Origin of the sequence: Bifidobacterium sp. ESL0728, assembly GCF_029392015.1 — a bacterium.
Taxonomy (GTDB): Bacteria; Actinomycetota; Actinomycetes; order Actinomycetales; family Bifidobacteriaceae; genus Bifidobacterium.
In genome coordinates this window covers 2,418,857-2,476,527 of the sequence record NZ_CP113925.1, presented here as the reverse complement: position 1 = coordinate 2,476,527, position 57,671 = coordinate 2,418,857, and the positions used below count along the sequence as shown (strand labels likewise).

30 protein-coding genes (2 of these 30 running past the window's edge) are annotated in these 57,671 nt (G+C 55.7%); 20 read left to right on the top strand and 10 right to left on the bottom strand.

Annotated features, from left to right (window positions below; translation table 11 throughout):
• From OZX67_RS09180 to OZX67_RS09160, 5 genes are all read left to right on the top strand, one after another.
• On the top strand, positions 1–5,459 hold the 3' portion of the coding sequence (locus OZX67_RS09180) for a DUF5979 domain-containing protein (RefSeq protein ID WP_277142825.1). 2,599 nt of this gene lie to the left of the window's left edge; 5,459 of the gene's 8,058 nt are visible here — the last part of the coding sequence; its start codon lies off the left edge, out of view; its stop codon occupies positions 5,457–5,459.
• A 479-nt stretch (positions 5,460–5,938) separates the two neighbouring features.
• Positions 5,939–14,170, top strand: a complete 8,232-nt coding sequence (locus OZX67_RS09175) for a DUF5979 domain-containing protein (RefSeq protein ID WP_277142823.1) — start codon at positions 5,939–5,941, stop codon at positions 14,168–14,170.
• A gap of 789 nt (positions 14,171–14,959) precedes the next feature.
• Positions 14,960–16,258, top strand: coding sequence for an MFS transporter (locus tag OZX67_RS09170; protein WP_277145072.1), 1,299 nt, complete (start codon positions 14,960–14,962; stop codon positions 16,256–16,258).
• 368 nt (positions 16,259–16,626) lie between these two features.
• Positions 16,627–17,682 (top strand): ketol-acid reductoisomerase, encoded by a 1,056-nt coding sequence (gene ilvC, locus OZX67_RS09165; protein ID WP_277142821.1) that lies wholly within the window; start codon positions 16,627–16,629, stop codon positions 17,680–17,682.
• Positions 17,683–18,203: 521 nt separating this feature from the next.
• A complete protein-coding gene (locus OZX67_RS09160) occupies positions 18,204–18,575 on the top strand; it encodes a hypothetical protein (protein WP_277142818.1) in 372 nt (123 codons plus the stop codon).
• Positions 18,576–18,773: 198 nt separating this feature from the next.
• On the opposite strand, the gene OZX67_RS09155 is transcribed toward OZX67_RS09160, so the two are convergent.
• The 4 genes from OZX67_RS09155 to OZX67_RS09140 all read right to left on the bottom strand — a co-directional run bounded on the left by OZX67_RS09155 (position 18,774) and on the right by OZX67_RS09140 (position 21,335).
• Positions 18,774–19,055 carry a type II toxin-antitoxin system YafQ family toxin gene (locus tag OZX67_RS09155; RefSeq protein WP_277142816.1) on the bottom strand — a complete coding sequence of 94 codons (282 nt, stop codon included), beginning with the start codon at positions 19,053–19,055 and terminating at the stop codon, positions 18,774–18,776.
• Positions 19,048–19,305 carry a type II toxin-antitoxin system RelB/DinJ family antitoxin gene (locus tag OZX67_RS09150; RefSeq protein ID WP_277142814.1) on the bottom strand — a complete coding sequence of 86 codons (258 nt, stop codon included), beginning with the start codon at positions 19,303–19,305 and terminating at the stop codon, positions 19,048–19,050. The genes OZX67_RS09155 and OZX67_RS09150 overlap by 8 nt, the downstream gene beginning before the upstream one ends.
• 213 nt (positions 19,306–19,518) lie before the next feature.
• Positions 19,519–21,066: an amino acid permease gene (locus OZX67_RS09145; RefSeq protein WP_277142812.1), complete on the bottom strand. Its 1,548-nt coding sequence runs from the start codon at positions 21,064–21,066 to the stop codon at positions 19,519–19,521.
• A complete protein-coding gene (locus tag OZX67_RS09140; RefSeq protein ID WP_277142809.1) occupies positions 21,063–21,335 on the bottom strand; it encodes a hypothetical protein in 273 nt (90 codons plus the stop codon). Before OZX67_RS09140 ends, OZX67_RS09145 begins: the two co-directional genes overlap by 4 nt.
• 552 nt (positions 21,336–21,887) lie before the next feature.
• On the opposite strand from OZX67_RS09140, the gene OZX67_RS09135 reads away from it, so the two are divergent.
• The 5 genes from OZX67_RS09135 to OZX67_RS09115 all read left to right on the top strand — a co-directional run bounded on the left by OZX67_RS09135 (position 21,888) and on the right by OZX67_RS09115 (position 28,860).
• Entirely contained in the window at positions 21,888–23,429 is a 1,542-nt protein-coding gene (locus OZX67_RS09135) for an amino acid permease (RefSeq protein ID WP_348519627.1), read from the top strand.
• A gap of 394 nt (positions 23,430–23,823) precedes the next feature.
• On the top strand, positions 23,824–24,027 hold the full coding sequence (locus tag OZX67_RS09130; protein ID WP_277142805.1) for a hypothetical protein: 204 nt from the start codon (positions 23,824–23,826) through the stop codon (positions 24,025–24,027).
• A gap of 211 nt (positions 24,028–24,238) precedes the next feature.
• Positions 24,239–24,751 carry a MarR family transcriptional regulator gene (locus OZX67_RS09125; protein WP_277142801.1) on the top strand — a complete coding sequence of 171 codons (513 nt, stop codon included), beginning with the start codon at positions 24,239–24,241 and terminating at the stop codon, positions 24,749–24,751.
• A gap of 172 nt (positions 24,752–24,923) precedes the next feature.
• Positions 24,924–26,783, top strand: coding sequence for an ABC transporter ATP-binding protein (locus OZX67_RS09120; RefSeq protein WP_277142799.1), 1,860 nt, complete (start codon positions 24,924–24,926; stop codon positions 26,781–26,783).
• Positions 26,784–27,024: 241 nt separating this feature from the next.
• Positions 27,025–28,860 carry an ABC transporter ATP-binding protein gene (locus OZX67_RS09115; RefSeq protein ID WP_277142797.1) on the top strand — a complete coding sequence of 612 codons (1,836 nt, stop codon included), beginning with the start codon at positions 27,025–27,027 and terminating at the stop codon, positions 28,858–28,860.
• Between the two features lie 397 nt (positions 28,861–29,257).
• Here OZX67_RS09115 and OZX67_RS09110 read toward each other — a convergent pair whose 3' ends face one another.
• Entirely contained in the window at positions 29,258–30,739 is a 1,482-nt protein-coding gene (locus tag OZX67_RS09110) for an ATP-binding protein (RefSeq protein WP_277142795.1), read from the bottom strand.
• A 486-nt stretch (positions 30,740–31,225) separates the two neighbouring features.
• Here OZX67_RS09110 and OZX67_RS09105 point away from each other — a divergent pair, with 486 nt between their 5' ends.
• The 4 genes from OZX67_RS09105 to OZX67_RS09090 all read left to right on the top strand — a co-directional run bounded on the left by OZX67_RS09105 (position 31,226) and on the right by OZX67_RS09090 (position 42,291).
• Positions 31,226–34,948, top strand: coding sequence for a BspA family leucine-rich repeat surface protein (locus OZX67_RS09105; protein WP_277142793.1), 3,723 nt, complete (start codon positions 31,226–31,228; stop codon positions 34,946–34,948).
• 729 nt (positions 34,949–35,677) lie between these two features.
• Positions 35,678–38,776 (top strand): hypothetical protein, encoded by a 3,099-nt coding sequence (locus OZX67_RS09100; protein ID WP_277142791.1) that lies wholly within the window; start codon positions 35,678–35,680, stop codon positions 38,774–38,776.
• A gap of 158 nt (positions 38,777–38,934) precedes the next feature.
• On the top strand, positions 38,935–40,974 hold the full coding sequence (locus OZX67_RS09095; RefSeq protein ID WP_277142789.1) for an isopeptide-forming domain-containing fimbrial protein: 2,040 nt from the start codon (positions 38,935–38,937) through the stop codon (positions 40,972–40,974).
• A 249-nt stretch (positions 40,975–41,223) separates the two neighbouring features.
• Positions 41,224–42,291 (top strand): class C sortase, encoded by a 1,068-nt coding sequence (locus tag OZX67_RS09090; protein WP_277142787.1) that lies wholly within the window; start codon positions 41,224–41,226, stop codon positions 42,289–42,291.
• Positions 42,292–42,492: 201 nt separating this feature from the next.
• Here OZX67_RS09090 and OZX67_RS09085 read toward each other — a convergent pair whose 3' ends face one another.
• Both OZX67_RS09085 and OZX67_RS09080 read right to left on the bottom strand, forming a co-directional pair.
• Positions 42,493–44,349 (bottom strand): MFS transporter, encoded by a 1,857-nt coding sequence (locus OZX67_RS09085; protein ID WP_277142785.1) that lies wholly within the window; start codon positions 44,347–44,349, stop codon positions 42,493–42,495.
• 225 nt (positions 44,350–44,574) lie between these two features.
• On the bottom strand, positions 44,575–45,522 hold the full coding sequence (locus OZX67_RS09080; RefSeq protein ID WP_277142783.1) for a hypothetical protein: 948 nt from the start codon (positions 45,520–45,522) through the stop codon (positions 44,575–44,577).
• A gap of 205 nt (positions 45,523–45,727) precedes the next feature.
• Between OZX67_RS09080 and metG the strand changes: the two genes are divergently transcribed.
• Positions 45,728–47,602 (top strand): methionine--tRNA ligase, encoded by a 1,875-nt coding sequence (gene metG / locus OZX67_RS09075; RefSeq protein ID WP_277142781.1) that lies wholly within the window; start codon positions 45,728–45,730, stop codon positions 47,600–47,602.
• Between the two features lie 819 nt (positions 47,603–48,421).
• On the opposite strand, the gene OZX67_RS09070 is transcribed toward metG, so the two are convergent.
• Complete coding sequence (locus OZX67_RS09070; RefSeq protein WP_277145071.1) at positions 48,422–50,074, bottom strand: C1 family peptidase; 1,653 nt, start codon at positions 50,072–50,074, stop codon at positions 48,422–48,424.
• Positions 50,075–50,731: 657 nt separating this feature from the next.
• Here OZX67_RS09070 and OZX67_RS09065 point away from each other — a divergent pair.
• Positions 50,732–51,670 carry an aldo/keto reductase gene (locus OZX67_RS09065; RefSeq protein ID WP_277142780.1) on the top strand — a complete coding sequence of 313 codons (939 nt, stop codon included), beginning with the start codon at positions 50,732–50,734 and terminating at the stop codon, positions 51,668–51,670.
• A 551-nt stretch (positions 51,671–52,221) separates the two neighbouring features.
• Positions 52,222–52,488, top strand: a complete 267-nt coding sequence (locus OZX67_RS09060; protein WP_277142778.1) for a hypothetical protein — start codon at positions 52,222–52,224, stop codon at positions 52,486–52,488.
• 365 nt (positions 52,489–52,853) lie between these two features.
• On the opposite strand, the gene OZX67_RS09055 is transcribed toward OZX67_RS09060, so the two are convergent.
• Positions 52,854–53,645 carry a nitroreductase family protein gene (locus tag OZX67_RS09055; protein ID WP_277142776.1) on the bottom strand — a complete coding sequence of 264 codons (792 nt, stop codon included), beginning with the start codon at positions 53,643–53,645 and terminating at the stop codon, positions 52,854–52,856.
• A 191-nt stretch (positions 53,646–53,836) separates the two neighbouring features.
• On the bottom strand, positions 53,837–54,550 hold the full coding sequence (locus OZX67_RS09050; protein WP_277142774.1) for a DUF4235 domain-containing protein: 714 nt from the start codon (positions 54,548–54,550) through the stop codon (positions 53,837–53,839).
• Positions 54,551–54,846: 296 nt separating this feature from the next.
• On the opposite strand from OZX67_RS09050, the gene OZX67_RS09045 reads away from it, so the two are divergent.
• From OZX67_RS09045 to OZX67_RS09035, 3 genes are all read left to right on the top strand, one after another.
• Positions 54,847–55,545: a histidine phosphatase family protein gene (locus tag OZX67_RS09045; protein ID WP_277142772.1), complete on the top strand. Its 699-nt coding sequence runs from the start codon at positions 54,847–54,849 to the stop codon at positions 55,543–55,545.
• A gap of 1,011 nt (positions 55,546–56,556) precedes the next feature.
• The gene (locus OZX67_RS09040; RefSeq protein WP_277142771.1) at positions 56,557–57,411 is read left to right on the top strand and encodes a sugar ABC transporter permease; all 855 of its coding nucleotides are present in this window, start codon (positions 56,557–56,559) and stop codon (positions 57,409–57,411) included.
• A protein-coding gene (locus tag OZX67_RS09035; protein ID WP_277142768.1) for a carbohydrate ABC transporter permease crosses the window boundary here: on the top strand, positions 57,408–57,671 show its beginning. Its footprint extends 573 nt past the window's final position; the window shows 264 of its 837 coding nt (coding positions 1–264); its start codon is at positions 57,408–57,410; the stop codon falls past the right edge of the window. Before OZX67_RS09040 ends, OZX67_RS09035 begins: the two co-directional genes overlap by 4 nt.

Sequence of the window (57,671 nt, the reverse complement as noted above, 5' to 3'; positions counted from 1 at the left end):
AGGATTACTTCCGGGTCGACGACTGGATCAAAGCGACTTTCAGCGACCCGGACAATTCCAATGCCGACTTGAATTCCGTGCCTTCCCTTTCCGGCAAGAAAGTCACCTCGCACCTGATGTGGGGCATCAACGGTGATATGACTTCGGTGAGCCTCAAACAAGCCGGAGACGTGACCGATTACCCGGACGCGGGCGCGCATAACGACATGTGGAACGACGTCTTCGACCTGCTTTCCATCAATCCCATCGCCGCGTCCGATACGCCGTATACCAACGGTTGGTACCTTAAGTATGACAAAATCACACAGGTGCGCGTCTACCGTGCGGGCAGTACTTGGTCCACCGGTACCTGGTCCGTGGTTCCTGCGCCCGGTGGCGCTTGGCAGAATACGGACCGCTCTTTCAAGGGCTATACAGTGCCGGCAAGTGATGTAGGAACCATCGCCGGTTTGGAAATCACCGTTGAGCCCGATAACGACGCCCGCACGGCGGATATCACGGCAGGCAAGCCCTACGTGCCAGAGCCCGGAACGGGAGTGGTCGCGGCCGCCCAAACCCGCGATTTTTCGGCGAACTGGCAGCTGCGCGACAAGAAACGCGGCACTTCCTCTTTCGTCACGGGGCACGTTTCGGGCAACGACACGAGCCATCCCCAGCCGCAGAACGTCAGGTTGGATTCCGTCAGAGCGGCGGCCGTGGATCCCGCGCATCCGAATGCGAAGCATTACATAGCCATGAACGGCGGCAGGCTCGATATCATCGATTACAAGGCGGCCGTCAAGGAAGGCAATGGGGGTACCTACAACCTTCTGGTTCCGCCGCATGGCGTTTCCGCTCCGATAAGCTCCTATCCGGCGCAAACGTATGACATATCAGCCGCCAACGATTCGCCGAACCGCGCCTCGTATCTGCGTATCGTCACGCCGTCGGAATGCGATATGACCAACCAAGGCACTTGCTTCACCGACAATACCCCGGCGGCGGCCACGGAGAATCCGTTCACGCCCGCCCGGGTTCCCGATATGGTCACCGGAAAGCTTGATTCCACGTCCTCGATGCCGAATATGTTCAACCGGCAGACGCTGACCCACATCGATATCAGCTCCGACGATCCGAGCCAGGTATCGCTCAATGACTCGCGCGTCTATATTCTTCGCTATACGCCTACGAACTATGCGACCGGGGCAGGCACCTTCACCGTCGATCCGACGATTACCACGGCCGCGCAGGCCAACGCCATGACGGAAGCCCAGCTTGCCGACGTCGTTGCCGTCGCGGTCATCTTCCAAGGCTCTTCGGACCCGGCCACGGCTGGCCCGACGCTGGTGAAGGGCAACTATGTGCACGTGAAATTGACGACACGCGTGCGTGACACATTGCGTGCGACAAATCAGCCGTTCGTGCCAAGTGCCGCCGTAGGCAACAATACCGATACCAGCCGTGCGACCGCGCAGATTTACGCGCCGATCACCGACGGCAGCGCAAACGACAAACCCACCAAGTTCATCAGGACGGATATCAGTTACCGCACCGGAAGCCTGTTGGCCTCCATCGGCGAGACAATCGCCCCCAACAACCTGGTCGATGTCCACCCGCAAGTGCCGCAGACCGTCACGATGAACGCGAACAGCACCAACGGCGCGAGCGTCGATTCCTCGCTTTCGCCCACCAAGGTGACGCTGACAAGCTGGCCGGACGGCCAAGGCAAGGACGGCAGTTCCACCAAGACCGGCCACTTCTGGAAGAACTTCAACTTCACCGGACTCACGCAGCTCACGTTCCCGGCCGGAGCCACCAAGGTGAAGATCGGCGTTTACGGGCCGTTCGGGCCCGGCGGCGCGATGGGCTGGAAAGACGGAGACGCGCAGGCGCAACTTCCCGGCGGAAGCTCGGCCTATACGATGCCCGTAACGCCGGCGCAATACAACGATATCCAAGGCTTGCGTTTCGTCTTCACCAACCCGAACGCTTCCGGCAACGAGCAGCTCTTCACCACTTCCACCGACGTCGCATGGAACTCGCAGATCGCCTACACGGTGGTCCAGCGCGAGCATGTTCGCGACGACGACACGCAGCCCGTCGCCTACCCCGGCAGCGAGCCCAACGCGGTTTCCTCGGAGGTGGAGAGCATTCTGCACGACGGCGTCAATCCCGACCAGTCGAATTCGGCCGATACCAGCGCTCCGATGACTTGGGGCTTTGGCCAGGCCGGTCTCGGCGTCAGCGAGGTGGCCAACAACGGCACTCCTGCAGTCACGGTCGGCCAGATGGTGCCGTGGGATATCTACTTCTCCAATATCGGCACCGGATACCTCGATATCGACAAGGTGAGTGCCGACTTGCCCGCCGAGCTGCGCTATACCGGCCAGGGTGGCCCGGGCGATCCGACCCATCCGTTCGCCTTTACGCCGGGTGCCGTGAGCGGCGTGCCCAATTCCGGCATGCTCACTACCGTCCCGACACTCGATTCGAGCAACCCGAGCAAGCTGGTGTTCAGCTGGCCGGCGGGCAAGAGCCGCATGCTGCCGGGCGAAGTGGTGAAAATGACCGTTTGGCTGGAAATGGAGCCGGGGGCTGCGGCAGGTACGAACGTTACTTTGCCTGTCACGGTCACCACGCATCAGCATTTGACGAATTTGTGGTATGTTGGCGGATACTCCAACCATGTCGATCCGGTCGTGGATAGCAGCGGTCTCAGCATTGGTGGTAGGGTATCCGATTTCGTCACACCATCCAGTGGCGAGAACATCTATATTGTTGGCGGGGTAAAGGGTAGCAAGTCTGGCGCAATCAATACGCTCGACCCCACCCAGACCTGCGAGCCGACCCTCACCGCGCTTGACGGCAAGAATTATTACCGCGCGCCATGCCGTGCCAATACCGCTGTGGGCGGCAAGGACGACTGGGTGCTGCACATGGTCAATGCCGGCACCGCCACGGAGAAGAAGGTCCAGTTCTTCGAGCAGCTTCCGGCCAAGCACGACAAGAGCGTGGTGGCCAGCGGCGATTACCGCGGCTCGACCTACCGTCCTGAGCTCACCGAGGCCCCAAAGGTCGTGGGCGCGCCTGCGGGCACGAGCGCGACCATCGAGGCTTCCACCGATACCTCGCCTTGCGTGGATACGTGGAGCACGTTGCCGGGTATTTCCAGCACCCCCGCGAGCACGTCCTGCTCGGCCTCCACTTGGGTTCCGAGCGCCAGTGTTACGGATTGGTCGAAGGTCACCGGCCTTCGCATAACCCTTGACTTCACAGGTGCGTCCGGCGGCGGGCTCGTACCCGGCAAGGGCGCGGACGTCACCTACACTTCCAAGAACGCTCCGGCGGCGTCCCCGGGCTCGCTCGCTGACGATTCCGACCCGACGGTTCCTGTTTCGCTTGACCAGACGGCCGGCTCGCAGGAGGCTTGGGCGCAGTTCGGCATCCTTTACACCTCGGCCGACGACACCATGCATCCCGCCGCGCCGGAACGCTTCGGCACGCGCATCGAAACCGGTTCCCTCAAGGTCGACAAGGCCGTGGGCGGTGCTGCGGCGAGCGCGTATGCTCCGCAGCACGTTCGTGCCTCCGTGACTTGCAAGGACGCTTCCGGGGATTCGATGCTCTTCGGCGGTCAGAGCCACGGCTTGGTTACGCTGAACAAGCAGCACGACGGCACTTACGCCGCCGGCAGGCTTGCGGGTATTCCGTTGAGTGTCGACGGAAGCGGCGCGGGCAATACCGTCTGCACGGTTTCCGAAGACGGCTCGCTCGGCCAGTTCGGCGAGACCGAACGCACCGTAAGCGTGAACGGTGACAACAATACCGGTGATTCCGATACGATGAATATCATCACAAACGACACTCTCGATGGTTCCGGCAACCCCACTAACGCGGTGGTCGCCGCCCAATCCGCGAAGATCACCAACACCTACCGCTACTCCGGCCTGAGCGTCACCAAGAAGGTCGACACCAAGGCCGACAAGGGCAGCTTCGGCCCATTCGGCTTCAAGGTGGCCTGCAAGACGAGTGACGGCCAGACGGTGCTGTTTGCCGGTGGTGCCGAAAGTGCTATATTCACGCTGAGCGACGGCCAGACCTGGCATGCCCCGGCCGATACGATTCCGGCCAATTCCACTTGCACCGTCACCGAAACCGATACTTCCGCGGCCGACAGGACGGCGTTCACCGGCGACAATGTCACCGACAATGCCAACGGCAGCGCGAGTGTTCGCGTCGGTGACGGCAGCGCGGGCGACATCGCGCATCTGGTGGCCACCACGGTGACCAACCACTACGATGCCGGCACGTTGAGCGTCAACCGCGCGGTTTCCGGTACCGGGGCTTCCCGCTACGGCAATGTTCCCGTCAGTTTCAAGGCGGTCTGCGATTATCGCGGCCAGCAGTTGCTCAACGAGCAGTTTGGCCTCGCTGACTCGGCTACCAAGAGCTTCGGCGTCTTCCCTGCGGGCACGCAGTGCACCATCACCCAAGTCTCCGATTCGAGCGCGACCAGGCACACGTTCCTGCCTCAAAACGGCAAGGTGACCATTGCCACGCTTGCACAGGCTCGTGCGGCGGATGCCGCTGCCGTTGCCGGTTCCAGCGTTCCCGGTTCCGTTCCCGGCACCCCAACGCTGGTCGGCGACCTGAGCAGTGTCACTGTCGCCGAAACCGACAGATACGATGTGGGTCAGGTGCCGATCGTCGTGAAGCGCACCGGCGACGAAAGCGCCGTGCAGTCCCGCGGCAACGGCCCGTTCAAGATCAAGGCCACCTGCACCTACCAGCGCGATGGAAAGCCCGTTGCGATTGATTTGGGTGGCGATGGCGCGTTTGTTTTGACCGGAGCGAACGGCTACAGCGCAACGCTTGATGACATCCTGCTCGGCGCTCATTGCACGGTCGTGCAGACCGATTCGGCCGGCGCGGATTCCACGTCGATCGATCCGGCGAACGGCGAAGAGACGGTGGTTGAGGCTGCGGACAAGAACACGGTGACCATCACCGACACTTTCCGCAACGGGCCTTCCGGGCCTGGCGGATGGGGCGGCAATGGCGGTTCCGCCGGCGGATCCTTCAACGGCGGCAACGGTGTTAACGGCGCCGGTGGTCTGAGCGGCCTGGGTGGCCTCGGTAGCGGACGCTTTGGCGGTCTTACGGGCGGCGGTGCCAACGGTGCCAACGGTTCGGCCGATGGTATTTCCGGGACCAGGGGACGTTTGGGCCAAACCGGCGCCGCGATTGCCGGTATCGCCGTGCTGATTATCGTCCTGCTTGCGGCCGGCGCGATAATCCTCTACATGCGCCGTCGTTCCACAAGAGGCGATGAGAGTGACGCGGCTTTGGAATCCTCGGCCAATTCCGCTGGCTCTGATGGTTCTGACGATTCTGCTGATTCCGAGAACCTGGCATCAATGGATTCCGATCAAACCGGATCCAGCGAAACGGGTGTCAGCGATGCGAATCGCAGAAGGTAGCCCGCTGACTCATTGACGTTGAGGGGCAGATGCGTAGCGCGTATCCGGCCCTCAACGTTTTGTGCGCTGTTGACGTATATGGGTTATTGGTCAGCATATGTGGAAGGAATATAGCATATTTCAATAATCAGATGCTTATCTATTGAAATATAGATAATAAAATAGATAAATCGATAAACAACTAAAATTATTTATACAAATAGATTAATAATTTATATTCTGTTAAGGCTCAAAAAGCCTATAAACAATACGTAATATCGCATTAATCACAATATCTTAGATATCAATATTCGATTTGCTTTATTTAATGCTGCCATACACTGATAAGATAGAGGTAATGCTTTAAGCAAATGCGCTTTATTGGCCATAGACAAGGGGCTTATGCCAAACCGCTGGCACGGGGGATTGAAAAAAGAATTCTTTCGTGCCATCACGCATATGTTGGGGGTCTTGACCATAGCAGCCGAGGGAGTTGAGATATGAAGTTGTTTGATAGCCGCCGAACAATGAAGCATGCGGCCGGTGAAACGAAGTACACGAATAGCGGATTTTTGCGGAAACTGAAGTGGCTGGTGGCCATGGTGGCCGCGGCGGCGATGTTGCTGAGCGGCGGGGTGATCGCTTCTGCGAACAGTGTTGATTCCGCCAATCCAAATGCCGCCAATGATTCGAACAGCTCGCAGGAGGCCAGTGCCGCTTCGGGCAAAGGAGGCGCGAATGCAAGCAGCAAGCTGAAGTCAGCGGTCGGCCCCCAGGGCGATCAGCAATATCACTTCCTTACCCTTTGGCAGCAGACTCTTGGCGTGGATGGCTCAGACCCGCAGAATCTGAAGCCCGGAAATAAATTCACCTACCAGTTCAATCTGGGCTGTTCCGAGCGAAACTGCGAAGGTGCCACGCTCGCCGCCCAGCTTCCGGCCGAGCTGAATGGTTTTGAGATTTCGGACTTTTCGGTGGATGCCTTGTTGCAGGGAAAGGCGACATGGAAGGAAGGCGGTACGGAACAGCTCACTCCGCCGACTTCTGCCGGCACTGCCACCTCGTTCGTGGTCACTCTTGGTCAGAAGTTCGTTTCCCCGGAAGGTACCAAGACTGGCTTGGTTGCCGGGCAAAACGGTATCATCAGCGTAACGTTGCAGGTTCCTGATGATTTCTCTCCTAACGATTCGCGCAACAAAACCGATATGGTCAGCACGGCCACGCTCTCCGGTTCCAACTCTGCTCAGGCCAACTCCACATCCAAGGCCAGGGTGTTCCTTGACCCGACGCATACCGCCAAGGTTTCCGCTACGTTCGACCCATCCTCGACGGCTTACAATCCCGGTCAGGCCGAGACGCTGAGTCTCGGGATCACCAACACCTCGAACGTCAATGCCGATAAGCTCACGGTTCAGATGCCGCGAAACAGCGAAGCGCCTGCCGATGCCGCCGCCCTTGACGGGAACAACCCCTTCCGATTCTTCGACTTTGACGGTTTTGGTTCGCAGTCGATGCCGGCAGGTGCCGACAAGGTTCAGGTCGATGCCTATGTGAAAGACGGCAATGACAAATGGAACTGGGTTTCGGGAACTCCGGCGTCCACGTATGCGCTTCCGGCCGCCATTACCGACAACACCAAGGTCGGCGGTTTGCGTTTCACCTATACCACCACAACTCCGATGGCTCCGAACGCGACGACCGCCACTCCGCTGGTGCTTAATTTGAAGCAGCGCTCGACTGATCGCAACGATACCGACAATAAGAAGCTCGTCGAATCGACGACTTCGTCCGTCGCGAACACTTCGTTTGAAGCTACGGCGACGCAGGGAACGAGTACGGATGCGGCGACCGTCACTCAATCCTCGGTCACCCTTACACCTGTTGAAGTCGGGGTTACGGTTACCGAGTCTTTCAGCCCCGCCAAGCATCCGGCCGGCAAGTCTTCCACCAGTTCGGTGACCGTGAAGAATGGCAGCTCGGCGGTGAGTGAAATGAAGGTCACTGTCGGCAAAGACTTCTTCAGCAATGACCTCACCTTCGGTGGATTTGCCAGCGGCATTTCCTACCCCAGCGGTGCCAACAGCGGCAAGGTCATCTACCACATGCTCGGTGGCGGCGCTGACCAGCCGAAAACTTTTGCTGACGGTCGTGTGCCCGACAATCCGTCGGGCAAGATTTCCTCGTTCGAGGTTCAATTTGGTGCGGCGTCGTCTCCGGGAAATGTCAACCAGATTGTGAACGGGGCCAATACCGTCATCAATTACAAGGTGGAATCACCGGGGGATTATCCCTTCCCCGAAGGAACGACCGAGAAAAGCTTCCAAAACACCGACGCCACCAAGGCCAAGGTGACGGCGCATAACGGCACCTTTGCCAAGGCCACTGCTGTCGCGACGACGATGACGTTGGTCAAGCCGAAGATCAATGTCACCGTCAGCAAGTCGGTGAGTCCGAATTCGTCGGTACCGATCGGCCATGATGCGGTGGTCGCCCTTAAGGAAACCACTGGGGCCAGCACCGATTACCTGGCACCCAATAAAGTGGTGGTTGAGGACTCCTGGTCCGACAAGTCCATCGATGAGCACGGAACAGTTACAGCTGGGGGCGATGGAGCCAACGGCGATGATTTCTGGAATGCCTTCGATATCAAATCCATCCAGTCCACCCCGGTTCCGGCTCATGTCAAGCTGAAGGTGGAGGTCAAGATTGGTTCGGAGTGGATCACGCTTGACGACAAAGCGGAGCAGACACCTGGGTATTCCTATAGCCTGAGCGCGGATGATTTGATCAGCAAGTTAAACGCTTTGAACCCAAGCCATACGCCGAGCGAAGTGACCGGCATTCGCTTCACGCTGGAGGCGGTAGATGGCGGTGATCCGTTCGGCGGGAGTACCTCGACCTCGCAGTATGTCTCGTTCACTGCGCGCGACACGAAGCGTAGCGACGGCAGCGAAACCGATGGTCTGGATGATCCCGGCCCGCAGAAGCCGACGCCTTACACCTACGGCAACACCACTAAGCTTGCCGCTCACGGGCAAACCGATGACGGAAAGTTTGCGGCCGATAGCAATGCCGTCAACGTGGACAAGCCTACGAATCCTAACGACAAGAAGAAGGTCGGAGTGCTGCGCAGGAAGCCGCCTGTTGTATCGACAGACGGTGAAGATCATTACATCGTCGATGGTTGGGTCAATGCGGGTTTTGATTCGGAATCAGTGCCGTCTCAATCCAGCCAGCTGGTCACCGCAAAACTGACTTGGGGCGTCGATTCCCAGATGACGTCGGTAACGTTGAAGCAGGCCGGCGATGCGCCGGACTACGTCGACGTTCCCGAACATGTTGACTCTTGGGAGAATGTGTTTGCCCTGAATTCCATCGATCCCATCGATGTTTCGGACACTCCGTATAGCAACGGCTGGTATCTCAAATATGACACGATCACGAAAATCCGCCTCAAGCAGTATGGCGGTTCGTGGACTGAAGTGACACCGAATGGTGGTGGCAGTTGGCAGGATGGCAATGGTTCGTTCAAGGGCTATACGGTGCCAGAGGGCGATACCGGTAAATATGTAGGTGTCGAGTTCACGTTGGTGCCTAATGATGGGCGGCGCGGAACTGATGCCAGTTCTAGTGGCTCTCACGTACCTGTACCTTATACTCCTGCCCCGGGTACCGGTGTGGTGTCCTCCGGCACCTCGCGTGAATTCACGTCAAAGTGGCAGCTGCTCGATAGGCGGCGCAACGACAATTCGTTCATCACTGGCAAGACCAGCTCAGCGTCCGGTCCGACCCACGTCCAGCCGCAGAATGTCTGGCTGCATTCTAAGCGTTCCAGCCCGGAAGATCCGACTGGGCATCCCCACACGCTTGCCTATGTATCAAGCAACGGCAACGCGCTGAACATCACCGATACCTCGTTGTCTTTAGGTGTCAGAAGTCAGGTGACGCACAATATCATTGTGCCGCCCTCTGGCGCCGGCGTTGCAGCAGACAGTTATCCAGAAGAGCACTATGACTTCTCCGCGGCGAATACTGCGGAGAGCCGGGCGTCGTATCTTCGCATCACCGAGCCGTCGGAATGCAGCAGCACTGATCAGCCTCATTGCAATACGGCCAATACGGTGTCGGCGTCCAGCGGTGCTCCGGCCACTGATGACCCGTTCACGGCTGTGCGTGTGAGCGATATCAATAGCGGCAAGCTTGATTCCGATTCCAATATGCCGAACATGTTCAACCGGCAGGATCTGACCGGCATCGATTTCAGTTCGGATGACGCCGATCAGGTGTCGTTGGATGACTCGAAAGTATACTTGCTGTATTACACTCCTACGAATTTTGCGACTGGTTCCGGGACATTTAATTCGGTTCCTACGACTGCATCGGCGGCTAAATTATTGACTGCCAACGATTTGAAGAACGTTGTCGGGGTTTCGGTTACCTTCCAGGGAACCAGTCCTACTGCTGACAGTGGCACGCTGACAAAGGGTAATTATGTGCATCTCAAGCTGACAACGCGCATGCGTACGAAGCTACGTAATACGGATAAGGCATTCGTGCCTGATGATGCGCATCATAGGGATAAAGAGGATCTGAACAGGGCCACGGCGCAGATTTACTCACCGGTGACGAACAGCGCTTCTGATGGTACAGATGAAGTCAGCAACTTCATTGAGGATCCCGTCGAATATCGCACCGGTTCGTTGCTCACCTCGATTACCGAGTCCATCAGCGACAACGATCTCATCGTTGTCAATCCGAAGACGCCGCAAACGGTGACGATGACGGCAAGCAGTGACGATAGGCCCGATAGGTCCACGCTTTCGCCAACCAAGGTGACGCTTACCAGCCATCCCGACGGTAAGGGTCTCGATGGCGGCACCGCTACGACTTCCGGCTTCTGGAAGAACTTCGATTTCACTGGGCTTTCATCCATCACCTTCCCGAACGGGGCTACCAAGGTCAAAATCGGCGTCTACGGTCCGTTCGGCGCTCATGGCGCGATGGGCTGGAAAGACGGAAACGATCAAGACAAGCAAGCCGTACTGAACCCGGTTTATGAGCTTCCGGTTGGTTCCGAGCAATATGACCAGATTCAGGGGTTGCGACTCGCTTTCACCAATCCGAATAATTCCGGTGTCGCCCGGCTGTTCTCGACAACGACCAACGCGTGGGACGCGGCGGCTCAATATACCGTCGTTCAGCGTGACACGGTGCGTGGCGACGATTTGCAGAAGGTCGAATACCCCGGCAGCGCCGTCAATGCAGTTTCCTCGCAATCCGAGAGCAAGATCGGTGGCGTCAACCCGAATCAGTCGGTCTCCAAGGATACTTCCGCCGAGATGCGTTGGGGCTTGGGCACCGCCGAAATGAAACTCAACGAGGTTGTCAACTATGGCAACAGGGTGGTCAGCGTCGGCCAGATGGTGCCGTGGGAGGTCACCATCGCCAACACCGGCACCGGCTACCTCAACCTCAGCAAGGTGACGGCCAAGCTGCCCGATCAGCTGCTTTATACGGGGCAAGGCGGTGCCGCCGACCCTGCGCACCCCATGACTTTCGAGCCCGGGACCGTAGGCGGTGCTCCCGGTTCCGGCGAGCTTAAGGATACTCCCGCGCTTGATTCCAGCACGCCAGGCAAGGTCGTTCTGACTTGGCCGGAGGGCAAGAATCGCATGCTGCCGGGCGAGAGTGCCAAGATAGTGCTCTGGCTTGAAACCGAACCGGGCATGTCGACATCTGACCCCACTTATCTCCCAGTTGATGTCAACACCACCCAGACGTTGACTTCGGTTGATTTGACCAGTGACGCGGACCCCTCGGCCACGTCGGTTTCGTCAATCAGTGTCGGCAGCGATGTCAAGGGTGGGGAGGTGAAGACCTCGATCACCCAAAGAAGCGGCGAGCAGATCTACATCGTCGGCGGTGTGAAGGGCAGTCTTCCAGGCGCCGTCAACACCAATGACCCCACGCAGACCTGCGCAATGTCGCTTGCGCTTGCGGATGGCAATAAGTATTACCGTGCGCCGTGCCGTGCGAATACGGCCATCGATGGCAAGGACGACTGGGTGCTGCACATGGTCAACGCAGGCACCACTCCGGTTGCGAAGGTTCAGTTCTTTGAGGAACTGCCTGCCAAACACGATAAGGATATCGTCGCCAGCGGCCTGGATCGACATTCGACCTATCGCCCGAGGTTGAGCGCAGCCCCGCAAATCAAGGGAGCGCCTGCCGGTACCACGGAGAAGATTGAGGCATCCACTAATACGGCTCCTTGCGTTGGCGCGTGGGATAAATTGCCAGGCATTTCTGAGAGTCCCGCCAGCTCAGTCTGCTCTGCGGCGACTTGGACTGACAGTGCAAGTGTCACCGATTGGTCGAAAGTCACTGGTTTGCGCATCACTCTTGATTTCACAAGCACTACCGCAACAAACCTGCAACCTACCGAAGGCGCGGATGTGGTCTACAGCACCACAAACGCCGCCGACCCGACTGTCGGCCCGCAAGATGACCCCGATCCGGAACCCGCTGCAAGTTTGGATCAAGTAGCGGGCACACAGGAAGCGTGGGGCTCATTTGCTGCGCTCTACACTGCCGTTGGGGGCGCTCAGCATCCGGTTTCTGCGCCGCCGTCTGTCGGCACGCGCATCGCCACCGGTTCCATCAAGGTCGACAAGACCGTGAGCGGGGCTGCGGCAAACGCGTATGCGCCTCAGCAGGTTCGTGCCTCGATTTCGTGCCAAGACGCGAGCGGTGAGCCAATGCTGTTTGGCGGGAAGAGCCATGGTTTGGTTACGCTCGACAAGCAGCACGATGGCACGTATGCCACAGGCAGGCTCGCGGGCATTCCGTTGAGTGTTGACGGCTCCGGCAACGGTAATACAACCTGCACGGTTTCCGAGGACGGGCCGCTTGGCCAGTTCGGCGAAACCGAGCGCACCGTGAGCGTCAATGGTGACGGCAACACCACTGATTCCGACACGATGGATATCAAGGTTTCCGATACGCTCGGCGGTGACAGCCAGCCTACTAACGAGGTGACGCCGGCGCAATCGGCCAAGATCGCCAATGTGTACCGTTTCTCCGGCCTGAGCGTTACCAAGAAGGTCGACACCAAGGCCGACAAGGGCAGCTTCGGCCCGTTCAAGTTCAAGGTGGATTGCAAGACCAGCGACGGACAGACGGTGCGCTTCGGCCGCGATGACAGCGTTTCGTTCACGTTGAAGGACAGTGAGACGTGGAAGGCTCCGGCCGACACGATCCCGGCCAACTCCACCTGCACCATTACCGAAACCGATACTTCCGCGGCAGACAAGACGGTGTTCACTGGTGATAATGTCACCGACAATACCGATGGCAGCGCAAGCGTCAAGGTCGGCGATGGCAGCACAGGCGACATCGCGCATCTGGTGGCCACCACGGTGACCAACCACTACGATGCCGGCACGCTGACCGTGAACCGTGCGGTCTCCGGTGACGGCGCTTCCCGCTACGGCAAGGTTCCGGTGGGCTTCAAGGCGGTCTGCGATTATCGCGGCCAGCAGTTGCTCGGCGAGAAATTCGACCTTGCGGGTACATCCACCAAGAGCTTCGGCATCTTCCCTGCGGGCACGCAGTGCACCATCACCCAGTTGACCGATGCAAGCGCCACCAAGCACGTCTTCCTGCCGAAGACCGGTAAGGTCACCATTGCCACGCTCGCGCAGGCCAGCGCTGCTGATGCGGCTGCTGCGGCAGCAACCGCAACGGCTGGCGGCAGCTCCAGCAAACCTGGTCAGCCTAGCCAACCCAGCGGTTCCGCTCAGCCCAGTGAATCCAGTAGTTCCAGCGCCTCCAGCGCAACCGGCAATCCTAGTGAGTCCAGCAAGCCTGGCGCTTCGAGCTCCGCTTCCAGCAGCACCGATGACCCCACGCTTCCTGCAGGCCCCAAGCCCGGCGTCCCGACTTTGGTCAACGGTCTGAGCAGCATCAGCGTCGCCGAAGCCGACAGGTACGACGTAAGCCAGGTGCCGATCGTCTTGAAGCGTACCGGCGACGAAAGTGCGGTGAAGTCCCGTGGCAACGGCCCGTTCAAGGTCAAGGCCACCTGCACCTACCAGCGCGACGGCAAGCCCGTTGCGATTGATTTGGGCGGCGATGGCACGTTCATCCTGAACTCTGGAAACAAGTACAGCACGACGTTGAACGGCATCCTGCTCGGCGCTCGCTGCGTAGTGACGCAGACCGATTCGGCCGGCGCGGATTCCACGTCGATCGATCCGGCGAATGGTGAGAAGACGGTGGTTGAGGCTGCGGACAAGAACACGGTGACCATCACCGACGTCTTCCGCAACAAGACCTCGGTCGGCGGGCCTCTCGGCGGTCTCTTCGGGTCGAATGGTCTTTTCGGGTCGAATGGTCTTTTCGGGTCGAACGGTCTCTTTGGGTCGAATGGTCCCTTCGGAGCCAATGGTTCCGGGGCCAGCGGTCGCTCCTCGATGGCCAGGACGGGTGCTGCAGTCGCCGGTATCGTTGTGCTGATTATCGTCCTGCTTGCTGGCGGCGCGATAATCCTCTACATGCGCCGTCGTTCCACGAGGGGCGATGAGAGTGATGCGGCTTCGGATTCTTCCGTCAATTCCGTTGGTTCCGAAGGGCCTGATGGTTCTGACGATTCGGACAACCCGAATGGTTCCGGTAATCCTGTCGATTCCGGTGATTCCGATGGTTTCGTAAGCTCGAATCGCGCAAGCTGACCCGATAGCCGATTGAAGTTGGAGGCCGGATACCAAACGTATCCGGCCTCCAACTTTTTGGTCGTGATTTACGCAAGAATGAATGATGTTATCTTCCAATAAGTCCGAACAGTAAGTCCGAATAATGAGACGCATAGGGGCATTGGCTCCAGGTCGCGCCTATGGTAACTGACTAAACGGGTCACGAACCCGAAAGAACTTGGTAAACGCGAGAGGAGGACGCCACGATGAACGGATTGATGAGTGTCAACGCTGTATCTGCACGAATTATTAGCCCGTCTTCGTTGGCGGTCTGATTCTAGCATTCAGCTTGAGCCCCGCTAATGAAGGCAGGGCAAGCAAGCAAATCGTTCAGTTGAACGAATGACGATATTCAAAAAATATCCAATGTATAGCTTTCAGCCCTGCAAGCAATAGCAGGGCTTATTTGTTATTACGTCCCAAAAGGTCACCGTGATAGTGCCACGTTCGTGCACGAACATAACCCAATACTAGATAACTGAACAATGCAAAAACTCAAAACCGACAACGCGACCGGAACCTGGTGCTACTGAGAGGATTCCAGATCGTCCAGCCTGCGAGGCGTAGAAGCAATACGTGTAGCGCAGCCCATGGGCGACGAAAGCGGCAAAATCGGCAAGAGCGACGAGAGAACGAATAGAGCAGTAATCGGTACGGAAAGTACCGGAGGAGAGCATTATGACATCAGCCGACACAGCGACTGGGAATGACGGTAGCAGCGACAAGAGCAATGCCGGGGCCGCCGTACGCAAGGCAAAACTTAGAGGCATGGCTCACGATTCGGTCGGTACCGTCATCGCCGCCTCGATGGTCGGTACGGCCATTGAATTCTACGATTTCTACGCCTACGGTACCGCCTCGGCCAACTATTTCCCGAAGATTTTCTTCTCGGACAAGACCAACCCGACCGTAGCGCTGCTGGTCAGCCTTTTGACCTTTGCCATCGCCTTCATCGCCCGTCCGCTCGGATCGCTGATTTTCGGCCACTTCGGCGACAAGATGGGCCGCAAGACCACGCTGGTCGTCTCGCTTCTGACCATGGGCCTCTCCACCTTCCTCATCGGCTGCCTGCCGACGTATAGCCAGTGGGGCCTGTTCGCGGTCTTCGTGCTTTGCCTCTGTCGTTTCGTCCAAGGCATCGGCCTGGGCGGGGAATGGTCCGGCGCGGCCCTGGTCGCCACTGAAAACGCCCCGGCCAACAAGCGTGCGCTTTACGGTTCCTTCCCGGAACTTGGCGCCCCGATCGGCTTCTTCCTCTCCAACGGCACCTACTTCCTGCTCGAATCCTTCTGCAGCGACCAGCAGATGCTCGATTGGGGTTGGCGTGTGCCGTTCCTGCTCTCCATCGTGCTTGTCGTGGTCGGCCTCGTCGTCCGCGTGCAAATGGAGGAGACCCCGATCTTCCGCCTCGCCCAGGAACAGAACAAGACTGTCAAGTCGCCGCTGAAGGAAGTCTTCCGCACCAGCTGGCGCCAGGTTCTGCAGGCCACGTTCATCGTCGCGGTCACTTATACGCTCTTCTACACGCTGGCCACTTGGTCGCTTGCTTGGGGCACCAAGACCAAGCGCGAGGGCGGCGGCGGCCTCGGCTTCACCAATCAGGAGTATCTCTTGATGTTGATGATTGCCGTTTGTGTCTTCGCCCTGTTCATCGTGCTCTCGTGCGTCTACGCCGACAGGATCGGTCGTCGTCACGTGCTGATGTTCTCGGCCATCGCGCTGGTCGTGTTCTCGTTCTGCTTCCCGTACCTCTTGATGGGTCATCGCAATTTCGCGGAGATCATGGTCTTCCTGTGCGTCGGCTTCGCCTTGATGGGCATCGCCTTCGGCCCTATCGGTGCGACTTTGCCCGAACTCTTCAGCGCCAACGTCCGCTACTCCGGCTCCGGCTTGGGCTATAACCTCGCCGCCATCGTCGGCGCGGCCTTCGTCCCGACCGTTGCCACTTGGCTTTCGTCCCATTGGGGCGTGCGTTCCGTTGGCCTCTACATGGCTGTGATGGCGTTGTGCTGCCTGGTCTCCCTGCTCACCTGCAAGGAAACCAAGGACAGCGACTTCACCGTGTGATTGCGACGGCTGCCGTCGCGCGGCTTGGTTTATCAGGCTTTCGGCGGCAGTCCTTATATGTGGACGGTATATATGGTCAGTCAAGCGATATGCCATCGTCCATTCAAAGTATTTTTATAACTGAATATTTATAATTAAAAAGTAAAATATAGATTTGGAAATGGCTGTTGATTCGGAGTTCATTCCGTCTCAATCCGTGAGAATTGCCTGTTCGATAATTGGACAACGGCACAGTTAGCGCTGTGACTCGCGTTACAATGAACGAACAACGGGACAAAATCCCTTTCGATCAAGAGCCAATTTCTACGCACGGCGGGCAGAGTGCCTAGCCGGGCAAACAATAATAAATTATGCAAGGAGTGCATATTATGGCAGCACAAATCTGGTACGAAGACGACGCCGATCTCTCCGTTCTCGACGGCAAGAAGGTCTGCATCATCGGTTACGGTTCGCAAGGTCACGCTCACGCGCTGAACCTGCGCGACTCCGGTGTGGACGTCGTCGTCGGCCTGCGGCCTACCTCCAAGTCCGTTGAATACGCCAAGGAGCAGGGCCTCGAAGTGAAGTCCGTCGCCGACGCGGTCAAGGAAGCGGACATCGTGATGTTCCTGGCTCCTGATCAGTATCAGGGCACGATCTATAAGGAAGAGGTCGAGCCCAACCTGAAGCCGAACGCTGCGCTCGCCTTCGCACATGGTTTCAACATTCGTTACGGTTACATCAAGCCGGGCAAGGGCCACATGACCTTCATGGTCGCCCCGAAGGGCCCGGGCCACATCGTCCGTCGTGAGTATGTCGCCGGCCGTGGCGTGCCGGTGGTCGTCGCCTGCGAGAACGACGACAAGGGCGACGGCTGGGCCATCACCCTCGCTTACGCCAAGGCTCTGGGCGCTCTGCGCGCCGGCGCCATCAAGACCACCTTCAAGGAAGAGACCGAGACCGATCTCTTCGGTGAGCAGGACGTGCTCATGGGCGGCGTCAACCACTTGGTCGAGACCGGTTTCGAGGTTTTGACCGATGCCGGCTACCAGCCGGAGATCGCCTACTTCGAGGTCTGCCACGAGCTGAAGATGCTCGTCGACCTGATGAACGAAGGCGGCCTGAACAAGGCTCGTTGGTCCTGCTCCGACACCGCTCAGTACGGCGACTTCACCTCCACGGTGATCGACGAGCATACCCGCCACAACATGGAGCATCAGCTCCAGCGCATTCAGGATGGCTCCTTCGCCAAGGAATTCATGGACGACCAGGCAAAGGGAGGCCCGCACTTCAAGGAACTTCAGGAGAAGTACAGCCACGAAAAGATCGAGACCGTCGGCCCGAAGCTTCGTTCGATGTTCTCCTGGCTCAAGGGCAAGTCGGCCGACGCCGACGAGAACGAGTCCTTCAACGGCGACATCGCCCGTACGCAGGTCCAGAAGTGAGCTTGCTGAAGGTTCTCGTTGTGGCCGACTGAGCGTTTTCGCTCGTTAGGTTTGAGGATTTCGAGAATGTAAAGGTTGCCATCGGGTTTCGACTCGGTGGCAACCTTTTTATTGCTCGATTATTGCCTTTTTCTTGCTTGAATGGGTCAAAAACATGTACCGCTGGCCGGTGTGTAGCTGGGCGAATAACTATACAGTTTCGTAGGTTGAAACTTGCGTTGCATTGTATGGCGTCACAATGGTGTGACGTACTTAACAGTAGATAAAAAATATTAAAACGGAATAATGGCTTTGGTGTAATGCTGAGGCGTTCTCCCATATGCGTAAGCGGTAATTAGACAAATTTATATCAAATGCTATATGCGAATGTAGGCGTCATCTCGCGCAATATTAGGCAAAACACGAAGGCAATATCACGATACGCTTCTTAGGCATAACAAAAAAGAAAAAAATTTGTACCAGCGCAAAAGGCACCGCAAGTGCCGACAAGAGGCAACGCGCAATGTTCTAAGGAAATGGCCATGACCAGACGTAACGAATTCAAGAAGCAGTATCACTTCGCAAGGAATCGGGATATTCTTTCAAGCGAGCATGGTGATTTCACGGACATAAGGGGAAACGTTGCAGGCAAACAGCGCAACTTCGCGAAAGAAAAGGCAAATGCAGGGGGTAAGCAAGGGATCCTTTCCCGTCTCGGTTCCTGGAAGCACGTCCTCTTCATGGTCGTCATTTTCATCTGGGTTGCGCTCGGTAGCTTCGCGGTGTTCAAGGCGCTGAATACCGAAACCATTGTGACGGAGGATCCGCAGACGGTTTCCGCGATTTATCAGCAAAAGCAGGCTGACGTCGACAAGGCCGCCTCCCCGGTTCCCGCCGTGTGGTTGGTGAAGTAGGAGAGCGACTTTGCTATCAAACTAAAAGTTCTGTTAGTCTATTGACAGAACTTTTAGTTTAGGCACTGAATTGTTAGTCAACTGACAAAACTTTGCGTTTGAATATAAACTTGTCGGTCTATTGACCGAATTTGTATAAAAGTGAATAATCGGTCAGTCTATTGACCGAATTTTGGGTATTGACTCATGATTTTCAGATTAAAAGAGATCGTCATGGGAACCGGTTCTGGTCAGAACGAGTTGCAACTCGGTTTTCTTGATACGGTAGATGACCAGCCAATCGCCTTCAAGGTGGATTTCGCGGTAGCCTTTCCACTCTCCAGTGAGTGGATGATCGCGGTATTTGGTGCGAAGCAGGTCTTTATTCTGGCCCATTAGCGCACTCACCGCGGCTCTCATCGTCTCTGGATTGTAATGTTTTCGTACGAGAGCCTTGAAATCGCGCTTGAATTGCGATGTACGGAAAACCGAATCAAGCATGGTTCAAATCCTCCATCAGGTCGTCTACTGATTGGAAGGTTTTCCCTTCGTGATGTTCGGCCTGACCGCGAGCGGCGATGTTTTCAGGCTTGTCGCGTGTGACTCGAAATGGCATGGCGTTGTCGGTGATTGACTGTCGCAGGAAAATATTGATAGCCGTTGAGAGATCCATGCCCATCTCGGCGTATAACTGCTTGGCCTGCTCCTTGATGGTTTTGTCGGTTCTGAAGCTGATGGTCGTCGTAGTCATGTCGTTTCTCCTTGATTGCTTGCAATGTAATAACAATATCATAACAATGCAAACAATTAAAGAATGAAAAATTGACAGCGAAATCAACTTAATGAACTAGTGGCCGGCTCTCGCAGCGATTGCTTCTGCGAGAGCCGGCCACTATATTCCTATCTGCTTTGACGCAGCTTAAGCGATTATCGGTCAGAAATATTTCCCTGAATTGGCAATATTTTACTTGGCTGCGTTTGCCTGTGCCTGTTCCTTCTGATGCTTCAGCACCTCGGGGCGGGCGGAGGAGACGTCCATGTCGGCGAGTTTGACGATATGGGTGTGGTGAGTGAACTTGAAGCCGAAGTAGAGGATGGCGACGAGGATGACGCTGAAATAGGTCATCAGCAGCTCGCCCCAGTTGCCGGAGGCGAAGGCCGGGATATCCTGGCCGCAGATCACGACCAGGCAGATCACGATGGCCAGAATCGGGCCGAACGGGAAGAGCTTGGCGTGGTACTTGAGCTCCGAAAGCTTGTGGCCCTGCAGCTTGAAGGCGCGGCGGAAGCGGAAGTGGCTCAGCGCGATGCCGATCCAGGAGATGAAACCGGTGAGGCCGGTGGCGGTGACGAGCCACATATAGAACTTCGGGCCAAAGATACTGCTCGAGAATGCCAACGCCTCGATGCAAAGCGTGGTGATCAGCGCCGCCAGCGGAACGCCGCGCTTGGTGGTGGTGCCGAGGAATTTCGGCGCATAGCCGTCCTTCGCCATGCCGTAGAGCATGCGGCTTGAGGCGTAGGCGCCGGTGTTGACGGCGGAGAGAATCGAGGTCAGGACCACGGCGTTCATAATGCTTGCGGCCCCGGCTAGCCCGGCCTTTTCGAAGACGATGGTGAACGGCGACATGGCGATGTTGCTGTCCGAAGCGCCGAGCAGGTTCTTGTCGGTGTACGGAATGATTGCCGCGATAACGAATATCGAAAGCAGATAGAACAGGACGATGCGCCAGAAGACGTTGTTGATGGCTTTCGGCACCGCTTGGCTTGGGTTCTCGGATTCGCCCGCGGTGACGCCCACGACTTCAGTGCCTTGGAACGAGTAGCCGGCGATGAGGAAGACCGCCATGATTGCCGGAACGCCGCCGATGAACGGACCGCCTTTATAGGTGAAGTTCCTGAAGCCGATGGCCGGTTGGAACATGATGCCGCAGATCATCATCAGGCCCACGACGATGAAGATGATGATGGTGACCACTTTGATCAGCGCCAGCCAGAACTCCGTCTCGCCGAATGCGGAGACCACGAAGGCGTTGAGGCAGAAGATGATGACGAGCATCGTCAGGCTCCACACCCAGCCGGGCGATTTCGGGAACCAGTACTGCATCAAAAGCGCAGCCGTGGAAATGTCGGTGGCGCCGGCGATGGCCCAGTTGAGCCAATAGTCCCAGCCCATCGCGAAGCCCAGCGCGGGGTCCACGTATTTGGAGCTATACACCGCGAAGGAACCGGAAACCGGCATGTTCGTGGCCAGCTCGCCAAGGCTGGTCATCAGGAAGTAAATCATGATGCCCATGGCCGCGTAGGCCACGAGTCCGCCGCCGGGGCCGGCTTCGGCGATGGTGCCGCCGGAGGTCATAAAGAGGCCTGTGCCGATGCACCCGCCAAGCGCGATCATTGAGATGTGGCGGGTCTTGAGCTTGCGGACGACGTGGTTGCGGCCGCCTTGCTTCTGGGGTTTGTTGGCTTGAGTATTGCTGCCGGATGCGGCGTTAGCGTTGTTGTTGTTCATGCTTTGGCCGCCATTGCGAGGAGAGATGCCGAAGTCATTGCCGTTGTGTTGCCGTGACTAAGACCGTGTGTGCGGTTGTGTTGATTCGATGCGGCGTTGATGTTGTCTGCATTGGCCATGATGTTTGCGCTTTTTGCGCGATCCGTGCTGCGGGCGGTGTCGACGATTCTGATGACCGTGCCGTGATCGAGCATGTATCTCATGCCTGGGCCGCTGCTGTCCCCATTGCTCGTAACGTTACGTATTGCTGTGCCCGACTCGCTGGTCATGTGGCGCTCCTCTTTCACGGGATTCCCTGCTCGTGTATTGCATATCGCGTCCTTCGGCGCGATGTTTTGACGGAAATAAACCCATGGGCCGTTCGACCGTGATTGGCGGTTGGAATTTGCGGCTCGTTTGAAAATTCCCTCAACATGTCGAAAGTGTAAGAGCGTAAAAGGATATTTGCGTTAACTGGTTCAGGATTTGGCGAAAGAGTTCCCTGATTTTTCGGATAGATGCGTTTCTGTGGTTTGTCTGAAACATGGGTTTGGCTTATTTTGTGATGCAGATTTTCATTTTTACTGTGAAATAGTCCACTTTATGAGATACTGACCGAAACTTTTGCATTTGGCCTGAAAGTGGTGATAAACGCTGAAATGTCGCGTGGCTTATTCGGGAATGTCCAATTAATTTTGTCATTTTTTATTATAAGTTGTCATTTTGCGGGCAATAAACCCCGTCAAGCGGGCCTTTGAAACCTTGATGTCATCTCTTGCGGCGTACTCTATTCACTATTGCGCGTGTAAGCAGCAGGAAGCGAAGGGAAGACTATGACACAAATGGATGAGGGCAGAAATGCCGCAACCAATGCCGATACCAACGCCAAAGCTGTAAACGATTCGTCGGCAAGCAACACCTCGAACGTCAGCGGCGGCAGCGCCGGTGAGAAGACCAACCAGCTCGAACGCGGCCTAAGCAACCGGCACGTCCAGTTCATCGCCATCGGTGGCACCATCGGCACTGGCCTTTTCCTGGGCTCCGGCAAGTCGATCGCGCTGACCGGTCCCAGCATCATCCTCGTCTACATTCTCGTCGGCCTGATGATGTTCCTGTTGATGCGGGCCATCGGCGAGCTGATGTACCACGACCCGAACCAGCACACGTTCATCAATTTTATCGGCAAATACCTCGGCTCCGGCTGGGGGCATTTCGCTGGCTGGACATACTGGATCGTTCTCATCCTCATGGGCCTCTCTGAGCTCACCGCGGTCGGCACTTACTTTGTCACCTTCTTCGACACATTCGGCTTCAACCTGCAAAAATGGCAACCCTTTATCGAGGTCTGCTTCCTCGCGGCGCTCGCGATTATCAATCTCATTGCGGTGAAGGCGTTCGGCGAGACGGAATTCTGGTTCTCGATGATCAAGATCACCCTGATCGTCGGCCTGATCGTCACCGCCATCGTCATGGTCATCATCGGCTACCACTATCCCGCCGTCCAGATTCACGGCCTCGACCACGTCAGCCCCGCAGGCCACGCCGGACTCGACAACATTTTCAAGGGCATTTCGCTCGCCCCGAACGGCTGGCTGGCCCTCCTGATGAGCTTCCAGATGGTCTTCTTCGCCTACGAGATGATCGAGTTCGTCGGCGTCACCGTCTCCGAGACGAAGAACCCGCGCAAGGTGCTGCCGAAAGCCATCAACGAGATCATCATGCGAATCCTGATCTTCTACGTCGGCGCGCTCATCGCCATCATGCTTATCGTGCCATGGCGCACGTTCAAGCCGAACAAGGACGGCTCCTTCGCCTCCCCGTTCATCATGGTCTTCCAGTACGCGGGCCTCAACTGGGCCTCGGCGCTGGTCTTCTTCGTGGTCATCACCGCCGCGTCCTCGGCGCTCAACTCTCTGCTGTATTCCGCAGGTCGCCACCTCTTCCAGCTTGCCGAAGTCTCCTCTTCGCCCATGCTGCGCAAGCTCGGCGTCGTTTCGAAGCGCAGGGTTCCGGCACGCGCCATCGTGGTCTCCGCCTGCTTCATCCTTCTATCGCCGATTATCAACGCCATTCCCAAGGTCTCGAACGTCTTCGTGCTCTTCTCCTCGGCCTCCAGCGCCGTGATCATCTTCGTCTATGTGCTCACGATGATCGCCCACCAGCGCTACCGCCGTTCCGCCGATTTCGAGCCCGACGGTTTCGTGATGCCGGTCTACAAGGTCACCAACACGTTGACGATCATCTTCTTCGTGTTCATCTACTGCACGCTCTTTCTCTCCTCGGATACGCGCGGTTCGGCCATTGCCGGGCTGATTTGGCTGGTGCTTTTCGGCGGTTACAGCCTGATTCGTTACCGTGGTAAAGAAGCCGAGCTTCTGGTCTGAAAGAAGAACGGCCGACATTCTCAAATATGGTGTGTTAGAACGTTTGATGGAGTCGGCATCTCTTGTCTCAGGCAGATTATGCTGTGAGCATGAATTATTTTTAAAAGGTTTTAAGCAATTTTGAGTACTTTGAAAGTGTTGCAAATGTTGGGTTTTCTGATAATTATTATCGGAAAATAAAAACAAAAACGTTGGAAATATTGGTTTTGGAATTGACAAATTGAAATACAGTATTACCTTTAAATATATTGGTGTTGGGAAATCTTACATCAATGTAGTTTGTGCAACGATAGCTGATTCGAAATCGGATCAGAAGCTATTCCGGTTTTCCGGAAAAGTGATACAATATAACTATCTGTAACACAGATATTCACGAATATAACGGAGGTAGGAAATGGCTAAGGCAGTTAAAGCACAGCATGGAGTTCGTCAGCTTCAGGAGCGCACTTGGTGCGTTCGCGCGACCTCGGAGCTGGCTGATTGGGTTCTTTCGGGCGCAGCCGACGAAGAGGTTCGTCCTTCTGCACTCATTCGCGAGGCGGTTGGCGAGTATCTGAAGCGCCATCACGCTGATCTTCGTCCGGTCGCTAAGGCCTGAGTCCGGATTTAGGTTTCCGAAACTTTTTGCGTCTACGTGTAGATTGCGTTGGCGCCTGCCACTCGTCGCTTGATGCGGCGGGTGGTTTTTTATTGTCTCTGCGAAAATTTCTGACGATATGATGTTCTTCACATTTGGTGAAATACTAATAGTGTTAGCTATTAATGGGTGTTAGTATTGCGTAAGCAAAATTGACAGAAACGGGATAGTCATGGGATTCGAACAAGAAGCGCTTCAATCGCTGCGTGATACGGTGCATGGCAACAAATCGGCCATGTGGCACCAAGTCGAGGGCGCAGGCAAAGGTGAGCCGTTTGTGCTGCGCCATCTGCTCAAACACGGCACGCAGACTCCCTCACGTCTGGCCGAGGCCTTGCACGCCAGCTCCGGCCGGATTTCGGCATTGCTCGGCTCTATGGAGAAAAAGGGCTACGTCACGCGGAAAATTGACGATCATGATCGCCGCAATATCCTCGTTTCGCTGACGCCGAAAGGCACCGCTCAGGCCGAGCACGACCGCGATGACATCGATTCTGTGGTGCGCTGGATCTTTTCTCAGATGGGGGAGCGCCGCACCCGCGAGTTCGTCGACCTTGCGCAGGAATTCATGACCTATATGTCGGTGTGCAAGCCCGGCGCTCCCAGGCCCACCGCCGAAGAAGTCAACAAGGCGTTCGCTGTCAAGCGTGAGCAAGACGATAAACAACAAATACTCGATAAATAAAGGGTTGATATTGCCTTTGCGCCAACGATTCCTACGCGTTGGGTGAAAAGCAGGCATCATCCAGCGGCCACGAGTATTGTACGTTCAGTCAATAAAACATCTAACATCGTTAATCATTATGGGTGCTCGGTAATTACGACTCCGGGGCCAAGAAACACACGGAAGGGGATTCATGCTTCGCATCAGCAAATATCTCTCCAAAACGGAGATCGGGCAGATGCTGCTGAGCCTTGCGTTCATCGCAGGGCAGGTCTTTTTCGACCTGAAGCTGCCGGACTACATGTCAAAGGTCACGGCGCTCGTCGAGACGCCGGGCAGCGAGATGATCGACATCTTCAAAGAGGGCGGCAAGATGCTGCTCGTCTCTCTGGGCTCGGTGATCTGTTCCATCGTCGTCGGCTACTTCATGGCCCGCGTCGGCGCCTCGTTCAGCCAGCGTCTGCGTTCGCTTGAGTTCCGCAAGGTCGAATCCTTCGGCCCGGCCGAGATGAGCAAGTTCTCCACGGCCTCGCTGATCACCCGCTCCACCAACGACATCACGCAAATCCAGATGTTCATCACCATGGGCTTGCTGCTGGTCTTCCGAGCGCCGATTATGGCCGTCTGGGCCATTTTCAAGATTGCCGGTAAGGGCTTCGAGTGGACGGTGGCCACCGCCATCGCGACTGCGGTCATGCTGGTTTTCGTCATTATCATCATGATTGCGGTGATGCCGAAGTTCCGTTCGATGCAGCGCCTGACCGATAACATCAACGCCGTCGCCCGCGAGAACCTCACCGGCCTGCGCGTCGTGCGCGCCTACAACGCCGAGGATTATCAGGAAAACAAATTCGCCAAGGTCAACGACGATTTGACCAATACCCAACTGTTCACCACCCGCGCGATGGCCGCGATGAACCCGGTCATGTCGAGCGTGATGAACGGCCTGGGGCTGGCGATCTACTGGATCGGCGCCTACCTCATCAAGGACGCGAAGCTGCCGGCCACCAAACTCACCGACTTCTCGAACATGGTCGTCTTCTCCAGCTACGCGATGCAGGTCATCATGGCCTTCCTCCTCTTGAGCATGGTCTTCGTGCTCTGGCCGCGCGCCGACGTCTCCGCCCAGCGTGTGCTGGAAGTGCTCGATACCGAGCCGAGCGTCAAGAACGGAACGCTGACGAAAGGCAAGCCCGGCGAGACCGGCACGGTCGAATTCCGCAACGTTGGCTTTGCCTATCCGGATACCCGCGACGAAATGCTCAAAGACATCAGCTTCACCGCGAAGAAGGGGCAGACCGTCGCTTTCATCGGTTCCACCGGTTCCGGCAAGTCGACGCTCGTCAACCTCGTGCCGCGTTTCTACGACGCCACCGAGGGTGAGGTCTTGATCGACGGCGTCAACGTCAAGGACTACGACATCAAGGATCTGCGCGACAAGATCGGTTACGTGCCGCAGCAGTCGGTGATGTTCAAAGGCACCGTCGCGTCGAATGTCAGCTACGGCGACCGGCCCGGCGATGCGGAAACCGTCGAGGTGGCCGACACGTCAACCGCCAAGGGCCGCAAGCGCGAACTGGCGCTGATCGCCGGCGAAGACAAGCGCGACGAACTGACGCCCGAGCAAATGGCGAACGTCCGTGAGTCCAGCGAGGTCGCCCAGGCCGACGAGTTCATCGAGCGCATGGACGGGGAGTATGAAGCCCCCATCGCGCAAAGCGGTTCCAACGTCTCCGGTGGTCAGAAGCAGCGGCTTTCCATCGCCCGTGCCGTCTACCGTCACCCGGAGATTATGGTCTTCGACGATTCGTTCAGCGCGCTCGACTTCAAAACCGACCGTGCGGTGCGTGACGCCCTGAAGAAAGACGCCGCCGAGTCCACCAAGCTCATCGTCGCCCAGCGTGTGGGCACGATCATGGACGCCGACACCATCGTGGTGCTCGACGACGGCAAGGTCGTAGGCGAAGGCACGCACAAGGAACTACTCAAGACCTGCAAGGTATATAAGGAGATCGCCGAGTCCCAGCTGAGCCCCGACGAACTGGCCGCGTAATCTCGCGTCTACTGCTTGAAAACGGCATCTGGCGCTTGCTCAGAGTCCGTTCCCCTGCAGGATTGTGTAGATGCTGCTGGTAAACGGCTTCTCATTCGGGCTTAGAGTCCGTTTCCACGCAGCACGGCCAACGCTGTGCTGGTAAACGGACTTTGGCCCGCGCTTAGAGTCCGTTTCCCAGCACCAATGAAATCGAAATTGAAACAAACAAAACGTAAGAATCAATAGGAAAGTAGCCAAAATGCCAAGAATGAGGGGACCGGTCGAAAAGCCGGCTGATTTCGGCGGAGTGATGCTCAAACTGGTGCGTTACTGCCGCAAATACCTGCCCGTCATCATCATTGCGCTCGTCTTGGGCGCCGCCGGCACCATCTGCCAGATCATCGGGCCGGATCAACTGAAGAACATGACCAACGCCATCGCCAAGGGCCTGCCCGCCCTGGTGCACGGCAAGCCCGTGATGGGCGCGGTCGATATGGGTGAGGTCACGCGCATCGCATGGCTTCTGGTCGGTCTCTACGCCGGCTACGCCATCTTGGGCTACGCGCAGCACTGGATGATGGCCACCGTTACCCAGCGCATCGGCCAAAGCCTGCGCAAGTCGATCTCCGACAAGATCAACAAGCTGCCGCTCAAGTACTTCGACCACACCAGCTTCGGCGACGTGCTCTCGCGCATCACCAACGACGTCGACGCCATAGGCCAGACGCTGGGGCAGTCGTTGGGCATGCTGATCACCTCGATCACGCTCTTCGTCGGCTCGCTCGTGATGATGTTCTACAACAACGTGCTCATGACGCTGTGCGCGATTGGAGTTTCGATTCTTGGTGTCGTCATCATGATGCTCATCATGCACTATTCCCAGAAATACTTCGCCCGCCAGCAGATTGCGCTCGGCGACGTCAACGGTCACGTGGAAGAAATGTACTCCGGCCATATCGTCGTCAAGGCGTACAACGGCGAGGCCGACTCCATCCGCCGCTTTGAGAAGTACAATAACGACCTCTACGATTCCGCGTGGAAGAGCCAGTTCCTCTCCGGCCTGATGGGCCCGATGATGAACATGATCGGCAACCTGAGCTTCGTCGCGGTCTGCATTGTCGGCGGTGCGCTCGCCATCAACGGCAAGATCGAGTTCGGCGTCATCGTGGCCTTCATGATGTACGTCCGCCTCTTCACCCAGCCGCTTTCGCAGTTCGCGCAGGCCTTCCAGAACCTGCAGCGTTGCGCCGCCGCTTCCGAACGCGTCTTCGGCTTCCTTGAGGAGCCCGAGATGAGCGACGAGTCCAAGAAGCCCGCGCTGCTCGGCCGCGACCCCAAGACCGGCAAGCCCACGCGCGTGCGTGGCGACGTCGAGTTCAAGGACGTCAGCTTCGGCTATGAGCCCGGAAAGCCGATCATTCACGACTTCTCGGCGTCCGTGAAGGCCGGCCAGAAGGTCGCCATCGTCGGCCCGACCGGTGCCGGCAAGTCCACCATGGTCAACCTCCTGATGCGTTTCTACGACATCGACGGCGGGGCCATGTATATCGACGGCATCGACACCTCCACGGTTCCCCGCGCCAACGTGCACCAGCAGTTCTCGATGGTCTTGCAGGACACGTGGGTCTTCCGCGGAACGGTCAAGGAGAACGTCGCCTACGCCAAGAAGGGCGTCACCGACCAGCAGATCGAGGACGCTTGCAAGGCCGTCGGGCTTGACCATTACGTGCGTTCGCTGCCGCAGGGGTACGACACCGTGCTTGACGACAATTCCTCGCTTTCGCAGGGCCAGCGTCAGTTGCTGACGATCGCCCGCGCGATGGTGCAGGATGCTCCGATCCTGATTTTGGACGAGGCCACCTCGTCGGTCGATACCCGTACGGAGGAGCTGATTCAGAAGGCGATGGACGACCTGACCGTGGGCCGCACGAGCTTCGTGATTGCGCACCGTCTCTCGACCATCAAGGACGCCGACATGATCCTGGTGATGAACCACGGCGACATCGTCGAACGTGGCACGCATGACGAGCTGCTGAAGAAGGGTGGCTTCTACGCCGACCTCTACAACAGCCAGTTCTCGACGCTGGTCGCGTAAGCACCCGCTGCCGTCCGTTTTTATCAAGTCCGGAGTGCGCATCGGCCCGCCAAGCTGTTTGCTATTTGGTTCGGTTTGAGGACAAGGCGCTTTATATAACAAGATATAACAAGAAGCCGTTTATTGCGAGGTTACTCGCAGTGAGCGGCTTCTTCGTTTCCGTCAATGGCTATCGTTCTGGACTTACCATCAACTTGCCACTTAACTGACCACATTGTTCAGTAGGTGTTCAGTAGGTGTCAAGTTCAATAAGTGTTGGAATTTGGCGGTTTCTGTTCGTTATTTGCGGAAATGCGTCATGGGCTGACTGCTTAACTGACCACCTAACTGACCACATTGTTCAGTTAGGTGTTCAGTAGGTGTCAAGTTGGTGGTCAGCTTGTCCGGCGATGGCGGATCATTCATGCCCAGCAAGACGATAGCGCTGCTTGGGGCTTCTTGCAGGTTCCGTCGGCTCGATCACCTTTTGCTTGATTAACGCTCGCAAGTGGTTATTGATGGTTGTTTTCGATAGGCCGGAAGCCTCCTTCAGCTCCCTTGCAGAAACCGATTGATGCGTCTGCAGCATTTGGCGTATGGCATGTTCGACGTCGGTTCCGGAATCGGGCCTGGCCTCTTCCGCTGTGATTCTGCGTTTGTCCATGGTGAGGCTGAAATACGCTATGGAATCCTTCGGACGAGGTGGCGCCATGAAGGCCTGCTGAAGTTGATCCTCAATCTCCCGATAACCCGTTCCTCGGTTCTCGACGACATAGCCTCCACCCGGGTAAGGCGTCGTTTCGAGAATGTTGGAAAGCCATTGGTTCCTAGAGGCCGAGACGCCCTCTTTGCCAAGGGTCCGTATGGTCACTGCTCCGAACAAGCCTCCTGGGTTGAGGATTTCCAACCGGTCCGCATAAAGGTTCACTTGTACCTGTGAGCCGCGTGAATCCGGGGAATAGTCGCGATGCATAAGAGCGTTGGATATTGCTTCCCTTACTGCGCCAGCGGGGTAGTCGGCCACATCTTTACGGAAAGCGCCTTCGATGACAGCGCCCGTTCTGCTGTTTCGTGCCACTGCCGCCAATGTATCCGCCACCATGGCAGGTATCGGGCCGATGATGGTTTGCGTATCGAGAAAACGTCGGCCGTCGCTTGTCCGCTCGGTTTTGGTGGTTCCAGGGAAGGCGGTGAAGGTGACGTTGAGTCGGGGGAAGAACTTCTGTGGGAATTCGCCAAGCGCCAGCAATCCTGCAAGCGTCGGGTGCACACGGCCGCTCGTGTCCTTGCGCAGGACGTGAAGATCCAGCAGAATGGTCTCGTCGCTTTTCGCGCCCAGAATGCGTGGATGCAATTCGCGTTGCCGATCGATGAACCCGGTAACGAGCTTTTTGTCGAGGTCTTTTGTCGTTGCATTCTCGACGATATCGTCATCGAAGTTGGGTTGCGTCTGTTCTTCTAGAAGCCTGTCTATTTCATAGTTGCTCAGCCTCATATCCCCGTCTCCGGTGCGGATGAAAGAACCTTGGTATCGGCCTCTTTCCGTAATAAAACAGGGTTTGTCTTTCGGCTGTATTTCAGGGATTTCCGCACATACCACCTGAGAGCCATCAAGAGGAAGTATGGTGACATTCGGACGTACGACGGGGGTCAGTTTGTTGCATTGGGAAATCAAGGCATCTCGCATCTTCCGGGCATTGAAATCGGGGGCAACGGTGAACCCGTTTCTTTCCGAAACCCCGAGCACGATGACGCCGCCATCGCCGTTGGAGAATGCGGAAAGGGTCTCGACGAGGGTCTTGGGGATTTTACTGACGCTTTCCTTGACCTCGCAAGTCTGGGTATCGCTGCCGATTTGTCTCATGGAAGCAATGAGCGATTGGAGTTCGTCTTCGTCCATATTGAAATTTCGCCGCCCGTCGTTTAACTTGACACTTAACTTACCACTTAACTTACCACATTGTTCAGTAAGTGGTAAGTTAAGTGTCAAGCTTGGTAGCGTTGGAATTTGGCGGTTTCTGTTCGTTATTTGCGGGAATGCGTCGTGGACTGACCGCTTAACTTGCTGCTTAACTGACCGCTTAACTGACCGCTTAACTGACCACATTGTTCAGTAGGTGTTCAGTAAAGTGTCAAGTTCGGGCGGCATCTGCGGCGAGGGGCTGATGCGGGAGGGAGATGAGGGGCGACTTGACTGTGGCACCACGGGAGTTTTATGGATGTGCACTGTTTTGACTGTCAAAATGTCGGCAAAATTACTATTTCTATACTTTTAGAGAAAATCAGCCAATTTGATAGACATCAAATATTGCATTGTCTCAAATTCGCATTACACTGAGTGTTATACAAAGAGATGCAGGGTGTCTCACTAAGAGGGTGTTGAGAGATGAGTAGAAAGAGTACGAAACTTATTGGTGTTCTGGCTGCTGCGGCAATGATGCTGAGCACCGCCGTCACCGCGTTGGCGCAACCGACGGATGGCAACTCGGCTGATAACGAGCAGACCAACTCGCAAAGCATGGATGCCGCTCAAGGGCAAGGCGGACAGCAGCCCGGTGGCGACGATTCGTCGAATAATGCGCAGCAGCAATCCGGCGAAAATCCGAGTCAATCCAACGATAAGAAGGGCGATGTGGATTCTGCCGATCAAAGCGGTTCCGCCAATGCCGAGGCCAAGAAGGATGCTGCTCCGGCGGCCCAGGCTAATGGCCCGGTGCAGCGGCAGCAGCCCACGGTCGGCCAGCAGCCGGTAGTGGGCCCGCAAGCCACGTGCCCAGGCGGTACGTGGGGCACGGCCGCTTACACCTGCGAGATTAATGCCGATTCCACCTACACGCTTCATGTGGGCACTGGTACGTTGGCAGCCAACACCCATAAAAGCGGTGACTGGTATCTCATGTCTGATGTGCTGACCAACGTCAGCAAAGTGGTCTTCGACGATCCCAGCAACACCCATCTGCCTGCAAATAGCGCGGGGCTTTTTGGTTACGACAAATACAATGGTTGGGGCCTCAGCCAGAATTTGTTGACGGAAATTGTTGGTATCGGCGATGTCGATACCAGCCAGGTCACCGATATGACTTCCATGTTCAGGGGCGCCACGCACTTGACGTCGCTCGACCTACATAAGTGGAATGTCTCCCATGTGCGGTTTATGTATTATATGTTTGATCGGGACTCGCAGCTCACCACGGTTGGCGACATCGGCAATTGGGACGTTTCCCAGGTCGGCAACATGGAAGGCATGTTCCAATACGATTCCAGCCTTAAGAGCCTTGACCTGTCAAATTGGCAGACCAAAAAACTGTACGATATGAACTATCTGTTCTCGTTTGCCAAGTCCTTGACGAGTGTCGGCGATTTGTCAGGTTGGAACGTCTCCAATGTCAAGGATATGTACAACGTCTTTTCGTATATGGACTCCCTTGAAGCGCTTGATTTGCAGGGCTGGGATGTATCCAACGTGGGTTCGATTCCAGGTCGTGGAATGGATTACCTGTTTACCAACGATTTTGCATTGAAGAGCGTAGATGTGCGGGGTTGGAACCCCAGTCGTGTCACGACGATGAAATGTATGTTCAGTGGGGACTCGTATTTGACAACGATTCGTGGAATCGGCGATTGGAATGTTTCCCAGCTGACGGCTGCGGACGATATGTTCGAGGGAGCCGGTGGCAAGGTGCAAGAGGAACCTGCCTGGGCAACCGAAATCGCCAAGTGGCATATCTCGGCGTTGACCAGTGCGCCAGGCATGTTCGAAGGGACCAGCCTGACCAAGCTTGATCTTTCCTCCTGGAACACCCGTTCGTTGACGGATGGCTCAGATATGTTCGACTCCCCTCAAAAATATCCTCACAATGACGCTGATCGTACCGAGGGAATCCGTGATTTTATACTTGGGCCGGATACCGTTATCAAGGCGGACTTCCTCCGTTCCTACCAGACTACTGGCCAGCCGCCGAGCGACCCGGAATTGGGATACAGCGGCCAGTGGATGCTGACGCGTGGCGCGCCAGGAACTGCGCGTTGGCTCGTCGATCGCACTAGCGCTGATGCTTCCGGTCAGCTCGCGGCGCGTACACAAGGCAGTCAGCCGTTCGCGGGCGAATACCAATGGGAACGTTCCTATACTTTGCGTTATGACACGGGGAGTCTGCCCAGTGGGTCGGTAAGTGGTATGCCCGACCCCGCGGAGTCGGTCTATTACGGTAAAACCGGCACCAAAGAGGTGGTTCTTGATTTTCCTATGGGTGCCCCGACTGCAGAACAGTATGAGTTTACCGGCTGGAAGGCCGACGACGGGACGGTTTATCAGGCTGGCGCACCCGGCGTCGACTTGACGCTCAAGGCCGGTGTCAATCACCTGACGGCTCAGTGGCAGCGCAAGCAGGTGCAGGTGCAGTACAAGCTGACGTTGGAAAAGAACGGAAAGCCGGGAGCCGTCATCGACGCTGACACCATCACGCTCAGCAGCACGACGACCGATACTAGCCATACGTTTACGCTCGGCAACGACGACGTCTATACTGACACCAGCGGCCTTCATGAGTTCACTGGCTGGTCGACAGTTCAGGATTCTTATACTGACACAACGGGTACCACTTATAAAGTCGGTGACCACGTTACGCTGAACAGCAGCAATCCGACGTTGACGCTGTATGCGCAATGGAATACGCATTACAAGCTGTTCATGAAGGGTCATGTTCCCGAAGCGGACGCGGACATAACGTTCGAACAGAATCCATTGTATAATCCTTGGTGCTTTGATCATGCTTCTTCTGTAATCAGGTGGCCGCTTTCTGCCGGGTTGGAGAGAATATTCACGCTTCACGATGACACCGGTGCCGATGTGACCTCGGACTTCGAGTTCACTGGCTGGAGCCTTGATAAAGAAGGCAACCATAAGATTACCGAACCATTCCTATGGGCTTACGAAACCGATCCGAACACCACCATCTACGCTCAGTGGAAGCGTGTTCATGCCAAGAAGTATATCTATTCGCTTCAGTTCAACAACAACCTTTCCGGCGGAACCCTTGCCAAGACGTTCCCGACGGTGACCAGCGGCCCCAATAAGTTGGCGGACACTTCCTATACGCTGACCATCCCCAGCGAATACACGGTCGTTCATGATGACAGCAATAGTTACAGGTTCCTTGGTTGGCTCGATCCGGAGACCACCCGCACTTATCAGGCCGGAGACACAGTCAATCTGACTTCCGACCGTACATCGGTCACGCTCTATGGCAGATGGAAGGCCGTCGAACATCAGGTTGTGCCTATCCTCGGCCCGGCCATTCCAACGCAGCCTTCGCCTGTGGGTCCGTTGCCGCCTTCGGGGCCTTTGCAGCCTGCTGGGCCTTCGCAACCTGGGCCCAATAAGCCCAAGCCTTCAGGGCCAAAGGAGCCTGCGGGGCCGGCGGAACCCGCTCAGCCTGGGCCTACTGAGCCCAAGCCTTCAGAGCCAAAGGAACCTGCTGGGCCGACGGAACCCGCAGGGACTGAGCCTGCTGAATCTGCTCAGCCCGAAGAGCCGACGGAACACGCACGGCCAGGCGAACCCGCAGGGCCGACGCATTCTGCGGACTCCGCAAAGCCGAAGGCTCCGAAAGCCCCTGCAAAGTCTGAGGCTCCTGCCAAGGGTCAGACGGTAACTGCCGACAGCAATGCCAAGCAGACGCCATCGGTTGTGCCGGTAACCGCACCCGTCCCTGTGCCCGTGTTCAGGGCCAACGCGCCGACGATCGTCACGGTTCCTCGTGTCGCATCGCGGGCGGCGGCGCCGCAAGCTGCCGCACCTCAGTCCACTGCTCCGGTTGCCCCGCAGCAGCGCAATCAGGCTGCCCCTCGGCATCATGACCCCTGTGTGTCGGGCGACAAGCGTGCCAATACGGCAGCGTTCATCATGCAGGCTTCCGGCAATGTCTATCTGGCCGGCAATGATGTCTGCGGTAGCGAAGAGGCGTCTGCGGCTCCCGCTGCCCTGACTCGGTCTGCATTCCCCTGGTGGATCTTCCTGGTGTTGGCACTGGTGCTCGCCGCGGTTGTCTATGTGCGCCGGGAAAAGACGATTTTTGCTCAGCACCGTAGTGAGGAATGCAATCGGTGATCGGGTTATGCCAAGCCAAGAGCTGAGGCATAACGATAATCGCATGGACTGCTGCACTGCGACATCATCGGGCGCAGCACGCGCGACCGGCTCCTGAAGAAGGGCTGCGCATCCACGCCGACCTCCGCAACAGCGGTTCTACACGTTGGTTGCATGGGTTTGCCGTCTGAGCTCCATCGATAATCCGAAGCGAGAACTTGGCCTCCTTGCGCGCTAAAAAGTAAGAAGCCCGCTGAGCTGGAGCATTGTTTTTTCAAAGCCATTCACTTCATGAAAATGTGGTGAATGGCTTTTCGCGTCTTTATAAGGTTCTGCATCGACTTTGCGATTTGCAGGACAAAATTTCATTTCAAGCAGAATTTGTAAAGCTTTCTTTTAATCACTTTTTTATGATTTATGTCAGCATTATTAAAACATTTTACGTAATTCGTCTGAAATTTTGGTTATACTTCAACGTAATAATGTTTATTGATTTGCAATAATGTACATCAGTCATAATAATGCTCATTTTCGTTGAAAATAAAGGGATTTGCGAAAATAGTTTATAGAACGAATTTGTAATATTAATGCTATTCTCGGTAAGTAGAAACAGTTGAAATAAATTCAAAGTATTTCGTTTGACGTCGAATAATTTAATAAATATGCAGGCGGATACGTGATAACTGGCTGGTGGATTTCAGCAAAGCCGCAAAGCCTCGTGAACGAAGAAAATTTGGGGAAGTTGATCGTATGAAGCGTCAGGTACTCCTTAAACGGCTGATAGCGCTCGTGGCTGCCGTCGTGCTGACGATAACAGGGGCGATAGTCGCAGCGAAAGTACCCGCATCGGCGGATAATCCCGGGGCGAGCAGCCAAAGTGGTGTGAATACCCAAGGGGTCGAAGTGGGGCCGCAAGCCAACAACGATTGGAAGTGGCAGTCAGTCAATCCGGTTCACGACGGTGCGTCGCGCAAGCCCGTGCTGTATAAGCTTCTGTCCAGTAACAACAAAATCGATACTCTGCGCGATGAGCTGCGTATGGATTTCGTGGTGCGTGTGGCGCATGGCGAAGTCGATCCTACGGTTCGTTCCGGGTACGACACCGGATTGAGAATAATCTACGATTACGGCAATGGCGGTAACGACGGTAACGGGACTTTGTATCCGAACTATGGCCATACGGTCGGTTATTTAAATACGGTTTACGGGGGTAATCCGAAAAGCGGGGCAACGCAATGGGCTGAAAACAACACAGAGTATTACACTATTCTTTCCGTAGAGAGTTCGGCCCCTTATGATTTCATCACGGTTTCCATTGAAGCGGATATGGACATCCCTAATGAGAACGACGGGTATTGGCGCCGAGCCGGCACTCACGGCAATATATGGAAACAGCACGTCTGGGCTCTTGTAGGTCCAGTGGACAGGAGTCCCATTGATTGGGGCAGTGGCTCTTATGACTGGCTCAATGCGTATGTCAGCAGCAGCCTTGGCAATAATTGGGCTGGCCAGCAGGCTGCGGGGATTAATACTTACCTCACTTCAGGCGACGGAGCGCCGTTTGCGACGAATGTGGCTACGGATGCCGACCAGATCGCGTATCCGGGTATTTGTTTCAACGGTATATATAACCATGGCTGCAACATTCCTCAGGCATGGGTTGGATTCGATGAATGGCCTCAGCTTTGGAGCGATTATGGCAATGGCGGTGGGCAGTCGAATTGGGGGCTTACTACGGATGCGGGATTGGGAGGGGATGGTAACGTCCCTGTCAATACTGGTCCAGGAATCGCTCCGCCGAACTCTTTCTTTGTCCGCTGGTATGATCCGGCGCTCTATGACGGGAACATGGGTGATATCTGTGCGAAGGTCAGCGGTTTCAAATTCCAATGGATAGGTTTGCAGAACGGAAAAAACTGGGTTCCGGTAAAAGATCTGACACCTACAGCCAAGGAAGTTGATAATGTACCGGTGCTTGGTTACAAGCCGACAAATGGTTCGGATTTCGGTGTTGATAATTATGATTATGCCACCGGCACTTGGAATCATGTCGGCAGTCAGCCTTATTTCACCCAATTGAGCGCCTTGAATGCCCCTACCCACGGCAACAACAACCTGATGGTGGACGGTGCCGGTACGCCAGGTTCCGCAATGAAATCCGACGGCAGCATCGATTTCGGAAAAGCCAAGGCCGATCAGAACCTCGACGGTTATTTCAAGCTGGTCACTTGGCCTGTTGTCGACTCCAGATGCACGGCGACCGACCCGTTGGTCCACCCTAATCCTTCGACTGAAGGTATCGACGCCACGATGGCCGCCACCGATCAAACGTCCGTCCAAAAGCAGATTGATACAGGCTGGACCGTCGGCACCGCGTTCTGCAAGTTCGATGTCGCCCGTCCGAAGATGCCGACAATCGACAAAATTTCCAATGACGACGCGGACACTGCCAGCGAAGAGCAAGATTTCACTGATTTCTCTAATGAATCAGTGAATCCGCCTTCCGAGTCGCAATCCGATTTGGGCGACAATAGAAATACAACAGAGACGACACAGACCGACAGCAGTGGCACGAGTAAGACTATTTATCATGAAGCCTGGTCTCAGGCCAGTAAACCGACGATTCGTGGCAGCAACGGGGTGCCAGGCGATCAAGTGCATCTCTATTACGATGTTCCCAACCGTAGTAATGGCGCAATCATGGTGAAGAATACTGATAAGGATTCCAGAGCCAACGGCGATGACTACGATAAATTCGGCACTGCGGTAGGCACGGCGACGGTTGCGGCCGATGGAACGTGGTCGATACAAGACACCGTGCCCGTCAACCATACCCAGAAAAAGGAGCGCGTACGTCGTTACCATGCTTATGAAATCGACCCGAATGATCCATTGCATGTCGCCTCGCATATGTCGGACATCTCGGTGGCCAATTTCTCTTCGGTTGCCGACCCCAAACCCACGTTCAACGCGATCATAGCGAAACCGGACGGAAGTCACGCGACCTCCGATGTGCCGCATACGGTACTGAACACCTCGAATAATACGGCAGCCTTGCCTTCGGGCTCCAAGGTGAAGATTTCCGGTACGGTGTCTTCGACCGACGGCGGATCTTCGCTGCATATCTATGCTAAGGGCAAGACGACGCCATCAGGCAGCAGCCCCTATGGCACGGAGCTTACGGGCGATTCGAAGGTTTCGTGTTCGATCGGGAACACTTCGGAGGGCAAGAGTGCCACGAACCTTCCCCAGGGGACCACTACTTGGCAGTGCACCATCGACCCGACTTGGTTCGCCGGCAATGTGAAGACTGAAGGCGATCAGTGGACGTTCAGCGCAGTGGCGCAAACCTCCGACGGCACCCAGTCTCCTGCTGCCACCCAGTCTTCGGAAGTCAATATCTTCGCTCCCAAGCCGGGCATGACTTCGGCCGATTGGCAAGGTGTGAGTGGCATTGCGGTGCCTGACAACTCCGATGCAGCCGACGGCGGTGTCACCGAAGAAGGCGCGACGGTCACCGTCACCTGGCCCGACAATACGACCTCGACGACCACAATCAACAACTCCTCCAGCGGCAAGCCTAAGGGCTATTGGCACGTTCCTTTGCCTGTAGGCATGCGCAAGGGCACCGTCAAGGTAAAGGTCACCGACAGCTCCACCAACCAGTCCGTTGAGGAAGACCTCAGCATGATTTCGCAGCCTCCGCTGAGCAAATTGCCAATGACCGGTGGATTCTCGCGATGGGCGCTACTGCTGGCTCTGCTGGTGGCCGTCATCGCTGCAACAGCTTATGCCGTCTTCCGCAAGACGCATTCTCGTCTGGTTCATAAGGGGGTGCACGCGAAATGAAGTTTGTGATTTCCGGCTTTGTCGGGGAGGTAGCGACATGACACGGGGCAAGTAAGAAGCCTGTGCCTTCTCGAAGCTCTCGTGCGGGCACGGACGAAATGAAATTTATTCGAGCAATCGAATGCAATAGGAAATGAAAGAATAAGGAAGGTCATTTCATGAAGAGGAAAATGAATCTTCGTGCGATAGTGGGTGCTGCGGTATCTGCCGCCACCCTTCTCGCACTGGCACCTCTAGGTGCCGCCAACGCCGCAAATGCGTCGTTGGATTTGAACCAAGCCAAGTCAAAGTCAACCATCACCATTGGCGTCAATGCGGTAAATGGTGCAGGAACCATGGAGGGGCACAAGTTTGCGGCCGTCAAGGTCGGCAATTACGAAAATGCCGAAGGCGACGCCTCGACAGGTGTGCTGTCGTCCGTCGCGGTCAGCACCGTGTCCGGAGTTAAAGCGAATGCGGCCACCGCATTGGCTGCGGCCAAAACCGATCTAAGTATTACCCCGACTACCGCTGATGCAGGCTATGAAGACAACCCGGTGGGTGAAGTAGCCTCGAAATGGCTTGGCTGGACAGGTACCGATTCGAGTTCAAACAATGGTACCGTTCCCAACGGATGGAAGGGCAACCTTCGTACGTTCGTCACCGAGCTGTCGAACATCTCGGCTTTCCAGAATCTGTTTACTACTTCTCCGGCCGGGACGGCGACGGCTACTGGGGCCTCGGTTAATATTACTGATCTTACTCCCGGCGTCTATGTAGTCGAGGATGTCACCGCCAGTGGAGCCACCGGTTTGACCAGCACGTCTCATAAGAACTCGATCCCGATGTTGGTCAGCACTGGCATCGTGATGCCGGGTGCCGCCCCTAACGCCGATTTGATCTACAACACTCTTGGCACGCAGGCTCTCGGCAAAGTCGATCTGAAGAATGATGCCCCGCAGGTCAAGAAGTCCTTGGACACGGACGGAGGGGTTACCAACGATCCTTCCATCGGTGGCACGCTGCATTACAAACTGGAGTCCAAGGTTCCGCTGACGACCGGTTATTCGCATTACGTCTTTACGATGGTTGATACGCCTTCGCAGCGTGGCCTGAGCTACGGTTCAATTACCGGCATCCATGTCGGTGCGCCGGCTCCTGGCGGCAGGGATTTGGCCACCTCAGAGTATACGGTGAACGATGCCAAATACACAACCCCTGCCAACAGCCCCAGCACCCAGTACCTCACCATCGATCTGAGCCCGTCAGTTCGTAGCCTTACCTATGGCGACTCCATCGTCGTCAGGTTCACGATGACGGTCAACGATGAGGCCACGGGCGGGGCCCTCGAGAACGGCGTGACATTGGGTTATTCTTCCGACACCAACAACCAGCCGAGCCACGATAAGGGCGACGTCGACCCGAGCACGGGCCAAGTCACCAACTGCGTGCCGGTCAGCTCGACCTGCCAAAACGGAACCGTGACCAACGACAAGACCGAAGGCAGCACGAACACCAATTCAAAGACCTACTTCCGTCACTTCAATGTGATTAAGGAAAAGAAGGTTGACGGCTCCGCTCTTACAGGTGCGAAATTCACCGTGACCGCGTCTGGCTCAACCACCCCCATCAAGTTCCTTCAGGATGGTAATGGCTCCTACAAGAAGTCCGCCAATCAGAGCGCTGCCTCAGCCACTGATAAGCTCTCCGTCTACGACTCCACTTCAGGCGTCGCGAACGATACGGTCGCCGGCGCGCCTACTTCCAATGGCGAACTGATGATTGACGGCCTGGCTGACGGCGTCTACACGCTCGCCGAGGACACCGCCCCTGCCGGCTATTCCAGCACGTTCAAGCCCTCTATAGAGGTCAGCGTGGGTGCAGGTTCCGCGGACAACGTTTCCGGCTTCGCCAATAAGGGCGACACCTGGGGCTTGGTTGAGGCGAACGGCAAGAAGTACGTGTCGTCTGCGACTAACACACTCAATGACGTCAGCTGGAACACCACGGGCACCGATCACTCGGCTCCTAACGCGGGCGCCATTGTCGTGAAGAACGTCAACTCCGTCTCCCAGCTGCCGTTGACTGGTGGCGCCGGCGCGATTCTCGTGCTCCTGGTCGTCGTCGTGCTTGGCATCCTGACCGCAACGCTGATCTTCGTGCGTCGCCGTCTTGGTGCCAACGACAATGCCAACGCAGGTGCGGCCATCAAGGCCTGAGCCTGTCGCCGGTCGAAGCGAGCTCAAGGTTTACGGATTTCGGCTCGCTTCCCGCCGGTAGCCGTTGATGACGGTTGAGGGTTGATTTGGGGATTGATTCACAGCCGTCATCAGCGGGTAGGCACTGGTTGCAAAGGTTCGGCAAGAACGCTTGTTGAGGTTCTTCGCCGGGCCTTGCTGCTTTTAGTAGATAAACAAGAAGTAATAAATATAAATACTTGTTGTTAAACGTAACGGAAGGGCGGGTTCATGGTGCCACCGAATGTGCCATCGAATGTTGCGGCCACGCCCGTTCCTGATTCAATCAATTTCGGCTCGTTCGAAGACATCATCAACGTGGATGACGGCAGAACGAGCAAGGCCCGCAGGGTCGTCATCATTGTCGTCGACATCCTCATCGTGATCTGCCTGATGGCGCTTCTGACGGCCGCAGCGTGGTTTCCGGTACGTTGGGTCGCCAATATGTATAAGGAGAACGCCGAGGTTTCGGCGTCGATCAGCCGCATCGCTCAATGGCCGCAAGGCAAGGTCGCAGATGAATATCATCGCGCCATCGCCTATAACCAGCGTATCGTCGCCCAGGGGCAGCCGCTGCTTGGCGAGTTCACCGATCCGTTCGATACCGGCAACCCGAATGCCAAGCCGGAATCGGAAAAGGACCAGGAATACCAGTCGTTGCTCAACGACGGCACCGGAGTGATGGGAACCATCCGCATCCCGAGGATTTCCGTGAAAATGCCGATTTTCCACGGTACTTCCGATCACGCGCTTGAGCATGGCGCCGGCCACCTTTACGGCACGAGCCTGCCGGTCGGCGGGCCTTCCACAAACGCCGTTTTAAGCGGCCACACAGGCTTGCAGAACGCGCTGCTCTTCACCCGTCTTGATGAGCTCAAAAGGGGCGATATTTTTTACGTGCAGACCTTGAACCGTACGATGGGCTACCGCATTATCGGCATCCACGTCATCGACCCTTCCGACACGCACCTGTATAAGGTGGTTCCGGGGCGCGATCTGGTCACGCTGATGACCTGCACGCCCTACGGGGTCAATACGCAACGTCTGGTCATCACCGGCACGCGCCAGCCCATTCCTGAGCCGATTCCCAACCCGGACAAAGCCAAGGGCGACCCGGTGGTGTTTGGTGTGCTCGTTGCGCTCGCCGGGTTGATTCTGGGGCTGGCAATAGTGCGTTCGCTGCACCGCAAGCCGTGGCTCATTCAGCATTCGGGCATTGCGATGCGTCCGCCGCATACATGGCTGTGGTGGCTTTCGCAACGTATGCCGCGAAAGACGTTGCCGCGGCACGAAGGCTAGCGGTATTTTTCAGGCGGCAGGAAGATGAGCGAAGTCCCCGCAGTGCATAAACGGGTGGTGTGATTTTGTGGCGGCAGGAAGATGAGCGGGATTTCGCTCTGGCTCTTCAGTTCGCGAAACCTCGCTCTGGTCCGAGAGACGGTGATTTCGCTCTGATCTGATGCCGGGCTGGCCACTGGAGTCAGGTATTCGAGGTTGTGATTACTTGGTCATTGGATTATTTGTCGGATTTTTGCCGGCTGTATCCTCTGGTTTTTTGTCTTTTTCGTCTTTCTTGTTTTCGGAATGATCTTCTGATTCAGATTTCGGATCATTGTCGTTGTGAATGACCGGCTTGATGTTTTCCGGACGCTGGGGGAGCGTCTGGCCCACCGGGATTTCCACGGTAATCATCGGCATCGGCATGGTGCTGGTGTCGAGATTCGGATTCTGCTCCTGCGTCAGGACGAGTTCGCGCGCCTCTTCCTCGCTGCCCACCGTCGGCATGGAGCCAGGCAGAGGAGCCTTGGAGGATTCGCGCATCACGATGGCGGCGATACCGCTGAAAATCGCGAAGAACATGATATAGAAGCCGGGGGCGTCGTGATTGCCTGTGAAAGTAATCAGCGCCTGCGAGACCAGCGGCGTCGTGCCGCCGAACAGGGAAACCGCGAAGTTGTAGGAAAGGCCCATGCCGGAGAAGCGGGATTCGGTGGGGAACAGCGCCGGCAGTGTGCTTGCGGAAACGCCTGCATAGAAGGCCACGGGGACGGCGATCATCGCCAGCGCGGCCTGGATGGTCCAGAATGTGCCGTGATGGAGCAGCTGGAACGCCGGATAGACCAGTATGAACGTCGAAATCACCGCGATGCCGTAAATCGGCTTGCGGCCAATGATGTCGGAAAGATGGCCAATGAGCGGCAGGCACAACGCCATGATGATAAGTACAGGTACGGTAGCGGCGGCAGCCATGGTCGGTGTCGTCCCGACTTCCTCACGCAGATAGGTCGGCATATAGCTGGTGAGCACGTAGCCGGCGGTGTTGGTGGCCGCTACGATCGCGACGGCGATTAACAGACGACGCCAGTGGCGCTTGATGACGTAAAGCATCGTGCCGGGGCGGTCCCAAGGGGATTCCTGCCTCCACGCGGCCTCTTCCGCCTCGTGTGACCAATGCTCCTGCTCTTCCTGCTGGCGTTCCTGATGCGCCGCGAATTGCGGGGTTTCGGGAATATGCGTACGAAGCGCCATGGCGAGGATACCCAGCGGAATGGTCAGCAAATAGGGAATGCGCCAGCCGCCGTCGACCATGGCGTTCGCGCCCCAGCCGTTCTCGGCGATGGTCGTGGTGATGGCCACCATCGCGGCGCCGAACGCCGAACCGATGTAGGAGCCCATATCGAGCCAGGCGCTGTAGAAGCCGCGCTTGCGGTCGGGCGAGAACTCGGAGATGTAGGTGGTTGCACCGGAGTATTCGCCGCCGGTCGAGAAGCCCTGCACCATCTGCAAGGCGTAGAGCGGTACGATGGCCCACACGCCGATCTGTTTGCTGGTTGGCAGAACGCCGATAAGCGCGGTGGAGACCACCATCATGCCCATCGTCAGGAAGAGCACTTTCTGCCGGCCCACGCGGTCGCCGAGCGGGCCCAAAACGATGCCGCCGAGCGGCCGGACGAGGAAGCTCACCGCAAAACCGAGCAGCATCACGATCAGGCTCATGCTTTTCGGCAGTCCGCTGGTGAAAACGCTCGCCATCGTTACCGCGAGATAGCCGTAAATACCGAAATCGTACCATTCCATAAAGTTGCCGACCACGGTGCCGGCGATGGCCTGTTTCAGCGTCTTTTCCTCGACGACGGTGACGTCTTTGGTACGCAGGTACTGGCGGCGGACATGGATTTTCTGCATTTGCGGTTCGTTGGTTGCGTTTGCCGCTTTGCCCTGACCGGATTTGTCTTGCGCCGATCCTGCCCCGATATGCATCACGTTCTTGACGCTTTGAATCGGATGTACCCCGTGCTGGCTTTGCCTTGAGCCTTCAGAATCGCGGTTCTGCCCCTGATTGGCTGGTGATGACATGACGAATTTGTCCTTTCAAAGCGCAATGCAGCTCGTCTTATGGGCGCTAACGCAATTACACCATGATAACTCTCTTTCCATCTTATTTTTGTTGTTTGGCTTAATTGCCGATTTTTGTCTTGTGATTTCCATTGATCGAGGATTGTTCGGCGGCCGTTTTCCCGCATTTTGGCTGATTCAGGCCAGAAAACGGTCGTATTCCCGTTTTGCCGTATATATAACGTTCTAGAAGCAGTATTGAACGGCTTTGAAGAACTGACGCGCCTGCGGCACATTCGGCCAGAAATGGTTCTTTTCGAGTATTTCCAAGCATTCGACGGGATCGATATGATATTCCTGCACAATCGCACAGGTCAGTTCCGCACGTCGTTTGTCCGGTATGGTGGAGGAGCTCATCAGCGCGATGTCGCAGGCGGTCCTTGTCGGGGAGGTCACTTTGAGGCCGGCGATGGAGCTCATCTGCCCCTCAGGTACGTTGCGGTCGTAGGTTTTGATTGGCCGTCCGTAGGCCATCGAGCGGAAGTGCGAAGCCGAGATGATGTCAATGGCATCGGGGAACGTACCGCCCATCCATACCCATAGCGCGCTGCGACCGCAGGCGATTGACGGTCTTGGCACGACTTTGGTCATGATGATGCCTCTGCCGAAAAGCGTGTCGGAGTATTCGGCGAGATAGGCGTTGATGTCGTCGAGGCGGTGGACGGCGCCGAAATCGTCGAGCCGGTTCATGCTCAGAGGCCCCGGCAGATCGCGGTTGCTCATGAGCATCGGCATGGTGCGGTTCACTGGGGCGGGCATCATGGTTGTGCTGACGTTGCCGACGCTGGTGCCGTTGTTGACGCCGGTTCCGTTGCCGTTGTTGACACCGTTGCCGACGCTGGTAGCGGTGCTCGTCGGGACGCTGCGTTCGGGGAGATCCGGGACGTTCTCATCGAACCGTGCTTCTTTACAACCTTCCTTTTCTCTGCCCTCGTCTTTGCGGGTTTTCAACTTGCGATTGCGTTGTTTCCGTCCGAGGACGCCTGGTCTGCCGCTGCCTTGCCTTTGGCGTATGTCCGGCTTTGCGGTGTTCGGCGGGGGCGGCCGGCCGGTGCCTGGGTATTCGTCTCGCTTCGTCGTCTCGCGGATAGTGGATTGGCTGATGCGCTGTGTGCTTGTGGTTGTAGTGTTCATGTTTCCGCAATATAGATATGTCTCTGTAGTATTGGCAAATCGAAAAATGCGAAATGTGGATATGTGCATAACTCAAGACCCGACTTCGGAAATTGTGGACGACACGGTCAACAAGTCGCCTCGTTGCGCTCATTGTCTCAATTCTGCTGATGGTCTTCGTCAAAAAGCCGGTTGCTGTCCCCGCTGGGCCCAATAATCGGTAGTTATGACACATATTTTGGTGAACGTTGCATGGCCGTATGCGAACGGCCCACGCCATATCGGACACGTGGCCGGCTTCGGCGTGCCTTCCGATGTATACGCGCGTTATGAACGCATGAAGGGCAACGATGTCCTGATGGTTTCCGGCACCGATGAGCATGGCACCCCGATTCTGGTCGAGGCGGACAAGGAAGGCGTGAGCCCGCAGGAGCTGGCCAACCGCTACAACCGTGTGATTGCCAAGGATCTTTGCGATTTGGGCCTGAGCTACGACCTCTTTACCCGCACCACGACGGGCAATCACGAGCATGTCGTTCAGGAACTGTTCAAGCAGTGCCTCAAGAACGGTTACATATATAAAGGTACGCAGAAGGTTGCGATTTCGCCTTCCACCGGCCGCACCCTGCCCGACCGCTATATCGAGGGCACCTGCCCGATTTGCGGGGCCGACGGCGCTCGCGGCGACCAGTGCGACAACTGTGGCAACGAGCTCGATCCGGACGAGCTGATCAACCCCGTTTCCAAGATCAACGGTGAGACCCCTGATTTCAAGGAAACCGAGCATTTCTTCCTCGACCTGCCGGCGCTCGCCGAGGCGAACCTCGCGTGGCTGAAGACCCGTAAGGGCTGGCGCACCAACGTCATCAACTTCTCGCTTGGCCTCTTCAAGGAAGTCAAACCACGCGCCATCACGCGCGACATCGACTGGGGCATCCCCGTGCCGGTCGACGGCTGGATCGACAACCCCAACAAGAAGCTGTACGTGTGGTTTGATGCCGTTATCGGGTATTTGTCCGCCTCCATTGAATGGGCCCGCCGCAAGGGCGACCCAGAGGCATGGAAGAAGTGGTGGAACGACCCGAAGTCCCCGGCCTATTACTTCATGGGCAAGGACAACATCACCTTCCATTCCCAGATTTGGCCTTCCGAGATTCTTGCGTACAATGGCGAAGGCTCCAAAGGCGGCGAACCCGGCGAATACGGCAAGCTCAACCTGCCCGAGCAGGTCGTTGCCAGTGAGTTCATGACTATGGAAGGCAAGAAGTTCAGCTCTTCACGCGGCATCGTCATCTATGTCAAGGACATTCTGGCTCGTTACCCTGTTGACGCTGTTCGGTATTACATTTCTGTGGCTGGCCCGGAGACTTCCGACGCCGATTTCACCTGGTCGGAGTTCGTTCGGCACAATAACGAAGAGCTTGCCGCCAGCTGGGGCAACCTGGTCAACCGCGTCGCCAACCTCATGTACAAGAACTTCGGTGAGATTCCTGAGCTTGACGAGGATTCCATGACCGCCGAAGACCGTGCCTTGCTCGAAGAGACGGCCACTGCTTTCGACGTGGTCGGCGGGCTCATCGAGCACCATCACCAGAAGAACGCCCTAAACGAGGCCATGAAGGTCGTCGGCGACATCAACAAATACATTTCCGCGGTCGAGCCGTGGAAGATCAAGGATGACCCCAAGCGTCTCGGCACCGTGCTGCATATCTGCGCACAGGCCGTCAGCGATGCGAACCACCTGCTCGCCCCGTTCCTGCCGCAGTCCGCGCAGAAGGTGTGGGAGGCGCTCGGTGGAGTCGGCACGTTCTCGCCGCTGCCCCATATCGAAGAGGTCGAGGATCTCGACAAGCCCGGTTTCAAATATCCGATCATCACCGGTGACTACGAACTCGGCCGTACCGTGCATCCTTGGCAAAGCGAACCGCTTATCCCCGGCACCCCGGTTCCCAAGCCTTCGCCCATCTTCCAGAAGATTCCGAAGGAGGCCGTCACCGAAGAGCTGGAGCGTTTCGAGGCCGACTTGGAGGCTCGCAAGGAGGCCGAGGCCAAGCGCTTGGAGGAAGCCAAGGAAAAGCTTGCCGAAGGGAAAAGTAAATAGCCCGTTTTTTAAATAGGCCGTTCTAAAGAACGAATTGCAGGAATGCTTATATAGCGTTTCGGCCTTACCGCAATAACATAATGCGGCAAGGCCGAAACGTTTTTCATTTGTGGGAGCGCGGCGTCAAATCCTGTTGCGTATCGCCGGGTTTTGCAATGTGCATCTGCTCTGTAGTGTGTTTGAACGCGTATCTGCCAACTTGGATTTTGGATTGATGAGGATTTGCATACGGATTACTTGTGATAAGCGTTCTCGCGACACTAAGATGTTGACGTTGGTTGTGCTTTGAGCTGAGCTTTGATAATACGAATCTGCCCGAAAATCAGACTTTGTATCGCGTTTTGATGCCTATTGATGGCACATTTTTCGTTTGAGGACACGAAAATGCGCTCAAAACTATACATTTTGCTTTATTTTCGCAAAATCATTACAATTTTCCCAGAATTCTTTGAGTTCCACGCATCGTTTCTCCAAGGAAGATGCTGTTATATTAGAGATGTCAGCAGTTAAACCGCTGGCGAGATTCTTCTTTGAATCCCATAATTGAACCTTCTTCTCTCTTCTCTCGCCCGGCGGCTTTCTCTCCGCCGGGCATCTCTTTTTCTAAGGGTTTTGAGCCTCATTTTGCAAGTTACGCTGTTTGTGAGCGAATCAGCGAAACTGGGCGTTTACAGCTGTAACGGCACCATTGCGCCCTGTGCCATCGGTTCCATCTGACACTGACACTGATATTGCTAATGCTGATGCGATTTGAATGTTGCAGCAACCGTTGAGTGCGGGCCGAGTCCTATTAAGGAAGCCGACTCGTATATCTTGGTTTCAGTCGCAGCGTGCGCTGATTATCTGCCAAGGATCCAGTATGACAGGTTCGGCTTGCGTCGTTTTCAACGTCTTGTCGTCTAGGAATTCCTTGCGGATAATGACCTCGGTGACGAACTGGTCGAACCATTCGCCGTCCGCGACGTAATAGCCGTCGGTGCCGGTGGACTTGCCCCAGCTGTTTTCGATCTTCCAGCGGTTTGGTTTGCCGCTTTCATCAAGGTTCACGCCGGTGATGGTCATGGCGTGGTTGCTCGGGTAATCACCGTATTCCAAGCCGTTGGCCTTGTCGATGCTGAAGTCGGTGCCGAAAAGCTCGTCCACGCGCACCGCGTTCTTGCTGAAATAGCCGCCGTCGCGCACGCAATATTGCATGCAATCGCAGGCGAACCAGATCGGGTGCCCCGCCTTTACCTGATCGACCGCCGCCTTGCGCAGTACGTCGATCGGCACGTTGGTGAAGTCGAGATTGCCGGTTTCAGCCACGTTGGTTGAATACTTGAGCTGGAAGTGGGTATAGAACGGACGGGACTTCATCGGATTGTTGCAAAGCGTCACGAAATCGTTGACGTCGACCGGCACATACTTATGGTAGAACTCGAGTGGTGTGATGTCGTGCTCCACGATCTGCTTGCGTTCGTCGATGCCGGCTTCGCCTTGGTTTTCGCCGGTTTTAGCGGCGCTGTCGGAGGCATTGCCGGACTTTGAGGCATGTGCACCCGTCGAAGCCGATGCCGCGACTTTGGCCGCATCCGTGTCATCGGTATTGTTGTTCACTTTGGCGGTTGCGGCATTGCCGAGTTGGGCGGAATCGCCGGAATTCTTTGCCGTCTCGTCAGGTTCGGAATCAGCTTTCCCAGCCTCGGCGGTCTTGGCTTCTTTGTTGCCGGTACTCTTGCCGCCACTGTCTTTGTCATCGTCGTCGCCGTCTTTGACGCGCGCCAGCCAATCGAACTTGGCCGGTGGCTCACCCAACGAAATCGCGCAGATGCCGTAGACATCCTCCATATATTTTTTCTTGAATTCCCGCAGCTCGTCCATGCTCTTGCCGTTTTCGTGGTGTTGCCGGAGTTGGATCGCAAACTGGTGCAGCTTCGTGGTCAGATATTGCGTAAACGCGTCAGAATCCTTGGAATTCTGGGATTCCGGATAGGCTGATTTCGGTACGAGGCCGTATTTGTTGACCAGATTGACGAACATTTGCCACCAACCACCATCGTCGGCCGGGTAGGCGTTGATGGCCTCGAACGTGCGGCTGTCGGTCGGCTCGTCGAGCGTGTCCAGCACGTTTTCGAGGTAGGTGTTCGACTTCTCGAACTTGTCCCAGAAAAACAGGTAGGTTTCGGAAAACTCGAAATCCTCGAGTTTCCAGCGATGCATCAGCTCATAACGCAAGGTATTGAGCGAGGCAAACATCCAGCACCGCCCGCTGCGCTGCTGGTCGGTAATCGTGCCCTGTTTCAGCTCGATTGAGAAATCGTGAGTGAGTTCGCGCGTTCCTTCGTAGCTGGTAGCCGCCTTGATGACGCCATTCTTGACCGCCGCGTTCGCGGCGACATGATTCGCCCGAGCCGCGCTGCCGGTATTGTAGTTTTCGCTATAGGAGCGCACGTCCTCAGCGCTTATCGCCTTGGTGTTATCGATTTTGTTCATCGCATTGCTGCCGTCTGCTTCGTCGCCGTCATTCGCCGCGTCGTGGTTGTTTTTGGCCTTGTCCGAGCTCATTATTTCCTCCGTTTCGTACGCTTATATCCTATCGTGGTGCCCGTCTTGAGCATTTTTGGATCGGTATGTTGCATGCGTGGAGCGTCAATCCACATGCAGCAACGGTCAGAAAATTGCAAGAATCAGGTGTTTGTTCGGTCTGAAAATTGCAGGAAAACATATTTTCGACGGTCGGAAAATTGCATGAACTGGCGTTCGTTCGGCCTGAAAATTGCATGAAATGAGGCTTTCAACGGTCAGATTTTTGCAATATTCGCGCTTTCGACGGTCAGAAAATTGCAAGAAACCCTCCCGTCAACGGTCAGAAAAGTGTATTGGATTGCGACGGATGCAAGGCGGGAGTGAGGATTAGCCATCAACGTACCGCTGTGGGCGGTTGAGGAGTATTTCTAGGTGGCGCGATGAACGAGTGTCGGGAAGATTTAGCCGAAGTTCAAGATGCCGTATTGGGTTGATGATAACAGTGGCGGCTTTCGTTTAGATAAGGATTTTGACTGTATATTGGTTAGGCATTTCTATACGCCACATTTCGCGGTCACGCCCTAGACTGGGATTATTGACGAAATACCAAGGAAGGCGCAAATAATGAAATATAGTGAACTTGGAACGTCGGGTGTGAAGGCCTCGCGCGTGGCCCTCGGTGCGATGCGAATGAATTCCAAGAGTGCCGACGAGGCGCGCGGAATCGTGAGTACGGTCTTGGACGGCGGCGTGAACTTCTTCGATACCGCGGATTGCTATACCGCCGGCGAGAGCAGCCGTCGGCTTGGTCAGGCGCTCAAAGACGTGGGTGTGGACCGCAGCAAGATCTATGTGCAGACGAAATTCGGTATCTACCGTGATCCGAAAAGCGACGACATCACCCGCTACAACTTCTCGAAAGACCATCTTCTCGCCGCGCTCGACAGCGAACTGAAAAACCTGCAGACCGATTACGTAGATTTCGTGCTTCTGCATCGTCCCGATACGCTCGTGGAGCTCGATGAGCTGGCGGAAGCGTTCAATGAGCTGCAATCGAGCGGCAAGGTGCGTCATTTCGGCGTGAGCAATGTGAACCCGATGCAGGTCGAGATGCTGCAGAGCGCCCTCGATCAGAAGCTTGAGGTCAACCAGCTGCAATTCGGTCTGGGCCATACCGGCATGGTGCAGCAGGAGATTCACGTCAATATGCAGGACGCGCCGAGCGTCGATCATGACGGCGGGCTGATCAGCTACTCGCGTTTGAAGAAAATGACCATTCAGGCTTGGAGCCCGTTCCAGTTCGGCTTCTTTGAAGGCGTGTTTATCGACAACCCAAAGTTCCCCGAACTCAACGAGATGCTCCAACGTGTCGCCGATGCACATGGTGTCAGCAAAAACGGGATTGCTGTGGCATGGATTCTACGTCACCCCGCCAAGATGCAAGTGTTGCTGGGGTCGATGAACCCAGGTCGTCTTAAGGAAATGATGGCCGGAGCGGATGCCGAAATCACCGCCCAGGAGTGGTACGACCTCTACGTCGCCGCCGGCAACGATTTGCCGTAAATCACCGTTTTGATATATTCATGCGGGCAAACGGCCTCTGGCTCCGGCTCAGGTGCGCTTTGCCCGCATTTTTATGTGTAATTGTCATTAGCGGTGGTAAACGGGATTCGGCTCGTTCTTAAGTGCGGTTTGCCTGTACCAATGTGTGGTTGTTTGCGATGGGCCTATGTTGTGGAGCAGATAAACGGCAATGAGTTTCGGATCAGGTGCGCTTTGCCCGCATTTTTTACGTACGATAACGCATCGCCGGCGCGGGTAGACGGTATCTGGTTGTCGGTTGTTGTGCGGTTTCCGACGCTAATGCGTGAATTCGGTATCCGTATTTGGTGCCGATAGATTGATTTTGCGCAGTTGCTGGATGCGGTTTGCCTGCATGGGGGTGCATTTTTGCGAGATTCTGCTGATTGAAGCCCGCAAGTGGCATATGGCTGGCAATTCAGCGCAGTTTCCCGGCAGTGGCATAAGCGGTAGGTGGACTTGCCGTTGCTCGCGAGGTATGGTTCCTTGCGGCCAACCAGGCTGCTGTAATCCCGCGTTGCTAGGGTAGTGGCGTGCACTATTTCACCCCGAAACGTTGCGCCAGCTCGCGCAAGATCATCTACCATGACAAGGCTCAGGCCGAGGCCGCTGCCCGGCAGGCCTTCATCGAACGTGACGCCGAGCTGTGGGTCTATCGGTGTGAATACTGCGGCGGCTGGCATTTGACCCATCATGACCCAAAAGAGGAAGAGTTTCTACGCGGTATCAGCGCCCAAGCCGCTGCCCAACGCAAGAGGCCTCACTCCCGCAAGCGCGGTTTCAAACCTCGTCAGCGTTAGCCGGCAACTTTCCCTTTCTCTTATATCGGTAGGGCTCATTAGCTCGTTTCTAGAGTGCACTTTTTTGACGGTGACTCGAGAAACATGCAAGTTGGGCTCGATACAGTGCACTTTTCTAACATTGCCGTCAAAAACGTGCACTTATCGTTCCATAAAGTGCATGTTTTTGACATTGGCGTCGAGAATATGCGCGTAGGGATTCATAGGGTGCACTTTTTTGACGTTAACGAGAGAAAAGTGCAAGTAGAGCTGGGTAAGATGCATGTTTTCTGCAGTGGTGTCAGAAACATGCAAGTACTTTTACACAAAGTGCTCTTTCTCGCCGTTAATGGTGAGAAAGAGCACTTTGGAAAAACGAATCAGACTCAGCGGTCGAAACGGAAGCCTTGATCCTCGGCGACGGGCTTGACGGAGCGGCTGAAAACGCCGGTATCGACGGAGTTCTTGGCAATCTGGTCGCTGAACGCGTCAACAGGGCGTGAGGTGTTGCGCAAATCGTAATACTTATGGACGGTGTCGTCGAAGGCATCGAGTCCGTGGAGCAGTTGCGCGTCGTCGGCGGGGTAGCGGTCGGCGAAGAATTGGTCGTCGCGTTCCATGCGCGGCTTCAAAGCCGGCGACTGGTCGGGTTTGCCGATAGCCAGACCGAGCACGGGGTAAGTGAATTCCGGCAGGTGCAGCAGTTCGATGAGTTTGCGTGGGTTGTTCAAAACGGAACCGAGAATCACGCAACCCAGATCGAGCGAATAAGCGGCCGTTTCCATCGCATGAAGTGCGAGAACGGCGTCATTCTGGGCTTGAGAGAAGCGATAGCTGGAATTCAACGTAAATTCGTCGGAGTGGACGTTGACGCCTTTGCGTTCAGCGATGGCGGCGTTGCGGTGTTCGTCGGCGATGAAAATGTATAGCAGCGGTGCCTCGGCCACGTAGGTCTGATTGCAGATTTGGGCGATGGCGTCCTTGATGCTTTGATCTTCGATGCGCACGGCTGACCAGTCCTGCAAATACTGGCTTGAGGCGGCATGCTGCGCGACGGTTTCCAAAGTGGCGATGGTCTGCTCGTCGATGGTTTCCGGCTTGAACTTGCGGATCGAGCGCCGGTTCAGCAGCGTTTCGATGGTTTCGTTGGTACGTAGGTTATTTTGTGATTCGGTCATAGCCATATTCTTTCAAATAGGCACGAAACATACCACTGTTTTTCCGCTCTGGGTAACACGACGGATGTGAGATTGATATCTATTTATCGCTTGCTATACCACATGTTCGTTGTCGTTTTCGTCTCTTGTGTTACATCATTAAGCAATGGATAACTAAAGGGATGCTATACCGCCGGGCGGCAGATGGATTGTCACTTACCGTTGCGGCGATTGTGCCGGCGCGTGACCAGCGCATTCGAGCCGCGTACGCTGAGTTCGGAAATCACTGCTCCCAACGCCGCCGAAAGCGCGGCAAAAACGATACTGGTTACAAAACCCTGCTGTTGGGCGTTTTCGGCTGCTGCAGTGTCTCCGGCCGCGCGCTTGCCGGATGTGCGATCTTCCCATAGATTCTTGAAAAGCTGGCCGGCTACGGTTCCTACGGTGAACGGGAAAATCATTTTGAAAATCTTGTCGCCGAGCGTATCGGGGTCTTGCAAACGGTTCTGACGCATGGTTTCTACTTTCTTGTCGACGCGATGAAGGGTTTCGACGATGTGGTCCGCTAATGAGGTTGAAGAGGGGAACGAAGAGGCTGAAGTCTGGTAAGGGGACACCCGAGAGGCGGGAAATGCTGCAGAGGAAGAAGGCGCCGGGGCTGCGGGAGTCGTGGAAGCGGAAGGAGCTGAGGGTGATTGAGTCGTGGAAGGAGCTGAAGGTGATTGAGTGGCGGAAAGAGCTGAAGATGATTGAGTCGCGGAAGCGGCCGAGGACGATGGCCCTGCCTGCGCGGAACCGACCGAATCGCGCGAAGCCGTTTTGCCTGTTACGGAAGGCATGAACGAATCCCATGCCGGTGTGTCAAGAGCTTCGGGGTTTTGCCTGTCGGCTTCTTTCACCGCTGTTTTGCTGTGTCTTGCGTGCATTTTTCCATAATAGACGTCGCACTGTCCCTGATGCAGCACTGAGGTTAGCTGTGACGTTTGAGTATGTCGATGATTTCCTTGGGCCGTGTGTTCCGGTTGATTTTGGCGGTTTCATGGGGTGCCGGTAGCGGAAGGTCTTCAGTGGCTAAATTCAGGTTATGAAAGCGCCACAAAGTTGGGCTAACCGGGAAAGGCCGATGAAGAATGCGTATAACGAATTATAGTAGAAATTATCATTATTTTGGCTATAGTCAATTGGTTTTGCGCGTCTTGACGGCCTGCGTTAGAGTGGTTTTATGACTGAATATCTTACTTCGGGCGAGGGGGCCTCGAAACCCGGTTACTTGGTATTGCTGCGTCACGGACAGACCGCATGGAGCGTCACCGGGCAGTATACGGGACGTACGGATGTGCCGTTGAACGATGAAGGCCGACATCAGGCGATGGCAGGCGGCAAACGATTGCGTGAAGCGTTTCCCGGTGGGTTCGGGCCAGGGCATATTTTTGCAAGTCCATCGCATCGTGCCAGCGAAACAGCCCAATTGGCGGGTTACTCTGATTTCGAAACGCTGGACGACCTCATGGAATGGGATTACGGCCCTGCTGAAGGCCGCCGACGCGAGGAAGTCGGTGCCGCCCTCGGCCACGATTGGTGCGTGTGGGACGAAGGGCCAGAAATGTTGCCGCGTTCCCTGCAAGGTGATTGGGTCTGCACCCTGCCCAGTAGAGAAACGGTCAACGTTCACAGCGGAACCGGCGAAACCGTGGATGAGGCCGCCGCACGCGCCCGCCGCGTCATCGAAAAGGTGACGCCCCTGATTCTCGACGGTCATAATGTGCTGCTCGTCGCCCATGCCCATATTCTGCGTATCATCACCACGCAATGGCTGCGCGCCGACCCGCGTGCTGGTCGCCTCCTCCGTTTCGACACCGCCCACCACTCGGTGCTTGGCTACTACAAAAACGACCCCGTCATCGTTCGCTGGAATGTGTGAACTATAAAACAAAGTGTGTTTGTGGGTGCGGCAGGTTCTTAATGGTTGGAGTGGAACTGTGACGAATTTTGACCGTTTATGGTTAAATACCGATAGAATGAATGGCATTTGGTAGAAGGCGTTATGTGGTGTTGTCCGTTGCGACTCATTGTGTGTTAATGTGTACGAAAGCGTATTAGGAGAAGACAAGCAAAGGCTACGATGCGGGATGTTATGGTTGTGTCTAGAGTCTCGAAGGCGACAGCTTTTGTATGCGGCGTGCGGCAACTCCTTGATTTCCGAACAAACCGCGAACAGAGCACGTGTGGAAATGGAAAAACTCAGGTACTCGGTCAACCATGCTGCGTGTGTGCTTTCTACATCGAAGATCAGAACTATAAGAGCCTTGTGTTCGGTTCGACAAAACGTATCCTTTTCTCTTTCGTTGTGAGCGCCTATTGCATGGTTTGGCTCGTGCAATCAGGCGATAGGGGCTATGACATCAGGCTTCTTCGTCGGCTTCCCTCTGATTCTTTGCCCGTATTTGCCAGAAAGGACAAGGATCGAGAGTTATTGAAGCGGCTGTGATCAGTTTGTGACCGTGCCGTTTGACGATTTTGGTTTCTGACTATTCGTACGGGTGGAAGCATACGGATAAAGGTTTTAAAAGGATCGTGAGAATCAAGAAAAATCTGGAGGAATCAAATGTGGCCTGTATCTAAAAGGTTCCACAACTGAATTGTCTCAGCAGAGCTCAATCGGCCACAACAGGGATGAGACAACGTTTTCATTTCCAGTTTTCTATTATAGTCGGATTTATCATTTTCTGTTTTTAGATTTTCAGGATTCCTTGAATTGCGACATTCAAATTTCGTGATGGGTTTGACTTAGGGTCTAAAATATGGTAATGTAAGCGTTTACTGGTTTGATATGTTATCACGGACGCACATATTGGATGCAGCAATATCAAAATAAAATTGAATCCGTTTGCAATTTTGCATGCGCACTCGAGGAGGAGAAAGTGGGCGTGAAATGATTTCAATGGCCGGTAAGTCGATTCGCAGGTGGTGGGCGTTGTTCGCGCTGCCTACGTTTGCGGCTTTTGTTGTTGGCTTTGTAGTTCCGTTCGTGATGGGCATTTATCTGAGCTTCTGCAAGTTCAGTACAGTGACCGATTCAAAATTCATTGGAATGGCGAATTATTCGGCGGCTATCAAAGACCCGGAATTTTGGCATGCGCTGTGGTATACGGTGGCATTCACTATCGTAACCGTCTTGATTATCAATATCTGCGCTTTTGCAGTGGCGTATATGCTGACCAAAACAATTAAAGGCTCGACGATTTTCCGTTCGGTGTTCTTCATGCCGAACCTCATCGGCGGCATTATCTTGGGCTACATCTGGTTGCTGCTTTTGAACGGCATCCTGGCTCACTGGAGTAAGTCGATTACTTATTCCGGAACATACGGCTTCTGGGGCATGGTTGCCCTGTATTGCTGGCAGCAGATAGGCTACATGATGATCATCTACATCTCCGGTCTGCAATCGCTGCCCGGCGACGTCATCGAGGCCGCAGCAGTCGATGGGGCAAATTCTCGCCAGACGCTGTTCCGTGTGACGATTCCGCTGATGATGCCTTCGATCACAGTTTGCACGTTCCTGACGATGACCAATGGTTTCAAGATGTTCGATCAGAACTTGGCGTTGACTAATGGCGCACCTTCGAATACATCTGAAATGCTCGCCCTCAACATCTACCGTACGTTCTACGGACGCGCAGGGTTTGAAGGCGTAGGCCAGGCCAAGGCAGTGGTGTTCTTTATCATCGTTGCGATTCTGGCGCTTATCCAGAATAGGTTGACCACGAGCAAGGAGGTAGAAGCATGAGTGACAAGGTAAGGCATTCTGGTCTTTGGACCGTATTCTTCACCATAGTGAGCCTGATCTGGGTTTTCCCGATTGTGCTCGTCGTCATCAACTCCTTCAAGCAGAAGGCGTACATCTCTCGTAACGCGTTCTCGATTCCTCGCGGCACCGAGTTCGTAGGTCTTGAAAACTACCGGAGGGGCGTCGAACAGACTGATCTGTTCGCAAGCTTCTGGTGGACTGTCGTTGTCACCGTCGGCTCGGTTCTGCTGATCCTGGTG

What these genes read in the sequence shown, in the direction of transcription:
- OZX67_RS09175 (WP_277142823.1), top strand. Translation starts at nt 5,939, where the DNA reads ATGAAGTTGTTTGATAGCCGCCGAACAATGAAGCATGCGGCCGGTGAA.
- OZX67_RS09170 (WP_277145072.1), top strand. Translation starts at nt 14,960, where the DNA reads ATGGCTCACGATTCGGTCGGTACCGTCATCGCCGCCTCGATGGTCGGT.
- ilvC (WP_277142821.1), top strand. Translation starts at nt 16,627, where the DNA reads ATGGCAGCACAAATCTGGTACGAAGACGACGCCGATCTCTCCGTTCTC.
- OZX67_RS09160 (WP_277142818.1), top strand. Translation starts at nt 18,204, where the DNA reads ATGACCAGACGTAACGAATTCAAGAAGCAGTATCACTTCGCAAGGAAT.
- OZX67_RS09155 (WP_277142816.1), bottom strand. Translation starts at nt 19,055, where the DNA reads ATGCTTGATTCGGTTTTCCGTACATCGCAATTCAAGCGCGATTTCAAG.
- OZX67_RS09150 (WP_277142814.1), bottom strand. Translation starts at nt 19,305, where the DNA reads ATGACTACGACGACCATCAGCTTCAGAACCGACAAAACCATCAAGGAG.
- OZX67_RS09145 (WP_277142812.1), bottom strand. Translation starts at nt 21,066, where the DNA reads ATGAACAACAACAACGCTAACGCCGCATCCGGCAGCAATACTCAAGCC.
- OZX67_RS09140 (WP_277142809.1), bottom strand. Translation starts at nt 21,335, where the DNA reads ATGACCAGCGAGTCGGGCACAGCAATACGTAACGTTACGAGCAATGGG.
- OZX67_RS09135 (WP_348519627.1), top strand. Translation starts at nt 21,888, where the DNA reads ATGGATGAGGGCAGAAATGCCGCAACCAATGCCGATACCAACGCCAAA.
- OZX67_RS09130 (WP_277142805.1), top strand. Translation starts at nt 23,824, where the DNA reads ATGGCTAAGGCAGTTAAAGCACAGCATGGAGTTCGTCAGCTTCAGGAG.
- OZX67_RS09125 (WP_277142801.1), top strand. Translation starts at nt 24,239, where the DNA reads ATGGGATTCGAACAAGAAGCGCTTCAATCGCTGCGTGATACGGTGCAT.
- OZX67_RS09120 (WP_277142799.1), top strand. Translation starts at nt 24,924, where the DNA reads ATGCTTCGCATCAGCAAATATCTCTCCAAAACGGAGATCGGGCAGATG.
- OZX67_RS09115 (WP_277142797.1), top strand. Translation starts at nt 27,025, where the DNA reads ATGCCAAGAATGAGGGGACCGGTCGAAAAGCCGGCTGATTTCGGCGGA.
- OZX67_RS09110 (WP_277142795.1), bottom strand. Translation starts at nt 30,739, where the DNA reads ATGGACGAAGACGAACTCCAATCGCTCATTGCTTCCATGAGACAAATC.
- OZX67_RS09105 (WP_277142793.1), top strand. Translation starts at nt 31,226, where the DNA reads ATGAGTAGAAAGAGTACGAAACTTATTGGTGTTCTGGCTGCTGCGGCA.
- OZX67_RS09100 (WP_277142791.1), top strand. Translation starts at nt 35,678, where the DNA reads ATGAAGCGTCAGGTACTCCTTAAACGGCTGATAGCGCTCGTGGCTGCC.
- OZX67_RS09095 (WP_277142789.1), top strand. Translation starts at nt 38,935, where the DNA reads ATGAAGAGGAAAATGAATCTTCGTGCGATAGTGGGTGCTGCGGTATCT.
- OZX67_RS09090 (WP_277142787.1), top strand. Translation starts at nt 41,224, where the DNA reads ATGGTGCCACCGAATGTGCCATCGAATGTTGCGGCCACGCCCGTTCCT.
- OZX67_RS09085 (WP_277142785.1), bottom strand. Translation starts at nt 44,349, where the DNA reads ATGTCATCACCAGCCAATCAGGGGCAGAACCGCGATTCTGAAGGCTCA.
- OZX67_RS09080 (WP_277142783.1), bottom strand. Translation starts at nt 45,522, where the DNA reads ATGAACACTACAACCACAAGCACACAGCGCATCAGCCAATCCACTATC.
- metG (WP_277142781.1), top strand. Translation starts at nt 45,728, where the DNA reads ATGACACATATTTTGGTGAACGTTGCATGGCCGTATGCGAACGGCCCA.
- OZX67_RS09070 (WP_277145071.1), bottom strand. Translation starts at nt 50,074, where the DNA reads ATGAACAAAATCGATAACACCAAGGCGATAAGCGCTGAGGACGTGCGC.
- OZX67_RS09065 (WP_277142780.1), top strand. Translation starts at nt 50,732, where the DNA reads ATGAAATATAGTGAACTTGGAACGTCGGGTGTGAAGGCCTCGCGCGTG.
- OZX67_RS09055 (WP_277142776.1), bottom strand. Translation starts at nt 53,645, where the DNA reads ATGACCGAATCACAAAATAACCTACGTACCAACGAAACCATCGAAACG.
- OZX67_RS09050 (WP_277142774.1), bottom strand. Translation starts at nt 54,550, where the DNA reads ATGCACGCAAGACACAGCAAAACAGCGGTGAAAGAAGCCGACAGGCAA.
- OZX67_RS09045 (WP_277142772.1), top strand. Translation starts at nt 54,847, where the DNA reads ATGACTGAATATCTTACTTCGGGCGAGGGGGCCTCGAAACCCGGTTAC.
- OZX67_RS09040 (WP_277142771.1), top strand. Translation starts at nt 56,557, where the DNA reads ATGATTTCAATGGCCGGTAAGTCGATTCGCAGGTGGTGGGCGTTGTTC.